The organism is Actinopolymorpha sp. NPDC004070, assembly GCF_040610475.1.
Taxonomy (GTDB): Bacteria; Actinomycetota; Actinomycetes; order Propionibacteriales; family Actinopolymorphaceae; genus Actinopolymorpha.
Genome location: NZ_JBEXMJ010000003.1, coordinates 477,744 through 524,917, shown reverse-complemented (window position 1 = coordinate 524,917; position 47,174 = coordinate 477,744). Strand labels below are relative to the sequence as shown.

The 47,174-nt window shown below is 69.3% G+C and carries 42 protein-coding genes; 24 read left to right on the top strand and 18 right to left on the bottom strand.

What is annotated here, in order from left to right; all coding sequences use genetic code 11:
• Nucleotides 1-215: 215 nt before the first annotated feature.
• The 6 genes from dgoD to ABZV93_RS08855 all read right to left on the bottom strand — a co-directional run bounded on the left by dgoD (nt 216) and on the right by ABZV93_RS08855 (nt 7,230).
• The gene (gene dgoD, locus ABZV93_RS08880) at nt 216-1,364 is read right to left on the bottom strand and encodes a galactonate dehydratase (protein WP_354932559.1); all 1,149 of its coding nucleotides are present in this window, start codon (nt 1,362-1,364) and stop codon (nt 216-218) included.
• Between the two features lie 37 nt (nt 1,365-1,401).
• Complete coding sequence (locus tag ABZV93_RS08875; RefSeq protein WP_354932557.1) at nt 1,402-2,361, bottom strand: NAD(P)-dependent oxidoreductase; 960 nt, start codon at nt 2,359-2,361, stop codon at nt 1,402-1,404.
• Nucleotides 2,346-3,113, bottom strand: a complete 768-nt coding sequence (locus ABZV93_RS08870) for a phytanoyl-CoA dioxygenase family protein (protein WP_354932555.1) — start codon at nt 3,111-3,113, stop codon at nt 2,346-2,348. The genes ABZV93_RS08875 and ABZV93_RS08870 overlap by 16 nt, the downstream gene beginning before the upstream one ends.
• A gap of 130 nt (nt 3,114-3,243) precedes the next feature.
• Complete coding sequence (locus ABZV93_RS08865) at nt 3,244-4,227, bottom strand: phosphotransferase (protein ID WP_354932553.1); 984 nt, start codon at nt 4,225-4,227, stop codon at nt 3,244-3,246.
• A 74-nt stretch (nt 4,228-4,301) separates the two neighbouring features.
• Complete coding sequence (locus ABZV93_RS08860) at nt 4,302-4,457, bottom strand: hypothetical protein (RefSeq protein ID WP_354932551.1); 156 nt, start codon at nt 4,455-4,457, stop codon at nt 4,302-4,304.
• A gap of 40 nt (nt 4,458-4,497) precedes the next feature.
• Entirely contained in the window at nt 4,498-7,230 is a 2,733-nt protein-coding gene (locus tag ABZV93_RS08855) for a beta-N-acetylglucosaminidase domain-containing protein (protein ID WP_354932549.1), read from the bottom strand.
• A gap of 210 nt (nt 7,231-7,440) precedes the next feature.
• Here ABZV93_RS08855 and mraY point away from each other — a divergent pair, with 210 nt between their 5' ends.
• Complete coding sequence (gene mraY / locus ABZV93_RS08850) at nt 7,441-8,517, top strand: phospho-N-acetylmuramoyl-pentapeptide-transferase (RefSeq protein ID WP_354932547.1); 1,077 nt, start codon at nt 7,441-7,443, stop codon at nt 8,515-8,517.
• 121 nt (nt 8,518-8,638) lie between these two features.
• Here mraY and ABZV93_RS08845 read toward each other — a convergent pair whose 3' ends face one another.
• Both ABZV93_RS08845 and ABZV93_RS08840 read right to left on the bottom strand, forming a co-directional pair.
• Entirely contained in the window at nt 8,639-8,971 is a 333-nt protein-coding gene (locus tag ABZV93_RS08845) for a cupin domain-containing protein (RefSeq protein ID WP_354932545.1), read from the bottom strand.
• Nucleotides 8,972-9,116: 145 nt separating this feature from the next.
• Nucleotides 9,117-10,352 carry a glycoside hydrolase family 76 protein gene (locus ABZV93_RS08840; protein WP_354932543.1) on the bottom strand — a complete coding sequence of 412 codons (1,236 nt, stop codon included), beginning with the start codon at nt 10,350-10,352 and terminating at the stop codon, nt 9,117-9,119.
• 252 nt (nt 10,353-10,604) lie between these two features.
• Between ABZV93_RS08840 and ABZV93_RS08835 the strand changes: the two genes are divergently transcribed.
• From ABZV93_RS08835 to ABZV93_RS08805, 7 genes are all read left to right on the top strand, one after another.
• The gene (locus ABZV93_RS08835) at nt 10,605-11,558 is read left to right on the top strand and encodes an ABC transporter ATP-binding protein (protein WP_354932541.1); all 954 of its coding nucleotides are present in this window, start codon (nt 10,605-10,607) and stop codon (nt 11,556-11,558) included.
• The gene (locus tag ABZV93_RS08830) at nt 11,555-12,913 is read left to right on the top strand and encodes an ABC transporter permease (RefSeq protein WP_354932539.1); all 1,359 of its coding nucleotides are present in this window, start codon (nt 11,555-11,557) and stop codon (nt 12,911-12,913) included. The genes ABZV93_RS08835 and ABZV93_RS08830 overlap by 4 nt, the downstream gene beginning before the upstream one ends.
• A gap of 4 nt (nt 12,914-12,917) precedes the next feature.
• The gene (locus tag ABZV93_RS08825) at nt 12,918-15,668 is read left to right on the top strand and encodes a bifunctional YncE family protein/alkaline phosphatase family protein (RefSeq protein WP_354932537.1); all 2,751 of its coding nucleotides are present in this window, start codon (nt 12,918-12,920) and stop codon (nt 15,666-15,668) included.
• Nucleotides 15,669-15,911: 243 nt separating this feature from the next.
• Nucleotides 15,912-16,886: an ABC transporter ATP-binding protein gene (locus tag ABZV93_RS08820; RefSeq protein ID WP_354932535.1), complete on the top strand. Its 975-nt coding sequence runs from the start codon at nt 15,912-15,914 to the stop codon at nt 16,884-16,886.
• Nucleotides 16,883-18,247, top strand: coding sequence for an ABC transporter permease (locus tag ABZV93_RS08815; RefSeq protein WP_354932533.1), 1,365 nt, complete (start codon nt 16,883-16,885; stop codon nt 18,245-18,247). Before ABZV93_RS08820 ends, ABZV93_RS08815 begins: the two co-directional genes overlap by 4 nt.
• Nucleotides 18,248-18,251: 4 nt before the next feature.
• Nucleotides 18,252-21,002, top strand: coding sequence for a bifunctional YncE family protein/alkaline phosphatase family protein (locus ABZV93_RS08810; protein ID WP_354932531.1), 2,751 nt, complete (start codon nt 18,252-18,254; stop codon nt 21,000-21,002).
• Nucleotides 21,003-21,521: 519 nt separating this feature from the next.
• Entirely contained in the window at nt 21,522-21,863 is a 342-nt protein-coding gene (locus ABZV93_RS08805; protein WP_354932529.1) for a hypothetical protein, read from the top strand.
• A gap of 85 nt (nt 21,864-21,948) precedes the next feature.
• On the opposite strand, the gene ABZV93_RS08800 is transcribed toward ABZV93_RS08805, so the two are convergent.
• Both ABZV93_RS08800 and ABZV93_RS08795 read right to left on the bottom strand, forming a co-directional pair.
• A complete protein-coding gene (locus tag ABZV93_RS08800) occupies nt 21,949-22,272 on the bottom strand; it encodes a GYD domain-containing protein (protein WP_354932527.1) in 324 nt (107 codons plus the stop codon).
• A 54-nt stretch (nt 22,273-22,326) separates the two neighbouring features.
• A complete protein-coding gene (locus tag ABZV93_RS08795) occupies nt 22,327-23,301 on the bottom strand; it encodes an alpha/beta fold hydrolase (protein ID WP_354932525.1) in 975 nt (324 codons plus the stop codon).
• A gap of 266 nt (nt 23,302-23,567) precedes the next feature.
• Between ABZV93_RS08795 and ABZV93_RS08790 the strand changes: the two genes are divergently transcribed.
• From ABZV93_RS08790 to ABZV93_RS08780, 3 genes are all read left to right on the top strand, one after another.
• Nucleotides 23,568-24,071 (top strand): GNAT family N-acetyltransferase, encoded by a 504-nt coding sequence (locus ABZV93_RS08790; RefSeq protein WP_354932523.1) that lies wholly within the window; start codon nt 23,568-23,570, stop codon nt 24,069-24,071.
• Between the two features lie 127 nt (nt 24,072-24,198).
• Nucleotides 24,199-25,515 carry a VOC family protein gene (locus tag ABZV93_RS08785; protein ID WP_354932521.1) on the top strand — a complete coding sequence of 439 codons (1,317 nt, stop codon included), beginning with the start codon at nt 24,199-24,201 and terminating at the stop codon, nt 25,513-25,515.
• A 70-nt stretch (nt 25,516-25,585) separates the two neighbouring features.
• Nucleotides 25,586-26,599 carry an acyltransferase domain-containing protein gene (locus ABZV93_RS08780; protein WP_354932519.1) on the top strand — a complete coding sequence of 338 codons (1,014 nt, stop codon included), beginning with the start codon at nt 25,586-25,588 and terminating at the stop codon, nt 26,597-26,599.
• 16 nt (nt 26,600-26,615) lie between these two features.
• On the opposite strand, the gene ABZV93_RS08775 is transcribed toward ABZV93_RS08780, so the two are convergent.
• From ABZV93_RS08775 to ABZV93_RS08765, 3 genes are all read right to left on the bottom strand, one after another.
• Nucleotides 26,616-26,789 (bottom strand): nucleotidyltransferase domain-containing protein, encoded by a 174-nt coding sequence (locus tag ABZV93_RS08775; RefSeq protein WP_354932589.1) that lies wholly within the window; start codon nt 26,787-26,789, stop codon nt 26,616-26,618.
• A 110-nt stretch (nt 26,790-26,899) separates the two neighbouring features.
• On the bottom strand, nt 26,900-27,622 hold the full coding sequence (locus ABZV93_RS08770) for a polysaccharide deacetylase family protein (protein WP_354932517.1): 723 nt from the start codon (nt 27,620-27,622) through the stop codon (nt 26,900-26,902).
• Nucleotides 27,623-27,663: 41 nt separating this feature from the next.
• Nucleotides 27,664-28,632 carry a DMT family transporter gene (locus ABZV93_RS08765; protein WP_354932515.1) on the bottom strand — a complete coding sequence of 323 codons (969 nt, stop codon included), beginning with the start codon at nt 28,630-28,632 and terminating at the stop codon, nt 27,664-27,666.
• 255 nt (nt 28,633-28,887) lie between these two features.
• On the opposite strand from ABZV93_RS08765, the gene ABZV93_RS08760 reads away from it, so the two are divergent.
• Both ABZV93_RS08760 and ABZV93_RS08755 read left to right on the top strand, forming a co-directional pair.
• Entirely contained in the window at nt 28,888-30,006 is a 1,119-nt protein-coding gene (locus ABZV93_RS08760; RefSeq protein WP_354932513.1) for a hypothetical protein, read from the top strand.
• Nucleotides 30,007-30,084: 78 nt separating this feature from the next.
• Nucleotides 30,085-30,648, top strand: coding sequence for a GNAT family protein (locus tag ABZV93_RS08755; RefSeq protein WP_354932511.1), 564 nt, complete (start codon nt 30,085-30,087; stop codon nt 30,646-30,648).
• A 235-nt stretch (nt 30,649-30,883) separates the two neighbouring features.
• Here ABZV93_RS08755 and ABZV93_RS08750 read toward each other — a convergent pair whose 3' ends face one another.
• Complete coding sequence (locus ABZV93_RS08750; protein WP_354932509.1) at nt 30,884-31,525, bottom strand: VC0807 family protein; 642 nt, start codon at nt 31,523-31,525, stop codon at nt 30,884-30,886.
• Nucleotides 31,526-31,894: 369 nt separating this feature from the next.
• Between ABZV93_RS08750 and ABZV93_RS08745 the strand changes: the two genes are divergently transcribed.
• Together ABZV93_RS08745 and ABZV93_RS08740 are read left to right on the top strand one after the other, a co-directional pair.
• Complete coding sequence (locus tag ABZV93_RS08745; protein WP_354932507.1) at nt 31,895-32,083, top strand: hypothetical protein; 189 nt, start codon at nt 31,895-31,897, stop codon at nt 32,081-32,083.
• Between the two features lie 49 nt (nt 32,084-32,132).
• The gene (locus ABZV93_RS08740; RefSeq protein ID WP_354932505.1) at nt 32,133-32,438 is read left to right on the top strand and encodes a hypothetical protein; all 306 of its coding nucleotides are present in this window, start codon (nt 32,133-32,135) and stop codon (nt 32,436-32,438) included.
• Between the two features lie 56 nt (nt 32,439-32,494).
• On the opposite strand, the gene ABZV93_RS08735 is transcribed toward ABZV93_RS08740, so the two are convergent.
• Entirely contained in the window at nt 32,495-34,216 is a 1,722-nt protein-coding gene (locus ABZV93_RS08735) for a penicillin-binding transpeptidase domain-containing protein (protein ID WP_354932503.1), read from the bottom strand.
• Between the two features lie 700 nt (nt 34,217-34,916).
• Between ABZV93_RS08735 and ABZV93_RS08730 the strand changes: the two genes are divergently transcribed.
• The 7 genes from ABZV93_RS08730 to ABZV93_RS08700 are packed head-to-tail and all read left to right on the top strand — an operon-like array spanning nt 34,917 to nt 42,709.
• On the top strand, nt 34,917-36,806 hold the full coding sequence (locus ABZV93_RS08730) for a hypothetical protein (protein ID WP_354932501.1): 1,890 nt from the start codon (nt 34,917-34,919) through the stop codon (nt 36,804-36,806).
• Nucleotides 36,793-38,199 carry a hypothetical protein gene (locus tag ABZV93_RS08725; protein ID WP_354932499.1) on the top strand — a complete coding sequence of 469 codons (1,407 nt, stop codon included), beginning with the start codon at nt 36,793-36,795 and terminating at the stop codon, nt 38,197-38,199. Before ABZV93_RS08730 ends, ABZV93_RS08725 begins: the two co-directional genes overlap by 14 nt.
• Nucleotides 38,200-39,096, top strand: coding sequence for an amidohydrolase family protein (locus tag ABZV93_RS08720; protein ID WP_354932497.1), 897 nt, complete (start codon nt 38,200-38,202; stop codon nt 39,094-39,096).
• Nucleotides 39,093-40,001 (top strand): dihydrodipicolinate synthase family protein, encoded by a 909-nt coding sequence (locus tag ABZV93_RS08715; protein ID WP_354932495.1) that lies wholly within the window; start codon nt 39,093-39,095, stop codon nt 39,999-40,001. Before ABZV93_RS08720 ends, ABZV93_RS08715 begins: the two co-directional genes overlap by 4 nt.
• Nucleotides 39,994-40,788 carry an SDR family NAD(P)-dependent oxidoreductase gene (locus ABZV93_RS08710; RefSeq protein ID WP_354932493.1) on the top strand — a complete coding sequence of 265 codons (795 nt, stop codon included), beginning with the start codon at nt 39,994-39,996 and terminating at the stop codon, nt 40,786-40,788. Before ABZV93_RS08715 ends, ABZV93_RS08710 begins: the two co-directional genes overlap by 8 nt.
• Entirely contained in the window at nt 40,785-41,537 is a 753-nt protein-coding gene (locus ABZV93_RS08705; protein ID WP_354932491.1) for a PIG-L deacetylase family protein, read from the top strand. Before ABZV93_RS08710 ends, ABZV93_RS08705 begins: the two co-directional genes overlap by 4 nt.
• Nucleotides 41,534-42,709: a mandelate racemase/muconate lactonizing enzyme family protein gene (locus tag ABZV93_RS08700; protein WP_354932489.1), complete on the top strand. Its 1,176-nt coding sequence runs from the start codon at nt 41,534-41,536 to the stop codon at nt 42,707-42,709. Before ABZV93_RS08705 ends, ABZV93_RS08700 begins: the two co-directional genes overlap by 4 nt.
• An 11-nt stretch (nt 42,710-42,720) precedes the next feature.
• Here the strand turns inward: ABZV93_RS08700 and ABZV93_RS08695 are convergent, their stop codons facing one another.
• Nucleotides 42,721-43,566 carry a phytanoyl-CoA dioxygenase family protein gene (locus ABZV93_RS08695; protein WP_354932487.1) on the bottom strand — a complete coding sequence of 282 codons (846 nt, stop codon included), beginning with the start codon at nt 43,564-43,566 and terminating at the stop codon, nt 42,721-42,723.
• A 40-nt stretch (nt 43,567-43,606) separates the two neighbouring features.
• A complete protein-coding gene (locus ABZV93_RS08690; protein ID WP_354932485.1) occupies nt 43,607-44,446 on the bottom strand; it encodes a phytanoyl-CoA dioxygenase family protein in 840 nt (279 codons plus the stop codon).
• Between the two features lie 130 nt (nt 44,447-44,576).
• Here ABZV93_RS08690 and ABZV93_RS08685 point away from each other — a divergent pair, with 130 nt between their 5' ends.
• Nucleotides 44,577-44,996: an MmcQ/YjbR family DNA-binding protein gene (locus ABZV93_RS08685; protein WP_354932483.1), complete on the top strand. Its 420-nt coding sequence runs from the start codon at nt 44,577-44,579 to the stop codon at nt 44,994-44,996.
• Complete coding sequence (locus ABZV93_RS08680; RefSeq protein WP_354932481.1) at nt 44,993-45,994, top strand: phosphotransferase; 1,002 nt, start codon at nt 44,993-44,995, stop codon at nt 45,992-45,994. Before ABZV93_RS08685 ends, ABZV93_RS08680 begins: the two co-directional genes overlap by 4 nt.
• A 200-nt stretch (nt 45,995-46,194) precedes the next feature.
• Here ABZV93_RS08680 and ABZV93_RS08675 read toward each other — a convergent pair whose 3' ends face one another.
• Nucleotides 46,195-46,737, bottom strand: coding sequence for an HNH endonuclease (locus ABZV93_RS08675; RefSeq protein ID WP_354932479.1), 543 nt, complete (start codon nt 46,735-46,737; stop codon nt 46,195-46,197).
• Between the last annotated feature and the right edge of the window lie 437 nt (nt 46,738-47,174).

The window sequence follows — 47,174 nt, the reverse complement described above, 5'->3', positions numbered from 1 at the left end:
CCAGACCAGGCGAAAGCCCCTGCCCCCGACCGAACCTTGCCCACAAGGCGATCCGGAAACGATCACCTACAGCCCATCGGTGGATTCGGGCTTAGTCAGGCAGCTCTGTCGAGCCTGTCACGGCGCGACGACCTGGTGGTGGTCGCTCTCGGCTGCGTGCTGGTGACTCTTCTGGTGCAGGGGCTTCCCCGGAACGCTCTACCCCCAAGCAGGGTTCAGAGTTCGGCGAGCGACCCGTCGGGGTGGCGCCACGGTGTGATCCGATAGCTGTGCCCGATCTCCGCGGCCCGGCGTACCGCCTGCTCGTCCACCTGGACACCGAGCCCGGGACCACGCGGCCTAAGCAGGTGACCGTCCACCAGCGTGAACGGCTGCTCGTCGACCAGCCCGGCCAGCACCCGCGGCCCGCCGTCGGCCTCCAGGCCGAGCGCCTGTTCCTGGATGAGGAAGTTGGGAGTGGCGAGATCGACCTGCAGCGACGAGGCCAGCGCGAGCGGACCGAGTGGACAGTGCGGAGCCAGCGACGCCCCGAACGTCTCGGCCACCACGGCGATCCGGCGTACCTCGGAGATCCCACCCGCGTGGGACAGGTCCGGCTGCGCGACGGCGATGCCTGCCTGGAGAGCGGGGAGAAAGTCGCCGCGGGAGAAGAGGCGTTCGCCGGTCGCGATCGGAATGCTGGTGCAGGCCACGATCTCCGGCAGCAGGTGGCCGAACTCCGGCAGCACCGGCTCCTCGACGAACAGCGGCTCGAACGGCTCCAGCAGCGGGAGGACGCGGCGGGCCATCGCGGGTGAGAACCTGCCGTGGAAGTCGATCGCCAGATCGCGATCGGGTCCGAGGACGTCGCGGACCGCCGCCACCCGCCGCAGGAGAAGGTCGGTCTGCGCGGGTGTGTCGATGGGGCCGAGAGTGCCCGGACACCCGAGCAACTTCACCGCCGTGAGGCCGCCGGCGACCGCCCGGCCCGCGCTGTCCGCGATGGCGCTCGGCTCGTCACCGGCCACCCAGCCGTACATCCGGACCCGTTCCCGGACCGGACCGCCGAGGAGTTCGTGAACCGCCGCCCCGCGTACCTTTCCGGCGATGTCCCACAGCGCCTGGTCGAGGCCGGCGACCGCACTGGCCAGGATCGGGCCGCCGCGGTAGAAGGCGCCCTTGGTGAGCACCTGCCAGTTGTCCTCGATCCGCAGCGGATCCGCGCCGTCGAGGAGTTCGGCCAGCTCGTGCACCGCCGCGCGCACGGTGCCGGCTCGTCCCTCCAGCACCGGCTCGCCCCAGCCGACCACTCCGTCGTCGGTCTCCACCCGGACGAACAACCACCGCGGTGGAACGAGAAACGTCTCGATCCTGGCGATCTTCATCGGCTCACCGAGCACTCGTCACAGCCGGCTCCACGGTCTATCCCGGGTACCAGACGATGCGCGGGTCGTCGGGGCTTCGCTGGTAGTCCCAGGCCTCGTCGATCAGGCGTTCGGTGTCGTACTTCGGCTTCCAGCCGAGCAGGAACTTCGCCTTGGCGTTGTCCAGCCAGGTCGAGTGGAACGACGTCGGCACCTTCACGACCGGCAGGCCACGCGTCCTGGCGAGATGGTCCGCCACCTGCTGGTAGTCGACCGGCTCGTCCATGCAGACGTTGAAGGTCTCGCCCAACGCGGCCGGGTGGTCCAACGCGACGGCGATCGCCTCGACCAGGTCGCTGACGTGGACGAAGTTGCGCTTCAACGGACGCCCGTCGGCGTCCAGTGCAAGGGGAACCGCGCCGTCCGGGACGTCACCGTCCACCAGCTCGCGCCACGGCGGCCCACCGAACTGGTCGGTGCCGAACGACAGGGAGTACCTGAAGTCGTCCCGGTCCATGATCCAGGGCGCCCGCAGGCAGGTGGATTTCAGGCCGTACGCGATCTGGTACTGCTCGACCATGACCTCCTCGAGCACCTTCGACAGCGCGTAGCACCCCTCGTACGCCGTGTGCCCTTGCGTCTCGGTCACCGGCACCGGATGCTTGTAGACGAAGTGGCCGACGGCCGCGTCACCGCCGATGAGGACGAAGCGCTCGAACGTCGGGCTCTCCCGCGCCTCCTCCAGCAGCCAGAACAGTCCCTTGACGGCCACGTCCATGATCTCGTCGGGCGTCTCCTTGCACGTCGCCAGATGGACGACGTGGGTGACGCCCGCCATGGCCCGGCGTACGGCATCCCGGTCGGCGATCGACCCGAAGACCGACTCGACGCCGTCGACGTCGAGGCTCCGGTTGTGGCACAGCGCGCGGATCTCGCACGTGCCCTGGAGGCGCCCGACGAGGGCCCGGCCGACCTTGCCGGTGGCACCGGTGACGAGCAGCCTCACGAGTTCTGCCACTGCGGAAGGTCGAGGATGACGCTGCCCTGCAGATCCCTGCTCACCTTGCGCGCCCGGGGACCGTCGAAGAACTGCTCCTCGTCGAAGAGCCAGGACCGCGTGCCGCCGTCGGCCTCGTGCCGTGCCCGCAGGTCGGCGAGCATGCCCTCCCCCCGTCCGTACGACGGCCACTTCACGCCGGACTGGCAGAACGACATGTCGATGAAGAAGCGCGGGCTGTCCTCGCCACCGGGCTTCGCGCGACGGGCGTGCCACATCCCCGAGTGCACGATCAGCATCGAGCCGGGCGAGACGTCGTCGACGGTGATCGATCCCGGCAGGTCGGAGTCACCGAGGAACGTCAGCGCGTTGCTCTCCACGGCGTGGTGCTGCGAGCCGGGCACCAGGAGCAGGTCGCCGATCGTGCCGTTGAGCCCGTTGAGGTAGAAGAACACGTGCACCATGAGGTGCGAACGGTTGGTCTGGGGGTACTGCTCGTAGTCCTGGTGCCAGGCCACGCCCCTCGTACCGGCGTCGTGCCGCGCGGCGTGAATGTGGTGGAAGACGTACCGCTCGCCGCCCATCACCTTGTCCACCTGCTCGAGTGCGCGCGGATGCCAGGTGAGCGCGCCGATCTGCTCGTTCTCGTACGCGTTGAGCTGCGGCCTGGCCGACGCGTGCTGGTCGACGGCCGCCTTCAACGTGTCGATCTCCTCCTTGCCGAGGAAGTCCGGGAAGACGGCGTACCCCTGCTCCTGGAACGTGTCCAGCATCTCTTTCCCCTTTTGGCCGCCCGAACGGCAACGTCGACGAACATGGTGGAGCTCTGCGCACATCGGCACGGCAGTGGGCGGACAGCACGCAAGGTCAGGTTGCGACGCTATCCGCGCCCCGATTTCAGTGTCAACGAGGCCCACCGCCGCCCTGCCGGTACCGGCCGTGCTCGTGTCTCGGCACGCAGTGGATCGGCCGTCGACCGGATGCCAGGACGCGGTCGAGGGCGGCCCGGCCGGCGGCTCCCCAGGTCGGCTGACCGCCGGGCAGGCCGCGCTCTGCCGCCTGGCCGATCCCGATCAGTGAGACGCTACGGAGGACGGCCCAGGCACGTGCGCGCCGCACCGTCGCGTCGTCGGCGATCGCGTACGAGTCGAAGAAGTGCGAGACGGTGTCCGCCGGATATCCCGCCGGATGTCCCGCCGGAAGTAGAAGCCACGCGGCGGCGAGGTCGGTCGCCGGGTCACCGGCACAGAGTTCACCGAAGTCGAGTACGCCGGACAGCGTGCCGTCGGAGGTGACGACGTTCGCCGGGTGCAGGTCACCGTGGATCCACACCGGCGGGGCGTCCCAGCCCGAAGCTGTGACGCCGTCGTTCCAGACGGTTCGGGCCTCGTCACGCAGGTTGCCGGAGCCGACAGCGCCGAGCTTCTGGTCGAACTCGTCCGCGACCGCGCCGAGCGGTACGCCGCGCTTCGGGTTCGCCGGCGCCTCGGCCGGCGCACCCGCGTGGAGGGTCCTGAGGAAGGCCGCCAGTGTCTGCGCCGCGTGGGCGCCCCGACTGATCGGTACGCGGTCCGCCGGCTCGCCCGGCACCCAGCGCGTCACCATCCACGGTCTTGGGAAGCGCGCGGACGGTTCGCCGACTCGAACCGGAACCGGCACGGGCAACGGGAAGCCCGGTGCCAGGACGGGCAACCATCGCGCCTCCTTCTGGAGGAGTGCCGGAGCACGCGGCGTGCGCGGCAGGCGCACGGCAAGCTCGTCCCCCAGCCGCCACAGCTGGTTGTCCCATCCGCCGGAAACCTGGCGGAGTTCCAACCCGGCAAGGTCGGGATGCTGCTCGCGCAACAGCGAGCGCACCAGCGCCTGGTCGATCTCGGACTTCTCCACCAGCTGAGTCCTCCTCACGGCAATGGGACACGAGAGTGCCGAAGCGGCTGTCAACCTGACCTTTCGCTCGCCGATCAGGTGGCCCCTGCTTCCCGGCAGGCGCCGCCGCCGGCCACGAACAGGTCGATCAGCTTGACCTGTCCGTCGGCCGCCCGCATCACGTGGTCTTCGAGATCGACGCCGGTCCAGTACGGCACGTTCGTACGACACTCGTGGTCGAGCGTGTGCACCTGCCTGCGAAGCGTACGCAGCCGGGGGTCCGGGTCGTGGCTATCCGCGGGCGTACCGGAAGACGACCTCGGCCACCTCGGGCGGCGGGGAGCCCTGCGCCCACACCAACCGGACCGCGTTGGTCTCCTGCCCGCCCGCGGAGAGCTCGGTGAAGTCCGGCGCCAGCGTGCCCACCGTGCGCCAGCGCCGCGAGCCGTCGCGCACCTGAACCGTCGCCCGAGCATCCGAGGACGTCAGGACGACGAGGCTTGCCAGCGGTCTGCTCCTCGACGCCGTCACCACCAGTGCGTCACCGTCGTCCGGGGCCGGCGCCGCGCGGTACCACGTGTCGACGGTGCCGTCGGCAGCGGCACGAAGCGACGAGCCGTCACCGGGTGCCGGTCCTCCCGAGACCGAGTACGTGACGTCGTGGGAGTCGCGTACCTCGACCGAGAACTCGCGGACCACCAGCCAGAAGCCGTCGTTGCCGCCGGTGACCCGGTAGCGGACGTACCTCGCGGTCGTCCCCGCCGGCGCGCTCGCGCGTACCTCCGCGGTGGTCCCCGTCGCGAGCGCCGTCCACGACTGCCCGTCGGCGGAGTACTCCAGCGCGCCGGCGTGGATGTAGTCGTTCGGGCTTCCCGACTTCGACATCAGCAGGGCGATGTCGCCGATCTGGTGCACCGCGCCGAGGTCGACCCCCACCGAGTCGCCGGGCGAGGGCGGTCCGTCGGTCCAGTAGAACGTGCCGGGGTCGCTGTCGACCATGCGGTCAGGGGCGTTGTCGGCGTAGGTCCCGAGCGTGGTCGTCGGCACGGGCCGGGTCCTCGTCAGCCCGAGCCACGTGTCGTTGGCCCCCTCGGTGTCGGCGATGAACCTGTCCAGCACGCCGTCGGCGATCCGCGGGTAGGTGCTGTCGTGCGGAGCCCTGGAGTCCCGGATCGCTTTCGCCCGCGCGATCAGGGGCGCGATCCGCTGCCGTTCCCGCCAGGCCCGTGCGCCGTCGCCGGCCTCCTGGGCCTCGAGCATGTCCAGCGCCGTGAGCCCGGCCTGTGCCCACAGCTGCGTCGCGTCCAGCCAGGCGGCCGCCTCGGGCACGAACCGCGGATCCGTCACCCCGGCGCGGATCGCCCCCGGCGCCTGTCCGAGGGACTTCACATACGCCCGCAAGCCCGCGATCGCCGCACCGCGGTCGCCGGCCTCCCAGAGGGACCAGAACGTGCCGATCCGCTGGCGCAGCTCGGGGGCCTGCGTCTTGTGCAGCGTCCCGTCGTAGGTCGACACGTCCGCGAACACCCGCAGCGCCGCCGCCGTGGCGGCGTCCCCGCCGGCGAGTTCCTTCAACGCGGTCTCCCACGCCGCCCGGTCGTCGAACGTCGCGTCGTGCCAGGAGAAGTCGGCGAAGGAGAACAACGCGAGCTTGCTCGTCGCGGCCTGGTTCGACGGGTTGGAGATGACGCCGACGACATTCTCGGACAGTCCGCGCTCACGTCCGGTGTAGGCGCCGAGCGGGAGGCGACCTGCGATGTAGTCGTTGACCGGGTAGTTGTCCCAGACCAGGACCTGGTGACCGAACACCTTCCTGGCCGCGGCGGCCTGGGCGTTGGTGATCGTGGTCGGCACCACCCCCACACCCGTCCAGTGCACGACGACGTGTGGGTCGAGGTTGTCGCGGATGGCCTTCTTGTACGGCGACTCGGTGGTGTTGTAGTACTCCGTCGGCACCATCTGCAGCGGCCCCACGTCACCCTTGCTGTCAACCCAGGCTTGCACGCGGTTGAGGAGGTACGCCTGAGCCTTGCCCGCGCCCGCGGCGCCGGTCCCGAACTTCGCCGGATCCTCGTCGCAGTGCCAGCTGTTGTAGTCGATGTCGTCCAGCGGCACGTTGAACGACCGGCCACCGAGCGCGTAGATCGCGTCGAACTTCGCCAGCAGCGCGTCGAGGTCGGCCTTGGAGGAGTAACAGATCGACAGCCCCGGCGACAGCGCGAAGGTGAAGTCGACGTGGTTCTGGCGCGCGCGGTCGACCAGCGTGCCGAGCTCGGCGAGTTTGTCCGCGGGGTAGGGGTCGCGCCAGCGTTCGCGGTGGAACGGGTCGTCCTTCGGCGCGTACTCGTAGGTGTTCATCTTGTGCGCGCCGAGGTAGTCCACGTGGTCGAGCCGGTCCGCCTGGGTGTAGGGCGTTCCGTAGAAACCCTCGATCGAGCCGCGGTAGCGCATGCTCGGCCAGTCCCGGATCGACACGCCGGGCAGCGCGTCGGGACCGGCCTGTGGTCGCACCAGCTGGCGGAGGCTCTGGGCGGCGTAGTAGGTGCCGTCCGCGTCGACGCCGTCCAGCACGACGTGTGAGCGGTCGTCGGGAGTACGCCCGGCCGCGAGCACGTAGCCCTCGGCGGGCAGCCCCGACGGTCCGTCGACTCCCAGCGCCGTCAGGACGTCCTTGCCGCCGCCGAGCCACACCGTCACCGGCGTACGCGGGTCGTCCCCGTCGGTGGCCACGATGTCCGTGACGCCCGCTCGGGTGAGCGTGTCCCTGACCACCTTCTCGGCGGCGGGGTCCGTCGTACTCCCACGGACCAGGCCCACGGTGCTCGTCAGCGTGAACCCGTCGTCCCGGGACGTCTCCTGCTGAGGGGTCGGCCACACCCTCGGCACCTCGGCCGAAGCCGAGTCGGCGACCGCTCGGGACCCGGCGGCACCCGCGGACACCGCCGAGACCACCGGGACCGCTCCGGACATCGGCACGAGCACCGCCGCCGCAATGGTCAGGGCTGCTCTGAGTCGGGCGGCCACCGTGACTCCTCACCTGCCACGTCGCCGTCGGCGCCGTGACTGTGGATGAACGAACGTGAACGCACAGAGATCGTGCCGGTCCCGGGCATCCTCCGGGCAGGGGTACCGCGTCGTCAAGGTCGGCCGGAAGCCGCGGCCGACCACGGCCGTGGCGGCCGGGACCGCCCCGTTACCGTTCCCGTTACTGTTCCCCTCCCCCACGGCGGTGTCATGAAGGCGATCATGCTCGGCGGCGCGCTCTCGCTCGTCCTGTCCCTGGCGTTGACTCCGGCGGTGGCCCGATTCTTCCTTCGGAAAGGGCTCGGCCAGCCGATCCACGACGACATGCCGATGCACCAGGTCAAGCAGGGCACGCCCACCATGGGCGGATCCGCCGTCATCGCCGCCGCTGCCGTCGGCTATCTGGTCGCACACCTCCTCTCAGGCGCCGGCCCGTCGGCGTCCGGCGTACTCGTCCTGTTCCTGCTGGTCGGCCTCGGCGTGGTCGGCTTCCTCGACGACTACCTGAAGATCACCCGGGAACGAAACCTCGGCCTGCGCGGCCGTACGAAGCTGATCGGCCAGACCCTCGTGGCCGTGGTGTTCGCCGTCCTCGCCGTCCGGCTGCCCGACGCCGACGGACTCACCCCCGCGTCGACGTTCGTCTCGTTCATGCGTGACCTGCCCGGCCTGCAACTGGGAGCGGTGGTGTTCGTGGTGTGGGCGCTGTTCATGGTGTCGGCCACCTCGAACGGCGTGAACCTCATCGACGGGATGGACGGCCTCTCCGCGGGCACCTGCACGCTCGTCTTCGCCGGCTACACGATCATCTCCGTCTGGCAGTTCAAGCAGTCCTGCGCCACGGCCGGCCTGCCCGGCTGCTACCACGTCCGCGACCCGTACGACCTCGCCATCCTCGCGTGCTCGCTGGCTGCCGCCTGTGCCGGATTCCTGTGGTGGAACGCCAACCCGGCCCGGATCTTCATCGGTGACACGGGCGCCCTCGGGCTCGGCGGTGCCATCGCCGGGTTGGCCATCACGAGCCGGACCGAGCTGCTCCTCGTCGTCATCGGCGGCCTCTTCGTCGCGGCGAACGCCTCGGTGATCCTGCAGCGCGGCTACTTCAAGCTGACCAGGCGACTCACCGGCACACCGCGCCGGATCTTTCTGAACTCTCCCATCCAGCACCACTTCGCGCTCAAGGGCTGGCCCGAGATCACCATCGTGATCCGCTTCTGGATCATCGGCGGCATCCTCGTCGCCGCCGGGGTCGGGATGTTCTACGCCGAATGGCTCACCTACTCCTGACCCGCTTGCCCTAGCCTGACCGGATGGCCGCGCGATCGGTTGTGGTGGCGCCACGAAAGCCGCCGCGTACACCACCACCCTCAGCGCGCGCAGCGCGCTGTTCCTCGTCGGCCCGGTCACGCTACTCGAGCCACTCGGTGACGAAGCGGGCGTTGGCGTGGATGTGGACGGCCTCGTAGCCGCCGGCGCCGGTGGAGAACCTGTGCGGTGTGTACGCCGGAACGACCAGCACCTGGCCGGCGTGTGCCTCTACCTTGTCGTCGCCCACGGTGAAGGTGGCGGATCCCCGGCGGATGACGAACGTCTCCGCGTAGGGGTGCTGGTGCAGTCGGGGACCGACCCCGGCCTGGGTGGTGGATTCCAGAATGATCGAGACGTTGCCGGCGCCGGGGAGCAGTTCGTAGTTCTCGGTCCAGTCCTCGCCGTCGTCGCGGCCGTCCGGTCGATCGATCACGAAGGGCTTCATGGTCGGGTTCCCGCTCTCCTCGTCCGGTTCCGTACCTTTCGACCGCCACGCTAGGGCCGGAACCGTCCTGTCAACCCGCCTCCTTGCCGGGCTGGCAGGAATCCTGGGAAAGCTGTCGTACGTGCGCCGAAACTCAGGCGGCGAACCGGTAGTGGCCCCGATCCCAGGCGAGCAGGGCGAACGTCTGGATCACCGCTGCCTGTTCGAGCGTCTCCGGGCGGTACGACGGGTCGTACGGTCCGCCGCCGGACGGCGGGAAGCGGAACAGCCCGAGTTCGGGGTCGCGGTTGTGCTCCCAGGTGTGTTCGGCGTACGCCTCGACGACCGCGCGGTAACGAGCGTCGTGCCGGACGGAGTCGAGCAGCATGAGGTTCTTGAAGAAGATCGCATTGAACACCGCGGGCTGGTCGTAGTAGCGGTTGCCCTCGGTCCAGTAGTCCAGCGCGGCGGCCGCGTCGGCGCGTGCCTGGGCGAGATAGCCGGGGTCGCCGGTGGCGCGATGGAGCAGGACACCCGCGCCGATCATCGCCCCGGAGTTGTAGATCCACAGGGTGGGATTGACCGTGCCGTCGGGGCTGATGTCGTTCTGGTACAGGCCTTCCGGGGACCGCAGGCAGGTGCGGTTCCAGTCGTAGAGGCGCTTCGCCCAGTCCAGATAGGACCGGTCACGAGTCAGCTCGTACAGATGGGCGGCGAGCTCCGCGGTCAACCCGGTGACGTTCGCGGCCCGGATCGAGGTCCACGTCGCGTCCACCCAGAACATCCCGCCCGGACACGCGTGTGAGCTGTCGGTGTCCCACCCCTCGGTGAGGACGTCGAAGATCTGCTCGGCACGGTGCAGGTCCGTGACCCCGTGCTCGAGCAGGTGACGGCGTACGAACTCCAGACCGACGATCGCGTTGTCGTCGTAGAACAGGTCACCGCCGCCACCCAAGGGAGGCACCACGTAGGACGCGTAGCCGGGCGGGCTGTGGCCGGGATCCAGGTACGCACCCAGGCCGGCGAAGCGGTCGCGGACGTCGGACCGGTAGCGTCTGCCCGCGCCGGGCACGAGCGTCAGATCGATGGTCGCCGCCGTCGCCTCGCGCATCGGCCACAGGTAGGAATACGCGTTGTCGGCCGGCTCGCGCGGATATTTCTCCAGGTACAGGTGGTGCTGGTCCGAGCCTAGGTAGAGATGGCGCTGGAGTGCGGCGTAGGAGACGAGCGCTCGCTCACCCCACATCTTTCGGGCGGCGTCGTCGAGCCCGGCCGCGGGTGCGGTCGGCGAGGCCGCCGAACCGGGTGGGCACATTACACCGACCATCAGCAGGCCGGCGACCACGATCACACCGACCCGGCAGAACGCCTTTCTGACCTGGCAGATCATTCGTCGCCGACCCTTCACTGGAGACTGCGAGACGTGGAGCGGGACATGCGAGGAGCTGCGGCGTGCTCGGCCAAGCCTGCAGTCTCCGGCAGTCCGCGTCGACACGATTGGCCGTACTCGGCCCTCCAGGCAAGGAATCCCGGAGCACGGTGAACGCCGGACGGCGTGCGTTTGCCGGACGTTCGACTGGCCGCCCCGCCGAGGCAATCCAAGATCATTACGTTCCCCTTGCCAACTGATGAGGGGACCGACATGGACAGCACTTCCGCGGTCAGAGCTCGGGGGGTCACGAAGTCCTTCGGCGACGTGGTCGCCCTCGACGGTGTCGACCTGGACGTGCCGGCCGGTCAGGTGCACGGCCTGGTCGGGCCGAACGGTGCGGGGAAGACGACGCTGCTCGGGCTGTTGCTGGGCTTGGCGGTCGCCGACTCCGGGCGGCTGGAGATTCTGGGTACGCGTGTAGGGCGGACCCTGGCCGTGCCCGAGGGCGTCGCGGGTTTCGTCGACGGGCCCGGGCTGTATCCCTCGCTCACCGCGCGGCAGAACCTCGCCGCGCTGGCCTCGCTTCGCGGGTACGACACCAAGAACTCCGCGCGTGTCGACGATGCGCTGAGACAGGTCGGGTTGACCGACGTCGCCGGCGACAGAGTTGGCGGCTTCTCGCTGGGAATGCGGCAACGGCTCGGCCTCGCCGCCGCCGTACTGACCACGCCACGGCTACTGGTCCTGGACGAGCCGGCCAACGGACTCGACCCCGCCGGCAAACACCAGGTGCACCGCGTACTCGCCGGACTCGCGGCCAACGGAACTGCCGTCGTCATCTCCAGCCACCGCATGGACGACCTCGCCGTGCTCTGCTCCGAAGTCACCCTCCTCACCACCGGCCGCGTCGTCTTCTCCGGACCGATCGGCAAGCTCGCCGCCGAAACCGGAGAGCTCGACTACCGCCTGGTCACCTCCGACCCCCGTGCTGCCTGCCGAGTCGCCCTGCACACACCCGGACTCAGCCTCCCAGCCGGTCGTGAACAAGCCGAGGGACCGGACGCCGGTGACGCGCTGGTCGTCCGCGGACCCGTGCCATCCCTCGACGACCTGGTGGTCCGGCTGGTCGGCGCCGGCATCGCCGTACGCGAACTCGGGCCCGTCCTGCCGCCCCTCGAGGCCGCGTTCCTGGCACTGACCGGCACCGAGGAGGCCGTCCGATGACCGCGACGATCACGCCGCCCGGAACCACCGGGGCCCGGCCTGCTCCGTTGCTGCGTGGCTATCGGTTCGAGCTGACGAAACTGCTGTCCCAGTGGAGGATCCGCGTTCTCCTGCTGGCCTGCTGGATCGCCCCCGCCATCTTCGTCGCCGTCGTCAGTCAACAAAGCGCACTGCCCGCCGACACGGTCTTCGGCCGCTGGATGCACACCACCGGCTGGGCCGGCTCCCTGGTCGTTCTTGCGTTCTCCTGCACGTGGGCACTGCCCCTGCTGACCGCGCTCGTCGCCGGTGACGTGTTCGCGGCCGAGGACCGGCTCGGGACCTGGCGCCACCTCCTGGTCGCCGTCCGCTCCCCTGCGAGGATCTTCGTCACCAAAGCTGTTGCCAGCCTGACGGTTCTACTCCTGCTGGCCGCCGGGCTCGCGGTATCCAGCATCGTGGGCGGACTGCTCGCCGTCGGCAACCACCCACTCGTCGGCCTCGACGGCCACACCCTGAACCCGGCCGACGCCGCCGGCACCGTCCTGCTGGCCTGGGTCTGCGTACTCGTCCCCATGCTGGCGTTCGCCGCCGTCGGACTCCTCGGCTCCGTCGCCCTCGGCCGCTCCCCCATGGGCCTGCTCATGCCCGCGCTCCTGGCGTTCGGCCTGCAGCTGGCCCAGATGCTCCCACTGCCGGAGGCGGTGCGGCTGGCCCTTCCCAGCCAGGCCTTCCTCGCCTGGCGAGGCCTGTTCACCAGCCCCGTGCAGACCGGGCCGCTCCTCATCGGCCTCACCGTCTGCCTCGCCTGGGCAGCCGCAGCCACCGCACTGGCGTACCGGCTGTTCCTGCGCCGCGACTTCACCGATCTCGCCTACGACGGGTCCGGCCGCAGGGTCCTCGGCGGCGGCGTACTGCCGCTGGCCGGACTGGTTGCGATCACCGTCGCGCTTGTCGCAGCGGCGACACCGGCCGGCGGAACGGGCATCGAGCGCACCAAGCTGCAGGACTCCCTTTCCATCGCGTACGCCCATCTCTACCGCCTGCAGACCACACAGCTGCACCGGCCCGACGTCACCGAGGCACAACTGCGCGCCACCGCCTCCTGCGACAAGGGCGGGGACAACGTCGCCGACGAGGGGCCGGGAAACGACTGGCGCTGCGTCGTCTCCTGGCACCTGCCTGGTGCGGCGGCAGTGGGCACCGCGATCTATCAGCTCGACGTGGCCGCCGACGGGCGGTACGTCGCGGACGGGGACGGACCGAAGGAGGTCAACGGCTTCTTCCAGGTCCGCACCCCGTCCGGGGATGCACCCAATCCCCTGTGGCAGTTCGACGGGAATGTCGACCTGCTCGACAACTCTCCGGAGGGATAATTCCATGCAGGTAAGGCGTCAACGCCGGCCTGACAAGGTGGCGCGCTCAAAGCCATCGCGTCGACGTGCCGGCAACCGGATCCGCGTCCTCGCGGCCGGCGCCGCCACCCTCGCCGTCGCCGGCGGGGGCATGGCCTACGCCTCGACCGAGGCGTTCGGCAACCTTCAGGTCGGCCAGACCACCGACAAGGGTCTGGTGGTCTCCGACGACCAGTACATCAAGCCGATCGGCACCCGGCTCGTCGTCAACAACGGCAAGATCATGTCCTCGTCAGTCAGCCCGGACGGCACCCACCTGGCGGCCTCGATCGCCGACGGCGGTATGGCGCTGGCGATTGTGGACCTCAAGGACTACAAGGTTCAGCAGCTCGTCGGCAAGAACGCGGCGGCGAACCTCCAGATCAGCGGCAACGACGTCGGCCAGGAAGGCCCGACGTACTCCCCCGACGGCAAGCAGCTGTGGCTGGGTCAGGCCGACGGCTACCGCCGGTTCACCGTGAACGCCGACGGCTCGCTGGCCGACCCGACGTTCGTCTCGATCCCGGCGGACGGACCCAAGCGCGCACTGGCGAGCGAGGCGGCGTTCTCCGCCGACGGAAAGACCGTCTACGCAGCCGTCAACGGCCAGAACCGCGTGGTGGCCATCGACGCCGCGACCGGTCAGATCACCCACAGCTGGACCGTGGGCATCGCCCCACGCGACCTCACCATGGTCGGGAACAAGCTCTACGTCAGCAACGAGGGCGGCCGCCCCGCGAAGCCGGGCGAGACCACGATCAACTCCTACAACACCGACGTGCCGGCCGACCCCGACACCGGCTCCAGCACCACCGGCACGGTCAGCGTCATCGACCTCGCGAACCCGAGCGCCGACGTGAAAAGCATCGACGTCGGTCTGCACCCGACGGCGCTGTACGCCAAGAAGGGCGCGCTGTTCGTCACCAACACCTTCGACGACAGCGTTTCGGTCATCGACACCGCCAAGGACAAGGCCGTACAGACCATCGCCACCCAGCCCTGGCCGGAGGCCAAGGTGGGCTACGAGCCGGACGCGGTGACCCTCACCGACGACGGCCACCTGCTGGTGACGCTCGGCCGTGCGAACGCGGTGGCGGTCTACCGCTACACCAACCCGCTGGAGCCGGTCAGCTACGTCGGGCTGCTTCCGACGGACTACTTCCCGTCCGAGATCACCACGGTCGGCAACGACGTGCTCGTCTCCAACACCCGCGGCATCGACGCTCGTCGGCCGAACAACCCGGCCGGGCACGGCACCCACGACACGACGTCGAGCCTGACGAGGTTCAAGCTGCCGGGCGACACCGTCATCAAGGCCCAGACGCAGAAGGTCTTCACGCAAAACGGCTGGACTCCCGACTCGGTGCTGAAAGCCAAGAGCACCAACGTGCGACCGGTGGCGGTGCCGCGGCGGCTCGGCGACCCCTCCACGATCAAGCACGTGTTCCTGATCGTCAAGGAGAACCGCACCTACGACCAGGTGTTCGGCGACGACCCACGCGGCAACGGCGACGCATCCCTGGCGCAGTACGGCCTCAACGTCACGCCGAACCAGCACGCGCTGGCCAAGCAGTTCGGGCTGTACGACAACACCTACGACGTCGGCACCAACTCTGCCGAGGGCCACAACTGGCTGATGCAGGCCGACAACCCCGAATACACCGAGTCCTCCGCCGGTGAGTACATCCGCAGCTACGACACCGAGAACGACGTGCTCGGCCACCAGCGGACCGGCTTCATCTGGTCCGGCGCGCAGGCGGTCGGGCACTCTGTCAAGGACTACGGCGAGTTCCAGTCGTTCGAGCAGAAGCCGGCCGGGGCCACCTGGCAGGACTACTACTGCGACTACAAGAACATGGTCGCGACCGGCCAGGACACCCAGTACCCCATCAAGGTGGGCTCGGCGATCCCGTCGCTCAACCGGGTCTCGGTCCAGGGCTTCCCGATGTTCGACACCAGCGTCCCGGACATCTACAAGACCGAGATCTGGAAGCGTGACTTCGAGAAGAACGGGCCCGCGAACCTGAACATGTTCTGGCTGTCCAACGACCACACCGGCGGCCCGCCGAACGGCGCCGCCCAGGTGGCCGACAACGACCTCGCGACCGGCCGCATCGTCGACGAGATCTCGCACAGCAAGTACTGGAAGGACTCCGCGATCTTCGTGGTCGAGGACGACTCCCAGGCCGGCATCGACCACGTGGATGGCCACCGTGCCCCGATCCAGGTCATCAGCCCCTGGGCCAGGCACGGCACCGTCGACAGCCACTACTACACCCAGATCACGATGATCCGCACGATCGAGCAGATCCTCGGGATCCACCCGATGAACCAGAAGGACAGCGCGGCCACGCCGATGGCGGCGGCGTTCAACGACACGCCCGACAACACGCCGTTCGACGCCGTGCCGAACCGCACCTCGCTGACGCTGGGGCTGAAGACGATGCCGGCCTGCGGCGCGGACACTCCCGCGGCGGCGAACCGGAACTTCGCGGCCCCGCCGACGGCGAAGGTGCCGGCGGCCAAGAAGGACCTCGCGTCGAAGTGGGAGGCCTGGAAGGCACAGCAGCGTTTCACCGGAAGCCAGGCCAGGGCCGACTCCGCTCCGCCGGAGCAGATGAACCGCTTCTCGTGGTACGAGGCGCACGACTGGACCAAGCCGTACCCGGGTGATGCGAAGATCTTCGCCCCCGACCAGGTGCCCGGAGCGGCGATCCCGTCGGCGGACAACGACTGATCCTTCGTACGCGCTCCACAGTTCACAACAGGACGGCCCGCCGGGAGTCCCGGCGGGCCGTTCGCCTGTGTCGGGCGGGCCGTCGACGGCGACCGCTGTCCCGGCGGTGGCGAGCGCCGACAGCCACGCGGTGTGACCGGTCAGTCATCCGCTGTTTGGCCAAAGTGGACTTATCGCTGCATTGCAGACCACCAAGATCGTTAACATCCTTCTGCCAACCAACTAACCAGGGGGGAAATCGACATGAACGACATCCCCGCTGTCCGGGCTCGGGGGGTCACGAAGTCCTTCGGGGACGTGGTCGCGCTCGACGGTGTCGACCTGGACGTGCCGGCCGGTCAGGTGCACGGCCTGGTCGGGCCGAACGGTGCGGGGAAGACGACGCTGCTCGGGCTGTTGCTGGGCTTGGCGGTCGCCGACTCCGGGCGGCTGGAGATTCTGGGTACGCCGGTCGGGCGAACCCTGGCCGTGCCCGAAGGTGTCGCGGGTTTCGTCGACGGGCCCGGGCTGTATCCCTCCCTGACGGCGCGGCAGAACCTCGCGGCGCTGGCCTCGCTTCGCGGGTACGACACCAAGAACTCCGCGCGTGTGGACGATGCGCTGGGACAGGTCGGGTTGACCGACGTCGCCGGCGACCGAGTTGGCGGCTTCTCCCTGGGCATGCGGCAGCGGCTCGGCCTGGCCGCGGCGCTGCTCACCACTCCTCGTCTGCTGGTGCTCGACGAGCCGGCCAACGGGCTGGACCCCGCCGGCAAACACCAGGTGCACCGCGTCATCAGCGGACTCGCCGCGAACGGCACCGCGGTCGTGCTGTCCAGCCACCGCATGGACGACCTCGCCGTGCTCTGCTCGGAGGTCACCATCTTGTCCACCGGCCGGGTGGTCTTCTCCGGACCGATCGGCAAGCTGGCCGCCGAAACCGGAGAGCTCGACTACCGGCTCGTCACCTCCGACCCTGATGCCGCCCGCCGGGTCGCCCTGCAGACACCCGGGATCGGCGTTCCGTCCCGTCACGACACCGCCCAACACCCCGACGCCGCCGACGTGCTGGTCGTCCGCGGCCCGGTGCCGGCCCTCGACGACCTGGTGGTCCGGCTGGTCGGCGCGGGCATCGCCGTACGCGAACTCGGACCCGTCGTCCCACCGCTCGAGGCCGCGTTCCTGGCACTCACCGGAGACGGCACGGCATCGGAGCCGACCGAGGAGACCCCGCGATGACCGCAACGATGGCGACCACCGCACCGGCACGGACCGAGGCGCGGCCGGCTCCGATGATCAGGGGCTACCGCTTCGAGCTGACGAAACTGCTGTCCCAGTGGAGGATCCGCGTTCTCCTGCTGGCCTGCTGGATCGCCCCCGCCATCTTCGTCGCCGTCGTCAGCCGGCAAAGCGCACTGCCCGCAGACACGGTCTTCGGCCGCTGGATGCACACCACCGGCTGGGCCGGCTCCCTGGTCGTGCTGGCCTTCTCCTGCACCTGGGCACTCCCGCTGCTGACCGCGCTCGCGGCCGGCGACGTCTTCGCGGCCGAGGACCGGCTCGGCACCTGGCGACACCTCCTCGTCGCGGTCCGCTCGCCGGGTCGAATATTTGTGACGAAAGCGCTTGCCAGCCTCACCGTCCTCCTGCTGCTGGCCGCCGGGCTGGTCACGTCCGGCATCGTGGGCGGACTGCTCGCCGTCGGCAACCACCCGCTCGTCGGCCTCGACGGCCACACGCTGACACCGAGGACCGCCGCCGGCACGGTCCTGCTGGCCTGGGTCTGCGTCCTCGTCCCCATGCTGGCGTTCGCCGCTGTCGGACTCCTCGGCTCCGTCGCCCTCGGCCGCTCCCCCATGGGCCTACTCATGCCCGCGCTCCTGGCGTTCGGCCTGCAGCTGGCCCAGATGCTCCCACTGCCGGAGGCGGTGCGGCTGGCCCTTCCCAGCCAGGCGTTCCTTGCCTGGCGAGGCCTGTTCACCGCCCCCGCACAGACCGGACCGCTCCTCATCGGCCTCACCGTCTGCCTCGCCTGGGCAGCCGCAGCCACCGCACTGGCGTACCGGCTGTTCCTGCGCCGCGACTTCACCGATCTGGCCTACGACGGGTCCGGCCGCAGAGTCCTCGTGGCGGGCGTCGTGCCGTTGGCAGGGCTGGCCCTTCTCACCATCGCGATCCTCTCGGCCACCACACCTGCGGCCGGGACGGGCATCGTCCGAACGAAGCTGCAGGACTCCCTGGCCACGACGTACGCCCATCTCTATCGCCTGCAGACCACTCAGCTGCACCGGCCCGACGTCACCGAGGCACAACTGCGCGCCACCGCCTCCTGCGACAAGGGCGGGGACAACGTGCCCGACGAGGGGCCCGGAAACGACTGGCGCTGCGTCGTCTCCTGGCACCTGCCTGGTGCGGCGGCAGTGGGCACCGCGATCTATCAGCTCGACGTGGCCGCCGACGGGCGGTACGTCGCGGACGGGGACGGGCCCAAGGAGGTCAACGGCTTCTTCCAGGTCCGCACCCCGTCCGGGGACGCACCTAATCCCCTGTGGCAGTTCGACGGGAACGTCGACCTGCTCGCCACCAATCCGGAGGGATGATTCCATGCAGGTAAGGCGTCAACGCCGGCAAGGCAAGGGGGTCCGTTCCGGGCCCTCGAGCCGACGCGCCGGCAACCGGATCCGCGTCCTCGCGGCCGGCGCCGCCACCCTGGCGATCGCCAGCGGGGGCATGGCCTACGCCTCGACCGAGGCGTTCGGCAACCTTCAGGTCGGCCAGACCACCGACAAGGGTCTGGTGGTCTCCGACGACCAGTTCCTCAACCCGATCGGCACGCGTCTTGTCATCAACAACGGCAAGATCATGTCGTCCACCGTCAGCCCTGACGGCACCCACCTCGCGGCCTCTCTTGCCGACGGTGGGATGGCGCTGGGCATCATCGATCTGAAGACCTCGACGATCCAGCAGCTCGTCGGCAAGAACGCGAAGGCGAACCTCCAGATCAGCGGCAACGACGTCGGCCAGGAGGGTCCCACGTACTCCCCCGACGGCAAGCAGCTGTGGCTGGGGCAGGCCGACGGCTACCGCAGGTTCACCGTGAACGCCGACGGCTCGCTGGCCGACCCGACGTTCGTCTCGATCCCTGCGGACGGACCCAAGCGCGCACTGGCGAGCGAGGCGGCGTTCTCCGCCGACGGAAAGACCGTCTACGCAGCCGTCAACGGCCAGAACCGCGTGGTGGCCATCGACGCCGCATCCGGGGCAATCCAGCAGAGCTGGACCGTGGGTATCGCTCCGCGCGACCTGGCCATGGTCGGGAACAAGCTCTACGTGAGCAACGAGGGTGGCCGACCGGCGAAGCCGGGTGAGACCACGATCAACTCCTACAACACCGACGTGCCGGCCGACCCCGACACCGGTTCGTCCACCACCGGCACCGTCAGCGTCATCAACCTGGCCGACGCGAGTGCCGCCCCGGCCAGCATCGACGTCGGTCTGCACCCGACCGCGCTGTACGCCAGGAACGGCGCGTTGTTCGTCACGAACACCGCGACCAACGAGGTCTCGGTCATTGACACCGCCAAGGACCAGGTCGTCCAAACGATCGCCACGCAGCCCTGGCCCGAAGCCAAAGTCGGTTACGAGCCGGACGCGGTGACCCTCACCGACGACGGCCACCTGCTGGTGACGCTCGGCCGTGCGAACGCGGTGGCGGTCTACCGCTACACCAACCCGCTGGAGCCGGTCAGTTACGTCGGCTTGTTGCCGACGGACTACTTCCCGTCCGAGATCACCACGGTCGGCAACGACGTGCTGGTCTCGAACACCCGCGGCATCGACGCCCGTCGGCCGAACAACCCGGCCGGGCACGGCACCCACGACACGACGTCGAGCCTGACGAGGTTCAAGCTGCCGAGCGACACCGTCATCAGAGCCCAGACGCAGAAGGTCTTCACCCAGAACGGCTGGACTCCCGACTCGGTACTGAAGAGCACAAACCCCAAAGTGCGGCCGGTAGCGGTGCCGCGGCGGCTCGGCGACCCCTCCACGATCAAGCACGTGTTCCTGATCGTGAAGGAGAACCGGACCTACGACCAGGTGTTCGGTGACGACTCGCGCGGCAACGGCGACGCGTCGTTGGCGCAGTACGGCCTGAACGTGACGCCGAACATGCACGCGCTGTCCAGGCAGTTCGGGCTGTACGACAACACCTACGACGTCGGCACCAACTCCGCGGAGGGCCACAACTGGCTGATGCAGGCCGACAACCCGGAGTACTCCGAGTCCATGGCCGGTGAGTACATCCGCACCTACGACACCGAGAACGACTCTCTCGGCCACCAGCGGACAGGCTTCATCTGGTCTGGTGCACAAGCGGTCGGGCACTCTGTCAAGGACTACGGCGAGTTCCAGTCGTTCGAGCAGAAGCCGGCCGGCGCTACCTGGCAGGACTACTACTGCGACTACAAGAACATGGTCGCGACCGGCCAGGACACCCAATATCCCATCCAGGTCGGTTCGGCGATCCCGTCGCTGAACAAGGTGTCCGTCCAGGGCTTCCCGATGTTCGACCTGAACGTCCCCGACATCTACAAGACCGAGATCTGGCGGCGTGACTTCGAGAAGAACGGCCCGGCGAACCTGAACATGTTCTGGCTGTCCAACGACCACACCGGTGGCCCGGTGAACGGTGCTGCAGGGGTCGCCGACAACGACCTCGCGACCGGTCGGATCGTGGACGAGATCTCGCACAGCAAGTACTGGAACGACTCCGTGATCTTCGTGGCGGAGGACGACTCGCAGAACGGTCTCGACCACGTGGACGGTCACCGTGCCCCGATCCAGATCATCAGCCCCTGGGCCAAGCGCGGCGTCGTCGACAGCCACTACTACACCCAGATCATGATGATCCGGACGATCGAGCAGATCCTCGGGATCCACCCGATGAACCAGAAGGACAGCGCGGCCACGCCGATGGCGGCGGCGTTCACCGACACGCCCGACAGCACGCCGTTCGAGGTCCTGCCGAACCGCACCTCGCTGACGCTGGGGCTGAAGACCCCACCGGCCTGTGGTGAGGACGTTCCGACGACCACAAACCGGAGCTACACGCCTCCGCCGACGGGGAAGGTGCCGGCGGATCAGAAGGAGAACGCGGCGAAGTGGCAGGCGTGGAAGTCCAAGCAGCACTTCAACGGGCCACTCGCCAAGGCCGACTCCGCCCCGCCCGAGCAGATGAACCGCTTCTCGTGGTACGAGGCGCACGACTGGGCCGAGCCCTACCCGGGTGACAAGGCGATCGTGCCCCCGGAGAAGGTCCCTGGCGCGGCCATCCCGTCGGGGGACAACGACTGATCCACTCACGGATCGCATACCGCACCACGGACGGCCCGCCGGGATCCCGGCGGGCCGTCCGCCGTTCGTCAACCGTTCCTTGCCACCGCAGGAGATGTGGTGTGCCGGCCGTCGAGCGTGGTCGTGATCTTCGCCGCACCGATCCTACGAGTCATTCGAACGCCCACAATGATCGCGCCCCTGAGCACACGACATCTCATCCGCGGAGGAGGGCGACCCCACCGTCCTCCTGGCTGACGCTGACTCTTGACCCGTGGCAAGGGGGGCGGATGGATGGTCTTGCAGCAAGGTGCTACCAGTCGTCGGGTTTTCGGAGTCGTCCGGTGGATTGGGCGGGAACGAAGTGGGAGGTGGCAGAGGACTTCGGTCGCTGCTGTTGCTCTCGTCCTTCTTGTCGCACCGACCGGCTGCGTCGGTGACGCTGGAGTCCGAACCCAGGCACATCCGGAGATCTCGGCGGCGGCTCGAGCGCCGGCAGATGCCACGCAAACCGGGAAAGCCGCCGTCTGCGCGCGCGCCTTGGCCGTGCAGAACTCGGTCGGCGTGCTGACGGCGCAGGACTACACCAAGGTCCGCAATGCCCAGCAGGACATCGCCCAGGTTCAGAAGAACCTGCAGTCGCTGCAGGCCGTCGCCTCGCCGGAGTGGAAGAAGCAAATCGCCGCGCTCTCCCGCGCAGTCTCCCATCTCGGCAAGGCTATTGAGAGCCTGCGGGGACAGGCCACCACGACAAAGGCCTGGCAGACGCTCGGGTCGGCCGCCGAGGGCGTGGGCAAGAGCGCGGACAACCTGCGCCGGAGCCTCTCGTCGACCTGCCCCGACCTGCGGGAGGGGCTCGACCACGAACCTGGTGGCCGCTGAACCGGACCACCGACGGCCACTGGCTTGGCCGCGGCGCACCCTTTCGTGGATGAGTGGTCAACGGCGGAAGTGGCAAACAAGTCCACTATTGCGAACGCGGCGGACGATATTTGGCCGAGCGCTTTGAGGCCCGGTCGATCTGCTCTGGCGTCAGCAGCACGGTCGTCCTCGCCGTGGCACCGCCCGCGGCGTCGACCACCAGCGCCACTGCCGCCGCAGCCTCGTCGTCGGGGAGATCGAGGATGGCGAGTACGTCGTACTCGCCGAAGCTGAAGTAGTAGGCCTCGAGCTCACCGCCGAGGCTTCGAGCCATGTCATTGATGGCGTCGCGCCGGGCGACGCCTCCCTTGCTCCGGATTCCCTCGGCGCCCTCACGAGTGTATGTCGACTGGATGAGGTAGTTCGGCATCGTCCCCCCTCATGAACTTCGGATAGCGATTGGTCGCTCGCCTCGGCTGCCGCCCTAGGCTGGTCCCAGGTGCTCGGAAAACCAGTCGGCGGCCGCGCGAGCGGCGCGGTCGAACTGATCCGTGTAGGCGGCGAAATGGCCGCCGGGGAAGAGGTCGAGCCGCTTCGGTTCACCGGCGCGGTTGTAGGCCTCCAGTGCGAGGTCCGTGGGGGTCACCGTGTCGTTGTCGACGACCATCAACAGGGGAGTCGGCGCGATCCGCTCGATGAACGATCCGGGCTCATATTCCGAGTACAGCTCGATCGATCGCAGAGTGATCTCGTTCCGCCACTTGCGAAATCGCCATTGATCCTCGGGAGGCGACTTCTGTCCGGTGAAGAACTCCCATGCGTCGGGGCTCGTGTGGGATGCCGCGCCGCCCGCCTCCGGGTCGGCAACCATCGGCACCATCTTCGGCGGTCCGCCGTGAAAGCGTTCGAGGCGGTCGGCGTCGAAGGCGCGGCGCTGGCCGGCCAGCGCCTGCGGCGGGATCCGGCGCAACGTCGACTCCCAGCCGCTGATCGTCGGCACCTGGGCAACGACACAACCGACCCGACGATCGATCGCGGCTACCACGATCACGTGACCGCCGGCGTAGCTGGACCCCCACACCCCGACACGGTCAGGGTCGACGCCGTCGAGTGTCTGGGCGAAGGTGATCGCATGGCGGTAGTCGCGCACCTGTACCCACGGATCGAGTTCTTGGCGTGGTTCCCCACCACTGTCGCCAAAGTTCCGGTGGTCGTATGCGACTACGACATGCCCCGCGCTCGCGACCGCGGCGGCGTACTTGTCGAGGTAGAACTCCTTGAGACAGTTGTAGCCGTGTGCCATGACCACCACCGGGGCCGTCGAGCCGCCTGCCTCAGGGCGATAAAGCCAGCCGCGCAGAGTATCTCCCTCCGCGTCGAACTCGATGTCACCTACCTCGTAGGCGGCGTTCTCGTCGGCCGCGGCGGTAACCCCTCCAGGTGAATAGCGTGCGCCCATCTGGACAGGTTGCGTCTGCGGCGACTATTCCGCATCCCCCTGTCGGCACCCCGAAGGCGGGGCCAAAGCCCGTAAGGTCACGAATGGGGTTGGCCCTCGCAGACGGTCCCACCTTGCGCGAGCACAGCAACTGCTCACCACCCAGGATGTGGTGACCGAACCTCGGGAGCTTACGGACGCGGCGATATTCGGTTTCGCTTCACCCGGTGCTCGGCGCAGGATGGGGCGCTGGACGTCGATCGCCTACCCGTCGAAGGGTGACACGCATGGGGACCATCCACACCGGCGTCGTCACGATGCCGCTGACGGTGCGGGACATGACCGAGGACGACCTTCCGGAGCTCGCCTGCTTTTACCCGCAGCACGTGTTCGAGACGATGCCCGCGGAGCTCGAACGGGCGCGCACCGGTGTCGTCGACCACCTGGTCGTGTGCACACCGACGGGGGTGCCGGTGGCAAAGGGGGCGATCAACTGGGACGAGATCCCCGGAGCCGGGGTGATCTCCACGCTGTCCGTGCGAGCCGAGCTGCGCTCCATCGGGATCGGATCCATCCTGATCCGGGCGTCCGAGGAGCGGATACGAGAACGCGGCCTGTCACGGTCGGAGATCGGCGCGGAGGAGAACAACCCGAGAGCACGGGCGCTGTACGAACGACTCGGGTACGTGGCGTACGGCAGCGAACCCGCCTCCTGGGACCAGGAGGGGCCGGATGGCACGGTCAGCAAGTACGAGACCACGTGCACCCTCCTCCGCAAGGACCTCTGCTGAGACCGGGCGCCAGCTGACACTCGCGAAGTGTGGAGGGTTACGGGGGTCCTGACCCCCGTAACCCTCCACACTTCGCCGCAGACCGAGGTGGCTGCCTTGGGACATCCAGCGGTGGCATGCTGCGGTCATGGGTGACAGCGAGCGGTTGACGGCGAAGCAGTTTCAGCAGGCGGGCGGGGTCGAGGACTGGCGGGTGCTCCGGTACGGTGCGAGCGCGTGGTTCGACGCCCCCTCCCAGACGGCCGGCGCGGGCTTTGTCCGCCGGGTCGCCGAACTCTCCACCGGCCTGGGCCGCTCAGCGGACGTCGACCTGCGCGTGAACGGAGTGCATGTACGGATCAGCACGCTCGGCTCCCCGGGTCTCACCCGCGCCGACGTCGCTGCCGCCCGCGCGATCTCGGCAGCCGCGCGGGAGCTCGGCCTGGCCGCCGACCCGTCCGCACTCCAGTTCCTTCAACTCACTCTTGACACCCTGGACAGAGGGTCGACCATGGCGTTCTGGCGTTCGGTCATGAGATACCAGCCGCTGGGTGAGGAGGTCCTCGTCGACTCGATGCGCCGGGATCCGCCGTTGTGGTTCCAGCAGCAGGACACGCCACGTCCCCTCCGCAACCGGATCCACCTCGACGTCGCGCACCCACACCTGCTGACACTCGAGGCCGTCGACGGCGCCACGGCCGGCGGTGCACAGGCGTACGCCGGTGGGCACCATGCCGCGCTCGCCGACCCCGAGGGGAACGAGGTCGACGTCATCCCCCTGGCTCCTGCGGACACCTTCGGCGACGACCCGGGCATCGCCGACTGGCGGGAACTCTTCGGCGGGATGACGTTCTACCCGGTCACCTCGCCGGGACGAGCGGCCGACCTCGCCACTGTCGTGGCCGAGCTTGCCGACGACGCCGGTCTGCCACTCCTGGTGGACCTGCGTCCGGACGGTGTCACGATCGACACGGGCAAGGACCAGTGGGAGGACGAACGGTTCCTCGACCTTGCCCGCCGAGTGCAGACGGCCGCGCGCAAGCTGGGGTTGACGGTGGACACCCGACGCCTGCGCTTCGTACAGATCGGCATCGCCGTCGTCGACATCCCGGCCCTTCGCGCCTTCTGGAAGGCCGTTCTGGGGTACGAGTACGACCCGCGGCCGGGAGTCACCGACATCTACGACCCGCGCCGGCTCAACCCGCCGATCTTCTTCCAGCAGATGTCCGCGTCGGAGGAGGCCCGCCGCGCGCAGCGCAACCGGATCCACATCGACGTGTACGTTCCCGACGACCAGGCGCAGGCCCGCATCGACGCGGCCCTCGCCGCCGGAGGACGCGTGGTGTACGACGACGAGGCACCGGAGTGGTGGACGCTCGCGGACCCCGAGGGCAACGAGGTGGACATCGCGGTGGTGGTGGGCCGGGAGGAACTCTGGGCCCCGGCGCGTTCGGAAACCGACTGACCCGCCTGGACTGACCCACCCGGACAAACGCCCTGGACACCGTGCGCCGACGACCAGGAGGATGCGAGGCGTGGACGTCATCGGTGAGTTCGTACGCGACGAGGCCGCGGCAAAGGAGTTCTGCGCACTCGTCGAAGCGCTGGACGAACCGCGATTCGAGGTCGTGCTGCCTCCGGCCGACGACCTGCCACCCCTGCTGCTCGACCTCGCGGTGCCGCACGAGGACATCGACGAGCTCACTGCGCTGTTGCCGAGCCGCGAGCGGGACGCGCGGGTGTGGCGGTTTCTGGAGTACTGCACCCGCCTGGTCGTCAGTGGGATGGGCACCGTCACGCCGGAAGTGCCGTTCCCCGAACTCTCCCCGGCCATGGGCGCCCTGCGGCGGTACTTCTACGTCTACGTCTACCTGGCCGCACTGCCGCACGTCCGCGCGTTTCATCGCGAGCGCGGCATCCCCGGCGACGTTTCCCGCCTGACCCTCGCCGACCTCGGCCGAGTCCTTGCCGACCACCGGTTCTGGTACGGCACCGGCGGGCTCGACACCGAGCTTGCGTCCTGGCTCACGGGTCACTTCCGCGGTGCGCTCTACCAGCTCGGCAGGCTGCAGTTCCAGCGGGCGAAGCTCGGGAACCGGACCGGGAAGGCGGTCACCGCCGCCGGTCAGCCGTACGGCCCCGGCGACCCCGTCCTCGCGGTGCACGTCCCCGCGACCTACGGGCCGATGACTCCGGCCGCGTGTGACAGGTCGTTCGCGATGGCGCACGACTTCTTCGCCCGGCACTTCCCGGAGGAGGATTACCACCTCGCGGCCTGCTACTCGTGGCTGCTGGACGAACAACTCGCGGAGTACCTCCCGGCGGAGAGCAACATCGTCCGGTTCCAACGGCGCTTCCGGCCGGCGTACGTACCCAAAGACGACGACGCTGGGATCCTCCGGTTCGTCTTCGGCAGGGTAGGGACCGACCTGGCCGACCTTCCTCGCCGGTCGACGTTGCAGCGTGCGATCCTCGACCACCTCCAGGCCGGCCATCACTGGCACGGCGGTGCGGGCTGGTGCGTGCTCGGATCCGACCCGGCAACCTGAACAACGGCGTCGGTCCTCAGCCCGATGCGAGGTCGCCGGCCTTGCGGTAGCTGTAGTAGGGCGTGTGGACGACCGAGCGCACGTAGACGTCGGCGTCGAAGTGGTCCTTGAAGACCACGTAGAGGTCGAGATCGCTGCCGTCGGTGCTGGTGCCGCTGGCGTGACTGCCGCGTAGGTAGAAGCCCCGGATTCGATCGGGAAAGGCGCGGCCGGGAGGGGCGCCGAGTGCTCGCCGAGTTCTACGGAGAACTGCTCGGCATGCGGCAGTTCGAGCCGTACGGCGTACTTCTCACCGCCTTGTCACATGCCGTGGTCGCGGAGCGGTCCGACAACCCAGCCTTGCCTGCGGCAGTGGCCCACGATGGTGCCGACCGCGTCCAGCGTCGATCGCCACGAACGGGGAACCGCCGCGACGTCGGAGTCGTGCAGCAGGACGGTGCCGCCGCCGTCCAGACTGCCGAGGACACGACGGGCCACCGAGTCACCGTCCGCGCCGGCTGCCCAGTCGCGCCCGTCAGACGTCCAGAGGACGGGCCGGAGCCCGAGCCGTCTGGCCGCGGCGGCGCGAGACGTGGTGAGGACGCCGTATGGCGGGCGGTACCAAGCGGGCCTCGTACCCGTTCCATCGACGATGGTCCCGTACGCCCGCACCAGATCGGTTCTCGCGCGCCACGGTCTGGTCGGTGGGTCGTGCCGCATACCGTGCACGGCGACCTCGTGGCCACGACTGCCGATCTCGTACGCGATCCGCGGACACCTGAGGACCTGCTCGGCGAGGAGGAAGAACGTCGCCCGCACCGCGAGTTCGTCGAGCCGGTCGAGCAGGAGGGGGGTGGCGACCGGGTGCGGACCGTCATCGAAGGTGAGGGCGACGTGGCCCGGGTCGCCGCGCCCGGCGAGAGCCGGACACAACCTGCGTACGGCAGTGATCGCGGTCGCGGTCGGAAGAAGGTCGGCAACCGCTCCGCCGGCCACGAGTACGGCCCCGGCCGTGGCCGCCGTGGTCGCTGTCAACCTGCGCATGCGCTGCCTCTCCCCACATCCACCTACGTTGCCTACGTCGTCTACGGTGGCGCCGCCGGATCGTCGGGCCCCGCGAAGCCCTCGGGATCCGCAGGATCTGACGGCTTCTGGCCCGAATCCGGCGAACTCGACCGCTGTACTTCGGCGGAGTCCGGCGGGGTGGCGACACCACTCACCAGCGGCGACCGGGAGAGCTCAACAGCCCCGAAGATGATCAGTCCCAGGCCGAGGAGAGCGGCGGCGAGCCACCACCCGTCCAGCCGCAGTTCCTCCTCGAAGAGCACCACGCCGAGCACGAGGCTGACCAGAGCGTCGCCCACAGTGACCGCGGGCTGCGCCACTACCAACGTCCCTGCCTGATAAGCATTCTGCAGCAGGAAGAGGGCGACCAGCCCCGCCGCACATGTGGCGTACAGCTGCCAACTGGTGAAGAACGCCGCAGCGCCGAAGGGAATCCGCCCGGTCGCGTCCTTCATGAACGCCGCAGTCAACGCGAACATGACAGCGGTGGCCATCCCCAGCGCGGCAGCCCTGGCCATCCCTGTCACCGCCCGGCCGATGCCGATCAGGGCGACCAGTCCCAACGCGATCCCGGGCAACGCGGCCAGCCATCGGCTCGCACGTACCTCGGTGGTCCCACCGGACGGGTCGACCGAGACCAGCAACACCACCACCCCGGCCGTGATGCCGACCACCGCCGCCATCGCACGCCTGCCTAGGCCGTGATGGAAGACCAGTGCCGCGAGCAGGAGCGTGAACGGCAACTCCACCATCATGATCGGCTGAACAAGAGCGAGCGGGCCGGTGAGCAGCGCCGCTCCCTGGAACACCGCACCCGCGATGATGCCTGCGATCCCCCACCACCACAGGGGTCTGTGGGCGAGATCACGAAGCAGCGCGAGCCGGAACGCCTCCCTGCTCGGTGCCGTACGCGCCTCGTAGCGTTGCAGAACGGACGCAAAGGCGTTGCTCGCCGCCGCCAGGGCCGCGAGGACAGCACTGATCACCATGCGACCCGCCGGTTCTTGATCGTTAGGTCTGCGCCGCGCCTGCGGGCCGTGGGCACCTCCGAACCTCGGTCCTCCTTGCCGAAACCGCTGCTCTCCTGCCAGCTGCCGTGACAGCCTGGCACCGCGTCCGTCTCGTAGGCCTGTTGGCGGCCCGTGGGCACCACATGACGATCTGCTTCGCCCTCCGGCTCCTACCCGCACGCCCCGCCTGTGACACGGCGGCCGCCGGCGCGACCAACCGAGGACGGCAAGGCGATGTCAGACCCGGGTGTCCGACCTGTCGCACATGGCGGCCCGCGTCTCCTGATCGTGTCGGCGAGCATGGGTGGCGGCCACGACCGGGTGGCGGCCGAGATCGCCCGGCGCCTGCGTGAACGCGGCCATCAGGTGCAACTGCTCGACCTGCTGCGCCTGCTGCCGGCAGGGATCGGCAGCGCCATCCGCTCCGGCTACGCGGTGACCCTCCGGTATGCGCCCGGCAGATACCAGCATGTGTACGACAGATTCGCCGATCCCGACGATGCGCGTCACCTTGTGGAGCCACTGGTCCGCCTGTTGGTGCCGGCCGCACGCGACGCCGTCCGGGCAGCCGACCCGGACGCGGTCGTCACGACCTTCCACCTCGCCGCGACAGTGGTCGGCCGGTTGCGGATGGACGGCGTACTGAGGGCGCCCGCCCTCGTGGTGCTCACGGAATTCGCGCCACACGCGCTGTGGCTCTCGCCCGGGAACGACGCGTACCTGTGCCTGTCATCGCAGGGACGCGAGCTCGCCGCCGCGCACGTCGGTGAGCGGGCTTTCTGGCTCGGCCCGCTGACATCACTGACTCCCGACTTCCTGAACAATGCCGCGGCCCGTGGGGGCAGAACCGACGATGGGAACAGGCCGTTCGTCGTACTGTCCACCGGGGCATGGGGAGTCGCCACCAACCTGGTCCCGACCGTTCGTGCCCTCGCCGAGTCCGGGCGCTACTCCCCGTTGGTGCTGTGCGGCAGAAACCGACGCCTGCTGGGCCACCTCGACCGGGCGACGGGCTCCGGGCACGCCCTCGGGTGGCGGGACGACGTCGCCGAACTGCTGGCCGGTGCCTACGCGCTGGTGGAGAACGCCGGAGGGCAGACCTGCACGGAGGCGTTCGGGGCGGGTACGCCGGTAGTGGCCCACCTGCCGCTGCCGGGGCACGGCCTCGCTGCTGCCGACCACCTCACCCGGGTGGGTGCGGTCACGCGGGCGGACGATCCACACGACCTGCTGGCGGCTCTGGACTCACTTGGCCCAGGTACGCCGGCCAGGTCGCGTCAGATCGAACGCGCCCGCGCGCTGTTCCGTCCGGACAGCACCGACCTGCTGGAGAACCTTGCCAAGACGACGTGATCCACCTCGCGGCGATCCGCCGGACGGCCCGGCAATCCGCTGTACAGCGCAGTGATCCGCTGTGCCAAAGTGTGGGGCGTGACGACCAGACCCTGGCCGCTACGAGTCGGCCCACTCCTGCTGCGCGACGCGAGCGAACCAGACATCGAGCCGTTGTTGGCGTTCCGCAACGATCCGGCTGTCCAGCGCTTCCTGATCGCCACAACCGTGGACCCGGAGAGGTTCCGCCGCGACTGGCTGGCGAAAGCGTCCAGCACAACGGACTTCTCCTGCGTCGCCGAGGCGGACGGCCAGGTCGTGGCGATCGGATTCCTGGAGGTCGTCGACGCGATGGGTCAGCCAGGCGTGCCCAAGGGAACCGACGGCCTGATCGGGTACATCGTCGACCCGCGTGCCGCCGGCCGGGGCTACGCCACCCACCTCGCCAAGGGCCTGTTGACAGCGGCGTTCGACCACCTCGGTTTGCGCCGGGTCACCGCCGGTTGCTACGCCGACAACGCCGCCTCGGCGCGTGTTCTGGAGAAAGCTGGTATGCGCCGCGAGCAGCACGGCATCGAGGACTCCTGGCACGCCGAGCTCGGCTGGATCGACGGCTACACCTACGCCCTCCTGGAGCGGGAATGGCGCGCCGCCCACGGATGAGCACGACTCGCACATCCCCCGTGACCGCAAAGGAATCCGAGCGGGTGCGGACGTCCGCAACGTGCTGGCAGGGACTTTCGGGCTGACCGCCGACGCACAGGAGGCCGGGAGGCGCAGCAACACCGTGACCTCGCCTGGGGTTCGGCGGAGGAGGCTAGAACTCACCGCAATCCACCGGTTTAGGCCCCACTCGCAACCGGATGGGGACGGCCGGGCGCTCAGGCACGGCGCAGACTCATGCCCCCTGGCTCGCGGCCTGCGCGGGGTCGCACCAGGCGAGCCGGTAGCCGCCGTCCCGCAGCGAGCGGCGGAACCACAGCAGCGACAGGAGGAACCCGGCGGCGAACAGCGGGACCGACGCTGCGGTGGCCACCGGCATCGACGTCGTGCCCACGGTCAGCAGCAGGCTGAGCGTCAGGCTGGCGTTGACGAGAAGCACGGTGCCCCAGAGCAGGGACAGTCGCTGGAAGAGCCTGCGCAGCGGAGCCGACCGCACCACGTCGAGGGGCAGCGGACAGAAGTCGTGGGCGAGCCGTTGGATGAGCGGACGATCCAGCAGCGCCGTCAGCAGGAACGCCACGGCGACGGCGTAGGTCGCCAGGGTGGGCTGGAGGAAATAGACCATCGCCGACCCGGCGGCGTAGGAAACGGCGACCTGGACGACGGACAGCCCGGTCGTGCCGAGGAGTACGGCCGGCAGGCGCCTCTCTCTGACGACCCGCACGCCCATCGCGACCAGCGCCCAGGCGACGGCAGCCAACAGCGCGACGTGGAAACCTGCGGCGACGACGATGCCGTAGAACAGTCCGAGCGGGACGAGCACCGACTCGGCCAGATGCCGGGCAACCTCCATCGCCAGTCGCAGCCGTGGAGGCATGAGGACCGTGCGCGGGCTGCTGGCAGAGTGATGCACAGATCCCATCGTCCGAAGAGACCCTGCGCGTCGTCAAGTCCGGCCGAAGCGGGCGATCGGGACCAGGGCGGCAACTCGTCCGAGTGCTGCCCGCCGCGGTGCGGAGACCTCCTGCACTCCGGTTGTCCGGTTCCGTACCGGGTCTGGATGGGCAGTTTGAAGAGTTATGGACATCTTCCGGTGGCACGTGCACGGGTCGTGGACGACCGCATTCGTTCAGGGTCCACACCGCTACGTGGTTCCGGTCACACCTGACCGCGGGCCGCTGGTGGGCGGGCACGGCATCTCGACCCCGGTCTCCGCTGGACCGGGGAGGTCCCGCACGCCGCCGCGGTGGTCAACGAACCGATCCGCCGCGGCCGGACGACCGGGACCGTGGCCGACCGGGACGCGACCGCCGCGGCCGGCGCCCGCGCAGGGGAGGCAGTGCTCCAGCGTTACAACCTCAGCCGGTTCCAGGACGACTGGGAACGCCTCGCCAAGGACCCCACCAGCCGAACCAACCCATACCGTGGAGGGTGAGGGGAAGACCCGACCTTCGCTCGACGGACAGTTGCACAGGAGGTGCGCCATGCAGCGCGGCAGCGACCGACACAGCCCTCGGGTGGACGACGACCTCAAGGCCGACGCGAAGGCGATGGAAACCGCAAACCGCGCCACCCGCGCCCACGAGTGGCGTGAACCCGAACCAGGCGCCCCCGAGCCGGGCAAGGACCTCCCGCTGGTGGCCGGCCACGCCGAGGACGCCGAGGGCGCAGCCGAGGAGACCGGCGAGCAATCCCCGCCCGGCACCTACGCCGAGGCGGACGCGGAGGTGACGGACGACGACCTCCGGGACGCGGCCGGGCGGGCGGACAGGCCACCGTCGCGGACGTAGCCGCGACCAGCAGCCCGATAGTCCCCGGGCCACGTGCGACGCCGATGCCGCGCCGGTCAGGAAGGTCCCTTCCCGGTGAGGTTCTTCAGGAACGCCGCCGCGACCGGCCCGGCGTCGGAGCCTCCGGACCCGCCGTCCTCGATGAGAACCGCCCAGGCGATGTCGCTGTCCTCCTGGTAGCCGATCATCCAGGCGTGGGTCCGGCGCGGGGAGGAGTTGCCGTACTCCGCCGTTCCGGTCTTGGCGTGCGGCCGGCCGGGCAGGTCGCGCAGCGCGTCGCCGGCCCCGTCGGTGACCACCGAGCGCATCATCGACCGGAGATCGGTGACGACGTCCGGGTCGAGCGACTCCGGTGCCTTGTACGGGTGGCGGACCGCCTCGGGGACCAGCCTGGGCTGGACGAAGGTGCCGTTCTTCACCGTGCCCGCGACCGACGCCATCACCAGCGGCGACGCGAGGTCGCGGCCTTGGCCGATCATCGCGGCCGACCGGTCCAGGACGTCGGTGTTCACCGGCACCGAGCCGTCGTACGTGGACGCCCCGGTGTCCCAGACGCCGCCGATCCCGAACGCTGCCGCGGTCCGGGCGAGTGAGTGGTCGTCGAGCTTGTTCCTGGCTCCCACGAACGCGGTGTTGCAGGAGTGGGCGAACGCGTCCCGGAAGGTCGACCCCTCAGGCAGCACGAACTGGTCCTGGTTGGTGAATCGCCAGCCGTACACCCACTCGTACCTCGGGCACTCCAGGACGTCCGAGGGTCGCAGGCCGGCCTTGAGCAGCGCGGCGGAGGTGATGACCTTGAACGTGGATCCCGGCGGGTACTGCCCGATGAACGCCCGGTTGTATCCGGCCGGGGCGTTCGCGGCCGCCAGGATGTCCCCGGTGGACGGCTTGACCGCGACGAGCGCCGCGGGCTTGCCGACCAGGTCGAGCGCCTTGGCCGCGGCCCGCTGCACGTCCGGGTCGATCGTGGTGTGCACGTCCGCGCCGAGCTTCACGTCGGGCGTACGCAGCGGCCTCAGCGCGCGCCCGGTCTCCCGGTCGGTGATCGCGATCAGATACGCCGACCCGGAGCCGGATCCGGCGAGCTGCTTGTTGTAGCGCTTCTGCAGACCAGAGGTCCCCTTGCCCTCGGAGTTGACGTCACCGACGAGCGTGGCGGCGGCGAGCAGGTCACCCTTGTCGTCGAGGATCGACCCGCGGGTGGACATCCTGGCCACGGCGAGCGTCTGCCCGGCCTTCAGCACAGGGTTGACCATGGACGGCTCGAAGTGCACCACGTCCCTTTCCGCGGTCTGCACGATCCGGGCCTTCGACTCGTAGGTGTACGCACCTACGCGTGGCACCTTCATCTTCACGGTGAACGGCACGACGTAGGTCCTTCGCGCGCCGGCCTTCCGCTCACTCTTCGTGGTGCTGGTCAGGCTCGCCTCGCCGACCCGGATCGAGAACGGCTTCGGCGCGAGGTTGCGGTGCACGGAGGCGAGCAGTGACGCCGCGCTGCCCGGGCTGTCGGTGTAAAGCCCTGCCTCCTCCCATCTGCCGCGTTTCCACGAGCTGACGAAGGTGTCCATCCGGCGTTCGGCGCGCGCCACCGACGCCTTCGCCGCCTGCTGCCTGGCCTCCTCCGCCCGCTCCGTCGTCCGACCAGGGGTGCCGAACAGCATCACGGCACCCGCCAATCCCCCGAAGATCACGAGTGATATGGCGACGACCCCCACGATGACCCGGGACCGCCGTACGCGGCGCCGCCCCGAACCCCACTCCGTCACGTGTTCCACTCTGAAGATGAAAGCAAATTCATCGGCTCGTCGCCAATGTGGGCATCAGCAGGCTGGTGCTCGGCTCTGGACGTCCTCGCTGGCCCTGGCCCGGGTCGCCGCTCACTGCGGCAATTGGCCGCTTCACGGCGATCCGGGCGGTCCGTTCTGCGCGATCCGGGCAGTCGGTTCACCGCGATCCGGACGGCCGGGCGGGTGTCCGTCACGACCCGGACTCCGCCGAGTGGTTCGGCAGGGACGCGAGCCCGCAAGGGTTCTGCCGCGACCGGTACGCCAGCGGGACGTCGTTCGTGGACGAGTACGTCGGCAAGCGCCCTCGGCGAACTCGCCGTCCGCTTCGTTCGTCCGAGCGAGCTGGGCTTGGACGAGATCACCCTGGACCCGGACCGTACGACCGCACGTGGCCGGGTGAAGGGTGGGGTGGAGATGCGCTCCCGGTTCTGGATTGGTGGCGAGCACGTCGCGCCCCGCGGCGGACAGAAGCTGGCCGGGGAGAGCACCAGTGCACCGCCCGCCGCCGCCTCGCCGCCAGGTCTAGCCGCCCTGCTCAGGCGTGACCGCACGGAGCCATTCCCTTGGCCGGGAGCCTTCGGTTCCAGCAGAATCGCGGCAGCATCACCCGCACCGGCGGCAACGACTCGCCGCCGATGTCGTGCTGTTCGGGAGCCGCCAGGAACCGTCGACGGAGGGAGCACCGCCGGTGCGTTCAAGGGATGACGGTTTCTGGCGTTGGCAGGCGCCGGAAGTGGTTCTGAGCCTGGACCCGAACACGCTCGCCGGGAGCATCCAGAACCCGGCGGGCACCAACCGATGGACCTTCGCCGGGATCGACCGTCTCAGCGGATCCGACGGCGACCACGATCCGGTGCGATTGGAGTCGTGCGAAGCCCTCGACCGCGGATGCCGAGCCGTGCTGCGGCTCGGCGGTCTCGTCCTCACCGTCGAGATTGCGCTTGCCGAGGGCCCGTCGACCGTGTCGTTCTCGCTCACGCCCACGACCGACGCCGAGCTGACCTCGCCCGTCCGTTATCCCCCGCCGCTGCGACCGGATCGTACGCCGGTGGTGGAGCTTGCCCTGCCCCTCAAGACCACGAACGGGATCGTCTACCAGCCCTCCCCCGCGGACGACCTCGACGTCACGTTCGACGTGGCGGGCGGCAACACCGTCGGACTGTCGATGCCGTTCTGGTCCGCGAGCACGACGCGTGGCGGCCTGCTCGCGACCTTCACCGACCAGGACGACCTCGAACTCACCATCACCGGTTCCACCGACACCGGCGTCGACGTCGCCATCGGCTGGACAGCATCACTCGGCACTCTCCGCTGTGCCCGCCGCGTCACCTACACCTTGCTCGACGAACCCGGCTACGTGGTGGCCGCCTCGGCCTACCGGCGGTCGATCGTCGCAGCCGGGCGGTTCCGGTCGCTGGCCGACAAGATCGCCGAGCGGCCGGTCGTGAGCGGGATCGTCGGTGCGCCGTACTTCAGCACGGGCTACCTGCCGTTCTCGCGCCGCAAGCTCGACCAGGTGCTGACGGGACTCCGCGACATCGGCTACCGGAGCGGACTGCTCGGGCCGATCGACTTCCTGCAGTGGGATGCCGGACCCTGGCTGAACGACTACCAGCCGTTCATCAGCGCACCGGACTTCGCGGCCCCGATCACCGAGGCGGGCTTCACGCCGTTCGCCTGGTTCTACCTGGAGGACATCCTCGACTTCGATCCGAGTTTCGAGCCGGAGATGCTCGCCCTCGACCGGGACGGGCAGGTGCCGCAGGGTTGGGTGAACCGCGACTACCGCTATGCCCGGGTGTGCGACGCGGTGATCGCGCGACACGGGCGCCGACTGCGGGAGCGGGCCGGTACGTTCGCCGGGCTGCACTTCGACACCACCACGAGCAAGGCGCTGATGGAGTGCTGGTCACCCGCGCATCCGATGAGCCGGTCGGCGGACCGGGAGGCGCGCCGGGCCTGGCTGGCCGAGGTCGCGGGCTGGGGTCACCTCATCGGTTCGGAGGGCGGGTGCGACTGGGCGTTCGACGTGATGGACTTCTGCTCCAACAACCCGCGGCGCGATCTGGAGACCGTCTTCCCCGCGCCCGCGCGGCACGTTCCCCTGCAGGGGCTCGTCTACCACGACTCGGTGGTGTCGTACTGCTGGGAGTACGACCCGTACAACCGGAGCTACTGGGGCGGTGACTGGTCGCGGGCGAAGATTCTCTACGACGTGATGTGCGGCAACCCGCCCACGGTGTCGCCGGTGCTCGGCTACTTCCCGGTGATCGGTGCGAGTGAGGGCGCCGTCTCGTCGTCGTGGGTGACCTGGGAGAACCCCGTGACGCAACGCCTGCTCCGGGAGGCACTCCCGGTCGCACGCCTGCACGAACGCACTGCGCTGCACGCCATGCTCTCCCACGCCTACCTCGACGATGCCGGCACGGTAAGCCGCACGACCTATGAGGACGGGACCGAGGTCGTGGTCAACGCCGGGGAGAAGCCCTACGACGACGGCGACGGCGACCTGCCCGGCTCGTCGTACCGGATCGACGGCCTGCTCACCCGGCTCGGAGGTCACGATGCCCGTACCTGACTTCGCCCTGCTCGACCGGCAGACCGTGCACGTCGACGTCGGCGAGCAGCGCGGTCCGGCCGAACTCTGGCGGCACACGGTCGGGGTGGGCGGGATCAACTCCGCACCGCTGCCACCCCGCGTGGTCAAGGGTGCGGCGGCCCTGCGACCGCGGCTGGTCCGGATCTTCGTCCAGCAGTTCTTCGACATCTACCCCGAGCACGGGCGGTTCGACTGGACCAGGCTGGACCCCTACCTGGACTCCCTCGCGGCCACCGGCGCGAAGGTCGTCGCCGCGATCTGCCTCAAGCCCGGCCCGCTGTTCGGCCCTGCCGACCGGACCGATCACGCGGTGTGGATGCCGAACGACGTCGCCGAGTGGCAGCAGGTCGTCACCGCACTGGTACGCCGCTACTCCGTCGAACGCAACCTCGTCACCCACTGGGAGATCGGCAACGAGACCGACATCGGCGAGGACGGTGGGTCGCCGTACCTCGTCCCCGACCCGGACGACTACGCGACGTTCTACGACCTGACCGCCCCCGCCATCCGAGCGGCCGCACCACACGTCAAGGTGGGCGGAACGGCGGCGTGCTGGGTGACCAGCGAACCGCTGCCGGGCTTCGTGAAGCACTGCCTGGACAACGACGTTCCGCTCGACTTCGTGTCCTGGCACCTCTACGCCGACGACTGGGCACGGCACGCTGCCGGAGTGGCCGAGGGCAGGCGGCTGGTGGCGGGGTTCCCCGAACCGCGGCCGGAGCTGATGGTCACCGAGTGGAGTACGTCGTTCGAGGCCGTCTCGGTCGCCGACCAGGCCGACGACCCGCGCCGGGCGGCGTTGGTGGTGGCGTCGATCCTGGCGATGGACCGGGCGGGTCCGGCCTGGTCGTTCTACTACCACCTGTGGGACCAGGTGTGCGATCCGGGCGAGTTCGCGCCGTTCTTCTCCCCCGAGGGTGTCGCGCACCTGATGCGGCACTGGAACGAGGTGCCGCACCGGTTCGGCCTGTTCGGTGAGCGCGGCCAGGTGCGTCCGCAGTACTTCGTCCACCAACTGCTGGGCAGGCTCGACGGCACCAAAGTCGCCTGCGAGGTCTCGCACGAGGATCTGCACGCCTACGCCGCGTGTGCTCCCGGAGCGGTGTCGTTGCTGGTGTCGAACACCAGCCTCTCCCGGCCGGCCTGCCGGGACCGTGTTCTCACGCTGCGGTACGCCGGGCTGACGCCAGGCCCGAAGCTGCTCACCGTCCACCGGATCGACGAGGCGCGGCGCTGGTGCGCCGACACCCTCGCCCTGGAGCCGTTGGAGGAACGGGTCGTCGTCACCGCCGGCGCGTTCGAACACCAGATCCTTCTGCCGGCGCACACCGTGGCCTTCGCCACGCTGTCCGAACGAGACGGGATTCGATAGATGACGCGGGCGCAAGTCACGGTTGACGTACACACACACCTGGGTCAGCACGGAACGCACGTGTGCGATCCGCTGGCACACGACGAGATCCGCGCCTGGGGTGAGGTCAGCTGGAACGTCACGCCGGAGGAACACCGGCTCGCCGCGGAGGCGGCCGGCACCTCGATCGTGCTGGCGTTCGACGCCGAACCGGTCGGGGTCGTCGTACCCAACGACTACGTCGCGGCCACGGTCGACGGGCACGACAACCTGATCGGCTTCGCCAGTGTCAATCCGAACCGCCCCGGAGCGCCGGCCCTGCTCGACGACGCGATCCGCACCCTGCGGCTGGGCGGACTCAAGCTCGGTCCCTGCTACCAGCACTTCCATCCGCACGACGCGGCCTGCTTCGACCTGCTGGAGGTCGCCGCGCACCACGAGATTCCGGTGATCTGGCACCAGGGAACGACGTTCACCCCGGCAGCGATCGTCGACTACGCCCGGCCGTTGCAGTTGGACCAGGTGGCACGCCGCTTCCCCGACCTGCGGATGTGGATCGCGCACTTCGGGCACCCGTGGGCGGAGGAAGCACTGAGCGTGATCCGCCGGCACGAGCATTTCTACATCGACGTGTCCGCGCTGGACACCCGGCCGTGGCAGCTGGCGCAGGCGCTGACCGCGGCGAAGGAGTACCGCGTGTTCGACCGGATCCTGTTCGGCACGGACTACCCGTTCTCCACCGTCGAGCGCACCGTGGCCGGGCTTCGCAAGGCAGCCGGCCTGTGCCGCACGCTCGGGATGGCCGACGTCACCGACGGCGACGTGGACCGGATCTGTCAACGGGACTCCCTTGCCCTGCTCGGGTTGGGCGTTCACAAGGACGGCGCCGCGGCGCCGGGGAGGACGGTCGGGTCATGACCGGATCCGAGATCGCTGGTGTCGTGTGTGTGGTGCAGACGCCGTTCGACGAGCAAGGCGACATTGACACCGAAACCTTCGTACGCCAGGTGGAGTGGCTGTTCGACAACGGCGCGGACGGCGTGGCCATCGGGATGGTGTCGGAGGTGCTGCGGCTGTCGACGACCGAGCGGGACGAGCTCGCGACACTGCTGTGCGGCGCGGCGAGCGGGCGGGGCACGTCGGTGGTCAGCGTGGGTGCGGAGTCCACCCACGCCGCCATACGCCACGCCCGGCACGCGGCCGCGGTCGGCGCGGACGCGGTGATGGCCACGCCTCCCGCGCTCAGCCGGGCGGGTGACGCGGAACTGTTCGACTACTTCCTCGCGATCGCCGACGCCGCGCAGGTGCCGGTGATCGTCCAGGACGCGAGTGGGTACGTCGGTTCGGCGCTGTCGATCGAACTGCAGGCGAGGTTGCAGGCCGAGCTCCCCGACCGGGTGCTGTTCAAGCCGGAGGCCCACCCGATCGGGCCCAAGCTGACCCAGCTGCTGGACGCCACCGGCGGGAAAGCACGCGTCCTGGAGGGAAACGGCGGCATGTATCTCGTCGACAGCTTCCGGCGCGGAGCGATCGGCACCATGCCGGCCGGCGACCTGGTGTGGGCACTGGTCCCACTGTGGCGGGCGCTCAACGACGGTGACTACGACCGGGCCTACCTGATCGCCGGGCCGCTGACCCAGATGGTGTCGCTACAGACCAGCCTGGACAGCTTCGTCGCCATCGAGAAACACCTGCTCGTACGACAGGGCGTCTTCCCCAGCGCGGCGGTGCGCGGTCCTGTCGCAGGCGGAGTTGACGAACGGATGTACGCCGAGATCGACCGGCTGGTGGACCTGCTGCGCAGAGCGGTCGACCATGACTGAGCCGGCGACGGTCGCGATCGTCACCGGCGCGGGTGGCGGTATCGGTGGCGCCTGCGCCCGTGCCCTGGCCGCGTCCCACGACACGGTGCTGTGCGTGGACCGTGACCTCGACCGCGCGCGGGAGACGGTCACCGCGATCGAGCGGGCCGGCGGCTCCGGCGTCCCACTCGCCGCCGACGCCGCGGATCCGGCGTTCGGGGAGGACGTCGCGGCGGCCGCTGCGGCAGCCGGGCAGGTCCGCTCCGCTGTGCACGCCCTCGCCCACGAGGAACACGTTCCCGCCCTCGAACTCAGCCTGGACTCGGTGCGGCTGAGCTTCACCCTCGGCCCGCTCGCGGCGTTCGCGGTCTTCCGCGCCCTCGCGGTCGCACCCACCCCGCCGCCACCGGGTGCGGCGTTCACCGTGATCGGCTCCCTGCACGAGAAGCACGCGTTCGCCCGCTGCCTCGGCTACAACGCCGCGCACGGTGCGCTCGGCCAGGTGGTGCGTACGCTCGCGCACGAGTGGGCCGGCCGGCGGATCCGGGTGAACGCTGTGGTGCCCGGCTGGATTGCCACCCCCGGCGAGGTCGTTCTGTACGGCGAGCAGCACCTCGCCCGGGCGGGCAGGGCGTTGCCGTTCGGCGCGATGGGCGACGTCGGCCAGGTCGCCGCGGCCGTGGCGTTCCTGTCCTCCCCGGCCGCCGACTACATCTCCGGGTCGTTCCTGACCGTGGACGGCGCGCTGTCGGTGTCACTGGCCCGGCTACCCGAGGGGAACCGGACGTCGGAGGGAGACCAGCCGTGAAGTACGCATGCGTGTTCGCCCATCCCGACGACGAGATGCGATGCCTGGGAACGCTGCTGCGGCTGCACGAACTCGGCCACGAGATCGCGTTCGTGACCCTCACCGGCGGCGACAAGGGCCTGCCGTTCTCCGGTCCGGACTCCCACGAACGGGCCGTCGCCGTGCGGGAGGTGGAGATCCGTACCGTGGCGAAGGCGTTCGACGCGAGCTATCTGTGCCTGGGCCGCGAGGACGGGTTCCTCTACGACGACGAGTCGCTGCGGCACGACCTGATCGCGGCGCTGCGCACCGTCGATCCCGACGTGATCTTCACGCACTGGACGAACGACTACAACGCCGACCACGTGGTGACCGCGAAAGCCGTGGTTGACACCGCGCTGTGGACCAACCTCGGCTCGTTCGAACCCGCCGTCCCGGCCGGCGACCACGTGCCGCGGATCTTCCACGTCGACACCGGCGCGGGGTACGGATTCGAGGCCACTCACTTCGTCGAACTCACCGCGGATCACGCGGCGCGCAAGGCCGAACTGATCCGGGCCCACGCCAGCCAGATGGACGTGATGCGCCGCCTGCGCGGTCACGACTACGCCGACGAGATGGCCGACTCCGACCGGGTCACCGGTGCCCGGCTGATGGTCGCCCACGCCGAGGGATTCCGGCCCTGCCTGGCCGAACGCCGGATCCCCTGGCCCTCCGACCTGCCCGGTAGGTGGGCACCTGACGGCACCGGCACCGAGGCCGGCGCATGAGGATCACCGACGTCACGCCGTTCCTGCTCCGCGGTTCCCAGACCTACGGTGCCCACGCGGGCCAGGCGGAGGCGACCGACCAGGGCGACTGGTTGCTGCTGGTACGCGTCCGCACCGACGAGGGCCTCGAGGGCTGGTCGGACGTGGAGACCATGGGCCCGGTCGCCGCCCGCGTCCTGCAGGGCAGCGGGATGAGCGCGCTCGGCTTCCGTACCATCCACGAACAGCTTCTCGGCCGCGACCCGACCGACGTGGAGGCGATCTGGGACGAGTTGTACGTCGCCACCGCCTACTACGGGCGGCGCGGTGTCGCCATGCACTGCATGTCGGCGGTCGACAACTGTCTCTGGTCGATCCGGGCACAGGCGGCCGGAGCGCCGCTCGCGCATGTGCTCGGTGGTCGCCGCCGCGACCGGTTGCCGGCGTACGCCTCGACTCTCTTCCGTTCGACACCGGAGGCGAACGCCGCGGCGGCGCAGCGCTACGTCGACCTCGGCTTCACCGGCATGAAGTTCGGCTGGGGAGGGTTCGGGATCGACCCCGGCGCGGACCGGGACAACCTCCTCGCACTGCGGGAGACGCTCGGACCTGCTCGAGCCTTGATGATCGACCCCGGCTGGTACGTCGAGGACGCGGGCCGTCCTCGGGTGCGGACGATGGCGCAGACCACGACGATGCTGGAGACGCTGAGCGACGTCACGCCGTACTGGGTGGAGGACATCCTTCATCCGGAGTGCACCGAGCAGTACGCCGTGCTGGCGGCGGAGTTCCCGCACCTGCGCTTCGCGGCGGGTGAGCAGCAGGCGACGATCTGGGAGCTACGGCGGCTGGTTCGCGACCACGGGATCGCGGTCGTGCAGCCGGACCTGTCCCGGTGCGGCGGGCTCACGGTGGCGAGCGCGCTGGCCCGCGACGCCGAGGCCGCCGGCGTGGAGATCGTCACCCACTCCTGGCTGACCGACCTGCTGCACTCCTACAGCCTGCACTTCCTGTCGACGTTGCCCGAAGCCCGCTGGGTGGAGTTCAACGTCGCGCAGAGCGACCTCAGCGCGGGTGTCGTCAACAAGTCATTGACACTGGCAGCCGACGGCACGGTCGAGGTGCCGAACGGCATCGGACTCGGAGTGGACGTGGACCTGGCCTTCGTCGAGGCGCACGCCGTTTCTGTGTAGCCCCGATCACGTCAGCACTCGTCGCCGTCGGCCATCCCGAAGACCGCGGCATGCTCTTCGGCGGACGTCTCGCTCACCTCGTCCACCGTGTAGTGGAACTGCAGTGCGCGCCGACGTGTCGTCGTGTCGTTGCTCGGCGTCCCGTGTTGCAGCAGGCCGTCGAAGAACATTAGGCCGCCCGGCGGGAGCGGCACGGCCACCCCTCGGTCGACCGGCACGTTCCCGTCGCAGATCTGCAGGTCACGCAGGTGGACGTGGCGTACGGGGCCGTCACGATGTGAGCCGCGGATGACGCGCATGCAGCCGTTGTCCACGGTGGCCGCGTCCAGCGCGATCCACACACCGACGATCGGGGAGCCCGGAACCATGTGGAAGAAGGCGTTGTCCTGGTGCCACGGCTTCTCCCGCCCGCCACCCGGTGGCTTGAGCAGGGCCATGTCCTGGAACATCCGCGGGGTGCCGCCGAGCAGCCGGGCCACGACGTCGAGGATGCCCGGGTCGTTCGCGATCGCGGCGAGACGGGCCTCGTGCGCCGTGAACGACATGAACTTCCGCGTCACGTCGAGCCGCTGGGCCGGGGTCAGCGTGTCCAGAACATCATGCGCCCAGGCCTCGTACTGCACGTCCGCAGGTGAGTTCGGGCGAGCGAGGGCTTCCAGGCCGGCCGTGGCATCGCGCACCGTCTCCGGGGCCAGCGCCCGGCTCACCGGGAGGAAGCCGTCCTGCCGGTAGCGGTCGAGTTCGGCCTCGCCCACGTCCGCCAGGCGCTCGACCGGTTCGGCCACCTGTGCGGTGGCGTACAGCCCGCTCGGATACGTCCCGGCGTCCCGGTCGAAAGTCGTCCGTCCCCCGTTCATCGCACTCACCTGTCCTCTGCGTCGTTCCGGGCGGATACGCTCAGTCTGCTCGCAGGCCGTCGTAGAGCACCGGGGTGCGCGGGGTGTCAGGGACCTGGCCGATCTCCGTCCCCGGCATCCAGTTGCGGTCGGCGATCTGGTTGTCGTTGACCGGCTCGGCGACCCGGATGTCGGCGTCCATGTAGATCACGGTCATCACCCGGCGCGGAATGCCGCTGTGGTTCGGCCCCGCGTGGTGGAAGGTCCAGCCGCGGTGGAAGCTCGCGTCACCGAGCGCGAACGGCTGCTCCACATGCTCGAAGTCCTGCTCTGCGACCAGTTCGCTCAGCCTCGCCTCCGACTCGTCGCTGATCGCCAGGTCGCGGCCGATGGAGAAGTTGTGGCTGCCCCGGGCGAACGCCAGTGGACCCATCTCGTACGGCGTCTCCTGCATCGGCAGCCAGATCGTGCACACCCGGTCACTCGACAACGGCCAGTAGTACTGGTCGGCGTGCCATGGGGTGATCCCACCACCGGCTTCCTTGTAAAGCGCCTGGTCGTGGTAGAGCCGCACCGCGTGCACGCCCAGGAGCTTCGCGGCGATGCCGGCAAGACGCCGGGAGTGGACGAGTTCCTTCACCTTCGCGTTGTGTTCCCAGAGGTTGGTCACCTGCAGGAACGCCTTGCCATAGGTGTCGCGCTCCGCCAGCGGCAGGTGCTGGGTGTTCAGCCGGATCACCTCGCCGGTGACCACGGGCTCGTACTCCGCGATGGTCTGCGGGGACAGCACTCCCGACAGGTGGATGAAGCCGTCCCGGGTGAAGTCGGCGGTGGCCGTCGGCGGCAACCCCTCGTAGGGAACGTCCAGCTCGGATCCCAGCGCTGCCGTCGTAGCAGTCATGCCACCTACTCCTCATGTCGTGATGTACGCATCGCCGGTTCCAGCGTCGCAGGCACTTTGGGTCGGGCACCACACCTGTGCTGTCCAGGTCCGGCAACCGCCCGGGGGCGCCGGGTCCTAGAGTGTGCCGATGGCCTCCCGGGCGTGGGACGAGGTACGGGCGTTCGCTCTCGCCATGCCGCGTGCGATCGAGGACCAGCCCTGGGATGAGGTCGTGATCAAGATCGACCACCCGCCCCGCCGAAGGGGCAACGGCTTGGCGTACGGGCCGATGTTCCTGTGGCTCAGCCGCCCGGACGCACCGGTGCCGGCGGCCTCGGTGAAGCTCAGGGCGTCCTACGACCAGGCGGTCGCGGAGGGCGCAGCGACCCCGACCACGATGAGCGGCCTCGGCCACTGGGGCTGGCTGACCGTCCCCCTGCTCCACGCGGACCTCGACCTCGTGCGCGACTGGATCGACGAGAGCTACCGCACCGTCGCGCCGAAGAAGCTTCTCGCCGAACTCGACCGGACGGCCGGCGACCATCACGACCGAGGGAATCCGAGATGACCATCGAGAACCGTGCAACGTCGGCCGGCCCTACCGCGCCGGCGGAACCCCACAGCGCCGTCGACGTCATCTACTCGATGGTCGACCCGACGTGGATCGCGCGACTGGTGGCGGACGAGTACGACGTCGGCGTCCCGGACGACTGCCGCCTGCTCTTCGCCGGTCACAACGACACCTACGAGATTTCTGTCGGAGAGCGGCGGTACGCGTTCCGCCTGCACACCCGGGGAAAGTGGTGGCTTCGCGGCGAGGGCGACGTCAGGTTCGAACTCGACCTGCTGACCCACCTGCACAGCCACGGGGTTCCGGTCTCGTACCCACTCCCCCGGCGAAACGGCGACGCTCTGGGAACGATCCCAGCCCCCGAGGGTGGGCGGTTCTACTCGTTGTTCTCCTGGGCGCCCGGCGCACCCCCTTCCGGGGCGCTGACCGTCGGCCAGGCGTACGCCGTCGGGCGAACCCTCGCCACCATCCACGTCACCGCGGACCTCCACACGCCCGAACATCCGCGTTATCACCTCGACGAGGCAGCGAAGCTCGACCGGCCGCTCGCCGAACTCGACGAGGCCATTCGCGCCGCAAGCCCCGAGGACGAGCAGACCATCCGCCACTACGCCGCCGAGATCCGTGCGCAGCTCGCGGCGTTCGACCCCGGGCCGACCGGCTGGGGCATCATCCACGCCGACGTCCAGCCGCTCAACTACCACTTCGACGCCGACAGCAACGGCGACAGCGACAGCGACAGCATCACGGTCTTCGACTTCGACATGTGCGGATACGGTTGGCGGGCGTACGACCTCGCCTACTGCTACACGCGTACCGGCGAGCCGCAACGCTCGGCGATGCTCGACGGATATCAGAGCGTTCGCCCGCTCAGCGACGCCGAGCACTCCATGCTCACGACGTTCGGCAGGCTCGCCTGGATCGCTCACGACGGACGACCGGTCGCCCGCCTGGCACAGCTGATGCGCGACCCGTACTACTCGGGTTCACTGTGAGCGCCCCGGCGTGTGCTCTGCGCATGAGAGTACGCTGCTCTTGCCCTGGTGGAGGCGCTGCGCGGAGCCCGCTGGGTGGACGCGAACGCCACCTGCTGCCGTCCCCGGTCGAGGCCAAGCTGCGGTTGATGGACCGCGTGCAGCTCTCCTCGAAGGCGCACCGATACATTCTCCTGATCGGCCTTCGGGCGTACCCGTCCTCAGAACGGCGGTAGGTCATCGTGGGCCGTCCCGGCGGCGGCGGTTGCCGACTCGGGTGGTGCCGAGCTGGCTGGCACCGGGTCGGTGAGGGAGGGCGCTCGACTGCTGTAGCTGCGGCCGAAGGGGTCGGTGAGGGTGTGTTCGCCCGGCCCGGTCTGGTGGAGCTTCCAGTCGCGCTCGGTCTTGGCCTTGTGGTGGCGTGGGCACAGAGGTGCGATGTTGTCCACGGACGTCGAACCGCCGTAGGCGTGTTCGGTGTTGTGGTCCAGGTGGCAGGTCGCTGCCGGGCGTCTGCAGGTGGTCCATGCGCAGCGCTGGTCGCGGGCATGGACGAGCTCGGCTTGTAGTCCGCGCAGGAATCTCGCCGGTATCGGATGCAGATGGAGTAACCGTCCGGTGACCGGGTGGGTGACACCCACGCTGAACCTGGCTTCGGGGTTGGTGAGGTTGTTCGCCACGAGGCGCTCGGCGACTTCGGTGATGACGGGGCCGAACCCGCCGAGTTCACCGGGCCGGGTGGACAGTCCCATCAACGTGGTCAACGGGACGTTCAGCTGAATCTTCGCGCGCGTTCGGATCGGCCCCCAACTCGGCTGCGAGGAGGACCACGGCGGCGGTGTCGATGCTCTTGTCCCCCCGCGCGGTGGGTCGGTCGACTCGTCAGGTCGGCGGCCCTGCTGCGGAATATGATCCGTGGCCGAACCGCTGTCGGAACCACCGGCAGGAGCGGCTGTCTCTTCTGCCGCTGCGTTCTCCGCGGTCGCGCTGCGATCGGCGGCCTCGTGGGCGGCAGTGTCGTGGACCGGGACGCCGTTGTTCGCGGGCGCACCGCACACACTGCACCTGGCAATTGGAGCCGGGGAGCAGTCGCCACATTCGCACCAGCTGTCGTGCAGTTCATGGTCGGGGAACCGGTGAACGGCGCAGTGCGCGTCCTCGGTCGACTCCTTAGCGGCCGTTTGCTCCTCGGTGTTGCCCA

What these genes read in the sequence shown, in the direction of transcription:
- ABZV93_RS08830 (WP_354932539.1), top strand. Translation starts at nt 11,555, where the DNA reads ATGACCGCGACGATCACGCCGCCCGGAACCACCGGGGCCCGGCCTGCT.
- ABZV93_RS08680 (WP_354932481.1), top strand. Translation starts at nt 44,993, where the DNA reads ATGACCATCGAGAACCGTGCAACGTCGGCCGGCCCTACCGCGCCGGCG.
- ABZV93_RS08800 (WP_354932527.1), bottom strand. Translation starts at nt 22,272, where the DNA reads ATGCCGAACTACCTCATCCAGTCGACATACACTCGTGAGGGCGCCGAG.
- ABZV93_RS08815 (WP_354932533.1), top strand. Translation starts at nt 16,883, where the DNA reads ATGACCGCAACGATGGCGACCACCGCACCGGCACGGACCGAGGCGCGG.
- ABZV93_RS08710 (WP_354932493.1), top strand. Translation starts at nt 39,994, where the DNA reads ATGACTGAGCCGGCGACGGTCGCGATCGTCACCGGCGCGGGTGGCGGT.
- ABZV93_RS08835 (WP_354932541.1), top strand. Translation starts at nt 10,605, where the DNA reads ATGGACAGCACTTCCGCGGTCAGAGCTCGGGGGGTCACGAAGTCCTTC.
- ABZV93_RS08765 (WP_354932515.1), bottom strand. Translation starts at nt 28,632, where the DNA reads ATGGTGATCAGTGCTGTCCTCGCGGCCCTGGCGGCGGCGAGCAACGCC.
- mraY (WP_354932547.1), top strand. Translation starts at nt 7,441, where the DNA reads ATGAAGGCGATCATGCTCGGCGGCGCGCTCTCGCTCGTCCTGTCCCTG.
- ABZV93_RS08840 (WP_354932543.1), bottom strand. Translation starts at nt 10,352, where the DNA reads ATGATCTGCCAGGTCAGAAAGGCGTTCTGCCGGGTCGGTGTGATCGTG.
- ABZV93_RS08785 (WP_354932521.1), top strand. Translation starts at nt 24,199, where the DNA reads ATGGGTGACAGCGAGCGGTTGACGGCGAAGCAGTTTCAGCAGGCGGGC.
- ABZV93_RS08810 (WP_354932531.1), top strand. Translation starts at nt 18,252, where the DNA reads ATGCAGGTAAGGCGTCAACGCCGGCAAGGCAAGGGGGTCCGTTCCGGG.
- ABZV93_RS08870 (WP_354932555.1), bottom strand. Translation starts at nt 3,113, where the DNA reads ATGCTGGACACGTTCCAGGAGCAGGGGTACGCCGTCTTCCCGGACTTC.
- ABZV93_RS08695 (WP_354932487.1), bottom strand. Translation starts at nt 43,566, where the DNA reads ATGAACGGGGGACGGACGACTTTCGACCGGGACGCCGGGACGTATCCG.
- ABZV93_RS08790 (WP_354932523.1), top strand. Translation starts at nt 23,568, where the DNA reads ATGGGGACCATCCACACCGGCGTCGTCACGATGCCGCTGACGGTGCGG.
- ABZV93_RS08685 (WP_354932483.1), top strand. Translation starts at nt 44,577, where the DNA reads ATGGCCTCCCGGGCGTGGGACGAGGTACGGGCGTTCGCTCTCGCCATG.
- ABZV93_RS08825 (WP_354932537.1), top strand. Translation starts at nt 12,918, where the DNA reads ATGCAGGTAAGGCGTCAACGCCGGCCTGACAAGGTGGCGCGCTCAAAG.
- ABZV93_RS08740 (WP_354932505.1), top strand. Translation starts at nt 32,133, where the DNA reads ATGCAGCGCGGCAGCGACCGACACAGCCCTCGGGTGGACGACGACCTC.
- ABZV93_RS08690 (WP_354932485.1), bottom strand. Translation starts at nt 44,446, where the DNA reads ATGACTGCTACGACGGCAGCGCTGGGATCCGAGCTGGACGTTCCCTAC.
- ABZV93_RS08820 (WP_354932535.1), top strand. Translation starts at nt 15,912, where the DNA reads ATGAACGACATCCCCGCTGTCCGGGCTCGGGGGGTCACGAAGTCCTTC.
- ABZV93_RS08720 (WP_354932497.1), top strand. Translation starts at nt 38,200, where the DNA reads ATGACGCGGGCGCAAGTCACGGTTGACGTACACACACACCTGGGTCAG.
- ABZV93_RS08795 (WP_354932525.1), bottom strand. Translation starts at nt 23,301, where the DNA reads ATGGGCGCACGCTATTCACCTGGAGGGGTTACCGCCGCGGCCGACGAG.
- ABZV93_RS08725 (WP_354932499.1), top strand. Translation starts at nt 36,793, where the DNA reads ATGCCCGTACCTGACTTCGCCCTGCTCGACCGGCAGACCGTGCACGTC.
- ABZV93_RS08750 (WP_354932509.1), bottom strand. Translation starts at nt 31,525, where the DNA reads ATGCCTCCACGGCTGCGACTGGCGATGGAGGTTGCCCGGCATCTGGCC.
- ABZV93_RS08770 (WP_354932517.1), bottom strand. Translation starts at nt 27,622, where the DNA reads ATGCGCAGGTTGACAGCGACCACGGCGGCCACGGCCGGGGCCGTACTC.
- dgoD (WP_354932559.1), bottom strand. Translation starts at nt 1,364, where the DNA reads ATGAAGATCGCCAGGATCGAGACGTTTCTCGTTCCACCGCGGTGGTTG.
- ABZV93_RS08715 (WP_354932495.1), top strand. Translation starts at nt 39,093, where the DNA reads ATGACCGGATCCGAGATCGCTGGTGTCGTGTGTGTGGTGCAGACGCCG.
- ABZV93_RS08700 (WP_354932489.1), top strand. Translation starts at nt 41,534, where the DNA reads ATGAGGATCACCGACGTCACGCCGTTCCTGCTCCGCGGTTCCCAGACC.
- ABZV93_RS08760 (WP_354932513.1), top strand. Translation starts at nt 28,888, where the DNA reads ATGTCAGACCCGGGTGTCCGACCTGTCGCACATGGCGGCCCGCGTCTC.